Below are 42849 nucleotides of genomic sequence, written 5' to 3' on the forward strand. Positions count from 1 at the left end.
CCCGGTACTGCCGGGCAACGACCAACGACCGTACGACACCGGCCCGTACCGCTCGCTCGGTCTGGACCCGCTGCCCGCGGCGGGCAACGCCAACGCGGCGGTCCCCGTCGAAGCCTCGCCCCCCGTCGATGCCTCGCCCCCCGCCGACGCGAGCTCCCCGGCCGCCCCGCCGTCGGCCGCCACCTCGGCGGCCTCCGCTCCGACGGCCTCCGCTCCGACGGCCGCCGCCGCGTCGGTCACCGCGGCGGCGGACATCCTCGGGCGGTTCCAGCGCCTGCCCGCCACCGGCATCGACGTGTACTCCCACAGCAACGCCTGGGCCGCCAACGGCCCCGCGGTGGCGGGCGCCAGATCGATCCTGGCCGGTGACCCGCACCTGCAACTGACCTTGCCGTCCTTCTGGTACCAGATGGCGCTGTCCTCGCCCGGGACCACCGTGACCGGCGCGAGCCTGGTCGCCCTGCCCGGCATCCTGATCGGCCGCAACGCCCACCTCTCCTGGACGATGACGGACGTGCAGAACCAGTCGACGCTGTTCTACGTCGAACGGACCGACCCGCAGCGCCCCGGCGAGTACTACTGGCAGGGAGCGTGGCGCCGGATGGAACAGGTGCACTACACCATCCCGGTCCGCGGCGGCAGTCCGGTGCCGCTCACCGTCGACCTGACGGTCCACGGGCCGGTGATGAACCAGGCCGGGCAGACCACCTCGGTGTCCTGGATGGGCAACTACCCCTCCGCCTCGCTCGCGGCGGTCCTCGCCATCAACAAGGCGGCGGGCCAGGACGGCTTCCGCTCGGCCCTGGCCGGCTGGCGGGCACCCACGCTCAACTTCACCTACGCCGACGACCAGGGCAACATCGGGGTCCAGGCCGCAGGGTACTTCCCGCAGGTCAAGGCCGGGCAGCCGTGGTTCCCGCTGCCCGGCACGGGGGAGTACGACATCGCCGGCACCATCCCGGTGGCCGCGCTGCCCCAGGTGCACAACCCCGCCGGGCACGTGGTGGCCACGGCGAACCAGCGCCCCGTCACCGGTGACTACCCGTACTACGTCGGCACCACGATGGCCGCCTACGACGCCGGATACCGCGCCCAGCGGATCTACCATGTGCTGGAGGGGCGCAGCGCGCCGCTGACCGCCGACGACTTCGCCGCGCTGCAGGGCGACGTCACCGACCCGCTCGCCGCCCGATCGGTGCCCGCCCTGCGCACCGCCCTGCAGGGTGTCGCGCTCGACCGGGTGCAGCAGAAGGCGCTGGACCAACTGACCGGCTGGGACCACCGGATGACCACCTCCGCGGCCGGCGCCACCATCTGGTGGACTTTCTGGAGCGACTACCTGTCGGTGGTCTTCCAGCCCTGGTGGGACGCGGCCAAGGTGCCGGTCGACAAGGACAGTCCGAAGCTGGACATCACCCCGACGCGGGCGAGCCTGGACCAGGACCTCCAGGCCTGGACCCTGCACGATCCCGGCAACCCGGCCTTCACCCCGCCCGGCGGACCGCCGGGCGACGCCCCCACCGCCATGCGCACCGCCTTCACCCGGGCGGTCACCGAACTGACCGCGAAACTCGGCGACGACCCCGCCACGTGGGGGTGGGGGCGCGTACACACCCGGGAGATCCCCTCGATGCTCGACGTCTCCGCCCTGGGGGAGGGACCGACCCCGGCCGACGGGGACCGGTTCACCGTGAACGCCGCCGAGGGCGGCCTGAACTCCTCGTTCGGGCCCAGCTGGCGGATGGTCGTCGCCTGGACCGGGGACGGACAGGCGGACGCCCGCGCGATCTACCCCGGCGGGCAGAGCGAGAACCCGGAGTCACCCTGGTACCGCACGTTCGGCGCGGACTGGTGGAACGGGCGGCTGCGCCCCCTGCGGACGGCCGAGGACGGCGCCCCGTCCGTCGCGGTGTGGACCCTGGAGGAGGAACGGTGAGGGACGTGCGCCGAGCCGATCGGACGGACCCGACGGACCCGACGGACCCGACGGTCAGTGCTGCGCGACCGGCCGCGGAGCCCGCGCGGGACCGTCCCGGTGGGCGGTGGCGCCGGTACGCGGCGCTCACCGTCGGCGGCTTCGCGCCGGTGGCCCTCGCGACCGACGCCCAGTGGTGGTTCGCACCGTTCGTCGTCGGCCTCGGGCTGGGGCTGGTCACCGCCTGGCGGGGGAGCCCGATGCGGACCCGGTTGCGGACCGCGCTGCTGATCACCCTCCTCGCCACCACGGCGGGCTGGGCCCTGCCGCTGCTCCTGCGGGCGGCGGCGGGCGAGCCGGTGGTCGGCACCGCGCGCACCACGGCGGCGCTGGCCGGACTGCCGGCGCTGGGCTGGCTGCTGATCGCCGTGACGCTGCTGCTCGCTGCGCTGCAGGGTCTGACGGGCCTGTGGCTGGGGCGGGCCGCCGCCGGGTTGCGCCGGGTCTGGTAGAACGGGTCGGTGACTCAAACACCCTCCTTCGAAGACCTATTGGCCCTGATCGAGGAGCGCTCGGCAGCGCTGGGCGAGGCGGTCGCCGGAACGCCGGATCCCGACGTCCCAGTGCCCGGCTGCCCGGACTGGTCACTGCGGCAGCTGGTCGAACACCTCACCGAGGTCCAGCACTTCTGGTCCGTCGCGGTGACCGCCGGACCGGGCGCGGAGCCGCCCGCGGACTCCGCGCCGCCGGCGCGGCTGACCGAGGCCACCGGCGCCCTGGTCGCCGCCCTGCGCAAGTCCGGCCCGGATACCGGGTGCTGGGCCTGGTGGGAGCCCAGCGCGGCGCCCCGCACGGCGGCCGCGGTGGCCCGCCACCAGGTCCACGAGGCCGCCGTGCACGCCTTCGATGCCCAGCTGGCCGTCGGCGGTCCGCAGCCGGTCCCCGCCGCGGTGGCCATTGACGGCATCGCCGAGTTCATCGCGGTGACCCACGGGTCCAGCGGCGCCTGGCCGCACCCCGCCGCCCGGGTCGGGCTGCACACTGCCGAGGGGCCGTCCTGGGTGCTGGAACTCGGCCACAGGGGCGCCCGCCCGGTCGACAACGGGGCGACCACCGACGCCGCCCTGCATGCTCCGGCGAGCGACCTGCTACTCGCCCTGTACGCCCGCCTCCCGGGGGAGAGCCTGCGGGTGGAGGGCGACCGGGCGCTGCTGCGCCGCTTCCTCGACTGGCCCTCCCTGGACTGAACCAGGGGACCGGGAGCTCACCGCCCGATTGTGAGGCCGCAAAGAGCGCTCCACAGCGAAAGGGCCTCGGGCAGGCATCGGTTCCGAGACGCGAATTCGCCTGAACGGGCTCGGCCGAACAGGGGCGGAAGAGCCGCCCGTCAGGCGACCGGCCCAGCACCGCGCGCGCTCCGCGAACCGGCCTGGTGAGCTGTGCCCGGAGCCTGCCACCCGCCCGGCCTCCCCGCCGCCCGAAGGAGACCCCCGTGCACGGGTGAGGGAGAAGTGGTAGTCCGCCAGGAGGTGCCGGTGGGGGACGTGGTGCTGCGGCTGAGCGCCGAACAGGCGACCGGCCTCGGCCTCGCACAGGGCCATCCGTACGAGATCACCTGCACCATCCACGACGCTGACGGCCATGCTGTGACCTTCCCCGGCGCCGTCTCCCACACCATCTCCGCCCACTGGCTGAACACCCCCGGCGAACGTCCGCAGCCTCACCCGGACACGGTCCTGTTCCACCGTGCGACGGTGTGCCGCGACGCGGACCGGATGACCGGACCCCAGATCGACCGGGCCGCACACCGGGCACTGGAACAGCTGCGCCGCCTTCGGGACCTGGCCCTGATGGACCGGAGCTTCGACTGGCCGGCGCGCACGGCCGAGGTCGACCACCGCGAGTGGGAACGGATCGCCGGCCTGGTCCGCGAGGAGGGACTGGACGCCTACGACCCGCGCGCCGACCCGGATGCCGTCGAGCACCCGCCGCGGGCTCGCTTCGACGGGCAATGACAGCCACGGTGGGCGGCAGGGAAGGCGTCTCAGCTTCGGCAGGCTGGCGAGACAAGCCATGACAGGCCGGCTGGGAGGGTGCAGGCGGGGGATACGTCCCGGGGTCACCCTGGCCGCCCGGCCGGCGGATCGACGACCGAGCGGGCGAGCTCGCCGGACTCGGCCCTGGTGAGCCGCCTGACTCGAAACAGCAGGCGGACACACCGCTGCCCCGGGGATGGCTTTGTTCACGAGCTCCGGGTTCTGGCACAGACCGTGGGGAGCCGTCGCGGAGCGTTACCCCGATGTTCGATTGTGAGGAGACGGGTTCGCGTGAGACCGCGTACGCCTTTGTCATCCGCGAACTGAATTGACGATCCATCAGGTATCTGCTGGCCGCTGCTGAGGGCGGCTGTGGACGGTGATGGTGGTGGTCATGCAGACCGATGCACCGTTCTGGGACTCGCTGGTGTTCGCCGGGATCGACGAGGTGGATGTCGAGTCGGTCACGGCCGCGTTCGGCACGGTCGAGGTGGTGGCCAGAGGCCGCGCGGCCGGGGCTGGATGTCCGGACTGCGGTCGCTTCTCGGACCGGGTCCACGACCGATATCAGCGCAGGCTGAAGGACCTTCCGCTCGCTGAGCAGGACTTCTGATCCGGCTGACGGTCCGGCGCTTCATCTGCGGGTCGGCGGACTGCCCACGCCGGACGTTCGCCGAGCCGTTCTCCCAGCTGGCCGCCCCGCACGCACGATTCACCACCCGGCTCAACCACGCCCTGCAGCGAGTGGGGCTCGCGCTGGCCGGGCGGGCCGGAGCCCGGCTGGCTGCCCATCTGGGCTTCGGCCCGGGACGGATGACCTTGTTACGCAGGGTCATGACATTGCCCGATCCGAAGTTCAGCACACCGCGCGTGCTGGGCGTGGACGACTTTGCGATCCGTCGCGGCCAGACCTACTCACCAGCGTCGAAGACCATCGCGTGGTCGACGTGCTCCCAACCCGCGAGGCCGGGCCTCTGGCCGCGTGGCTGGACCACCACCCTGGCGTGGAGATCATCTGCCGGGACTGGGCGGGCGCCTACGCCGAGGGCGCCCGCCGCGGTGCCCCCAACGCTCTGTAGGTCGTCGACCGGTTCCATCTGTGGCAGGGCCTAGAGATCGTCTTCAAAGATCAGGTCCAGAGCAGGATTGAGGCGATGGTGACGGCGGCTTGGTAGGACTCGCGGGTCTTGTCGTAGCGGGTGGCCAGACCGCGCCATTGCTTCAAGCGGTTGAAGCAGCGTTCGACGACGTTGCGAAACCGGTAGATGCGCCGGTCGAAGCCGGGTGGCCGGCCTCCGCGCGAGCCGCGGTTCAGGCGTCCGAGTGCCTGGTCGACGCGTTCGGGGATGGTGTGCCGGATGCCGCGTCTGCGCAGGTAGTCGCGGATCTTGCGGGAGCTGTAGCCCTAATAGGCATCAAGGCCGGAGCTTCCCGACCTTGGCAGGGGCCGGGCGAGACGTCTGATCTGTAAGCCGTGCTTCGAGCGCTTCGACAAGAGCGACGCGTGCGCGGCCCCTGCCACTCGGGGCTGGGCCGCCGTAGCGTGCCGTGGTTCGAGCCGTTCCCAGGGCCACCTCTTGATCAGCCGGAGCCGTGGAGCTCTTCACGAGAGCGAGGACCCTGAGATCAGCGGGGGCCACGGACGGCTGATGGGGTGGTGCGCCGGCGAGCGCTTCTATTAGGTCGCCGAGTGGTCCTGCCGCGGCTCGACGCCGACGGACACCGGAGCATCGAAAAGAGGCGCGCATGCACGTGACCTGCGGGATCGACTGGGCCGAAGACCATCATGATGTGGCGGTGGTCGACTCTGAGGCCTGCCTGCTCGGCAAGCTGCGGATCAGTGACGACGCGGCGGGCTTCCAGGACCTGCTGCGGTTGCTCGCCGAGCACGGCGACACGCCCGACGATCCGATCCCGGTCGCGATCGAGACCTCTCGCGGGCTCCTGGTGGCCTGCCTGCGGGCCTCCGGACGCCGTGTCTTCGCGATCAACCCGATGGCCGTGGCCCGTTACCGCGACCGCCACGCCGTCTCCCGCAAGAAGTCCGACCACCAGGACGCCGTCGTCCTGGCGAACATCCTGCGGACCGACGCCGAGCTCCACCGCTCCCTGCCCAGCGACTCCGACCTGGTCAAGGCGATCGCCGTCCTCGCCAGAGCCCAGCAGGACGCGGTCTGGGACCGCACCCGGGCCCACAACCGCCTGCGCTCGCACCTGCGCGAGTACTACCCGGCGATCCTCGAAGCGTTCGCTGGCAAGCGCGAGCGGCTGCTGGCACGGGAGGCCCGCGCGATCCTGGCGATCGCGCCCACGCAGGCCGAGGTCGCCAAGATCCCCCGCACCAAGCTCAAGGCCGCCGTCGTGCGAGCCGGCCGCCAGCGCCGGATAGACGCCGAGACCGACCGCCTGCTCAAGGTGTTCCACCGGACCTGGCTCCGCCAGCCGGGGCTGGTGGAAACGGCGATGGGCCGCCAGACACTGGCCCTGCTCGCCCAACTCGAAGCGGCCTGCCAGGCCTGCGACGACCTGGCTGCCGCAACCGAGGAACTCTTCCTCCGGCATCCCGACGCGGAGATCATCACGAGCTTCCCGGGCCTGGCCGTGCTCACCGGCGCCCGGATGCTCGCCGAAATAGGCGACGACCGCACCCGGTTCGACACCGCCCGCGATCTGAAGGCCTACGCCGGAAGCGCCCCCGTGACGCGAGAGTCCGGCAAGAGCCGGCGCGTCAGCCACCGACGGATCAAGAACAGCCGCCTGGCCGCGACCGGTAGGCACTGGGCCTTCGCCGCACTCACCGCCTCACCCGGCGCCCACAACCACTACAGCCGCCGACGAGAGACCGGCGACCGCTACCATGCGGCCCTCCGCCACCTGTTCAACCGCATGCTCGGGCAGCTCTACCACTGCCTGAGCAGCCGCCAAAAGTTCGACGAAGCAATCGCGTTCGCACCGCCGAAAACGCCGCCACTCGCCGTGGCCGCTTGACCCGATAGCTGCATGGGGTGTCTTGTCGGCGGCCAGGCTGTCGGGCGACTTGCGGGGCCTGCCCGGACCGGTCCGGGGAACACGGATCTTCTCCAGCACCGGCACGAGCTGTGTGCAGTCCGCCCGCTGCCCCGGTGTGACGACCAGGGACAGCGGGCGGCAGCGGCCGTCCGCGCTCAGGTGGACCTTGGTGGTGAACCCGCCCCGCGAGCGCCCGAGGCCCTCGCCTCCTTCACCACCTCCGCCAGGCAGGCGACGAGGCTCCGCCACGGCGTCTCGCCCTGGTGTTCCCCGGACCCAGCCCCCTTTGGCCCGAGCACCGGCGGCGGATCGGTCCGAGCACCGGCCGCGTGCTGGTGGGCCCGCACGATCGTGGAGTCCACCGAGATGTCCCAGTCGATGTCCCCGGCCGTGTCCGCCGCGGCCTGGACCTGCTGGAGCAGACGCTCCCAGGTCCCATCGGCCGACCACAGCCGATGGCGCTCGTAGACCGTCTTCCACGGACCGAACCGCTCCGGCAGATCCCGCCACTGAACACCGGTCCGCACCCGGTGCAGGATCCCGTCGATCACCTGTCGGTGATCTCGCCACCTGCCACAACGCCTATTGCTGACCGGCAGGAACGGCCGCAGCCGCTCCCACTCCGCATCCGACAGATCACCGCGCTCTACCCGCCCCATGCCCGGGCCAACGACCAAAGCAGGCGATAGTCACATGATCGGCCGGACAATTCCTAGGCGACGGCCTGGCTGCCCACGGTTGGGACTCCGCTCCCGGCCTGGTCTCCGTCGGCCACCTGCACCGCCTGTTCACCCGGGACTCCCACGGCCCCGGAGCAGTGGAACCCGGTGTCGACCCGGCACATCAGCCGGGCCATCGGCTCGCCCGCAACCTCTGCGACGAGCCGGAACGGCCCGCCGGATGAACCGACGGACCGTCACGAACGATCGAGGCTAGCTCAGGTAGAACTGCTGGAAACCGGCGTACTGGCCGCTCTGGTCCTGGCACCCGAAGTGCCGCAGGCCGTAGTTGCTGTCATCGATGCACAGGCCCGTAGCCACGTTCCGAAGGACCACGGAGCCGTTGGGCTGCGCATACAGGTAGAACTGCTGGAAGTTGGCGTATTGGCCATTCGGGTCCTGGCATCCGAAGTGCCGCAGGCCGTAGTTGCTGTCGTCGATGCACAGGCCCGTAGCCGCGCTGTGCAGGGACCAGGTCTGACCATTGTTGGACACTACGGTGAACCGCTGGAAAGCAGCGTACTGGCCGTTCTGGTCCTGGCATCCGAAGTGGCGCAGGCCGTAGTTGCTGTCGTCGATGCACAGGCCCGTAGCCGCGCTGCGCAGGACCAGGGTGCCGTTGGGCGCATTGAGCCGTGGGTGCTGGCCGCTGATCTGCGTTGAGGTCGTACTGGCCGTTGCGGTGCCGGCTCCGGCGAACGCGAGGGCCGGCAGGGTGACGGCCGCAGCCACTGTACGGGCGATGCGACCCAGTGTCCTTGTGGCGATGTTCAACGTACCCCCTGTAGTGGTCAGACATGGTGTCACCGCCTGTCCCCGCGACAGTGAAGTGGTTCGGACAGCCCGTCCTTCACACTGTTCACGATGAGCAGGACATCCATGCCGGGTGGAAGTTCCTTGCATTGCAAAGGCGTTGAAGCATCTCAGCAAAGCACGCGCCTACCGCTGGAGAGAAGAGCAGTGGGTGGGCCGGGTCTCAATGGCTGATTCCTGAGCCGGTCGTCCGGCGGGGCACTGTTGATGTGGTCGGACGTGTCGCCCGGTCGGGGGGTTATCCCCCGGGAAAGTGTCGGGTCGGCCCCAGAGCGTCCGGGCTGCCGCACGCGTGATCATCTTCTCAACGGGGTTCGGCATTACCCAGGTTGAGGAGTCATCACATGATCGCAAACAGGAACCGGCTGGTGGCCGCGGCGCTCGTCCTGGCCGCCATGGCGGCCCCCGCGACGGCCGCGTACGCGGCACCGGCGGCGTCCGCGTCCGCCGCCGTGCCGGACCCCGTCCGTGCGCTGGACCGGATAGCCCACCCCCTGCTGTCGGCGGAGCCAGGCACCGGCACGGCCGACCTGCGTGCCCTCGGGGCGATGGTCGGCGACGCCAAGGTGGTGGGCCTGGGCGAGGCCACGCACGGCTCGCACGAGTTCTTCGCGCTGAAGGACCGGCTCTTCCGCTACCTCGTCGAGAAGAAGGGATTCACCACCTTCACCCTGGAGATGAGCTGGTCGGCGGGGCTGCGGATCGACGACTACCTCCAGCACGGCAACGGCGACGCACGGCAGGTCGTGCACGAGACGATGGCCGACTCCCCCTGGGACCGCGAGGAGTTCGTGACCCTCGTCCAGTGGATGCGCGATCACAACATCCAGCACCCCGACCGCCCGGTCCACTTCACGGGCGACGACATCAGCGCGCCCAGGCTCGACGCCCGCGTCTTCGACGCGGTCACCGGCTACGTCCGGCGGACTCACCCGGAGTCACTGCCGCGACTGACCGAGCTCTTCACCGTCCTGCGCCCGCTCGACGATGCCATCGGCGAGTACCTGAAGCGGCCGCTCGCGGAACGCCGGCAGAACGCGGCCGAGGCGCAGCAGTTGATCGAGCTGATGGAGAGTCAGGGCAAGCTGGGCGACGGCGAGTTCGAGTTCGCCCTGCAGAACGCCCGCAACATCGCCCAGACCTACACCTTCCTCGCCATCGACCTCTCCGACCCGGCCTCGGTGACCGCCATGGAGCGCTACCGCGACCAGGTGATGGCCGACACCACGGCGTGGTGGCAGCGGCACACCGGCGGCAAGGTCCTGCTGTCCGCCCAGGACGACCACGTCGGCTATGCCGCCTCCGACCCCGCGATGTATCCGAAGACCCAGGGTTCGTTCCTGCGCGACACCCTGGGCGCGGACTACCTCGCCATCGGCACCACCTTCGACCAGGGATCCTTCCTCTCCAAGGATCAGCCGCTCCTCGGCGAATGGAAGAAGTTCACCGTTCCCGCCGCCGGCGTCGGCACGAACGAGTACACGCTCGACCAGGTCCGGTACCGCGACTACTACGCCGACCTGCGCAAGGCCCCGGTCGCGGCCCGCAACTGGCTGGACGTCCCGCGCCCGACGTACAGCTTCGGCACGCAGTTCCCGGTCACCCCGACGCCCGTGGTCGCCATCGGCCAGGCCTACGACGGCCTGATCCACCTGCACAGCGTCCGGGAGGCGAAGAAGCTGTAGCCCCGGGGGCCGGGTGGTGCGGCTGCCCGTGCGGCGGTACGGGCAGCCGCCCTCGACGATCAGGACGCCGGTTTGAGGACGACCCGGCCCACGAGGTCGGTGCTGTTCTCCAGGAGCGCGTGTGCCCGGTCGGCCTGGGACAGCGGAAACCGTGCGGCGATCCGGATGCCGATCAGCCCCTGGGCCAGCAGGTCCAGGACCGCGAGGGCATCGCGATGGCGGGCACCGCGCACACCGACGACGGTCAGCTCCAAGCGGGTGAAGTCGTTCATCGTGAGCGGCAGGTGTCCGCCCGTGCGCTGGTTGCCGGCCGCCGGACAGATCGTGCCGCCCAACCTCAGGGCGTCGACCGCCAGTCGGAAGAGGTCCGCGTCACCGGTGAAGTCGACGGCGTGATCGAACCCGGTTCCGGCGGTCCACTCCCGTAGCTCGGCCGCGGCCGCGGCCCGATCGGCGGTGACCACCACGTGGTCCGCGCCCGTCTCCTTCAGGAGAGCGGCCTTGTCGGCGTGCCGGGTCGTCACGACGACCCGGGCGCCGGCCATCCGGGCCAGGCGAACGGTGGCCTCCCCCATCCCTCCGGAGGCGCCGCACACCAGCACGGTTTCGCCGAGCCGCACGCGCAACCGGTCCAGGACGAGGCGGTGCGAGGTCGCATAGGGCCAGAGCAGCACCGCCGCCTGCTCCAGGTCGACGTGTTCCGGCAGCGGCAGCCAGAGCCGCTGATCACGCACCAGGTACTGCGCGTACGAGCCGAGACCGGCGTGGCCGGGCACGTCGACTCCGGTCGACAGGTTGCCCAGGCCCCGGTAGGTCTCCGACGCGTACGGATTCTCCGGGTGCACCACGGCGACGACGGGGTCCCCCTGCCGGAACCCGGTCACCTCGTCCCCCACCGCCACCACGGTACCCGCGGCCTCACGGCCGAGCTGCTGCGGCATCGGCAGCGCGCGCCGGCCGGGCAGCCGCTCCCCGGACAGCTGCCCCGAGCGGTACTTCAGGTCCCATCCCGAGACCGAGGCGGTGTCGACGGCGACCATGACGTCGCGGGGGCCCAGGGGCGGGAGCGGATGGTCGGCATGGACCAACTGCTCGGGTCCGCCGTGTTCGAGGACCCGAACCGCCTTCGTGGTGGTGGGAATCTGACTGTCCGTGATCATCAGTGAGCCTTTCCGAGACGGGGAGCGGCCGGCACCGGCCTGGAGGGGGTTCTGTGCAACGCGCTCGGCCACGCGCTCGGCCACGCGCTCGGCCACGCGCTCGGCAACGCGCTCGGCCACGCGGCCGGCGCCGCGGCCGGGCAGCCGGGCGACCGGCTCAGCAGTCCTTCGGCGGGATCACGGGCACGAGCAGGTACGAGGGGTACCGGCCGCCGGTGTGCACCGTGTTGGTTCCCGTGGCGTGGGCCCGGTCGGCGGGGTCGTCGTGCAGGAACCGGGTGGGGTCGCTGCGGTCGGCGGCCTGGATCACCAGCCCCAGCCGGTGGCCCGCCGCGAAGACCCTGCTGGTGGGCAGGATTTCGACCGCCGCCTCGACCGGGACCCCGGCCTGGAGCGGGCTGCGGGTGTCGTGGCGGTGCACCGGGCGGTAGGGCTCGGACCGGGTCTCGTCGAGCTCGCGGTGCGAGACCCGCAGCCAGCCCTTCACCACGGGGCCGCGGTTCCCGATGCCCGAGGCGTCCTCGAAGGTCACCTCCTTGCCCTCGGCGTCGAGGTCGATCAGCGTGACGAACAGGTCCATGTCCTCGGTGTCCGCGCTGACCCACACGTGCAGCGCGGACGGGCCGGTGAGTTCGACGTCCTCGGTGAACGGGGCGGTGAGCAGCGTGACGCCCCCGTCGGGCGCCGGATAGTCCACCCTCGCCTCGGCGGCGGGAGCCTCGGCGCCCAGGGAGCCGCGCTCGGCGTCCAGGTGGAGGCGGGTCCATTCGGTGCGCGCGATCGGCCATTCGGACTCGGCGCGCACGAAGGAGCCGCGCGGGTCGCGGATGGTCAGGCGCACCGGCGGTTCGTCCTGCCAGGCCGACTCGTCGCCGGCGACGAAGCGGTCCAGGAAGCGCTTCTGGTAGAGCCGGCTCTCCTCGGTGTAGAACGGCGTGAAGTGGTTGCCGTCGTGGATCTCCAGCCACTTGTGCTCGGAGCCGGCGCCGAGGTAGCCCTCGATGTTGCCGCGCAGGTGCAGTGGGTAGCTGGTCCAGTTGCCCGAGGACAGCACCGGCACGGTGATCTTCGAGAGGTCGACCTCGCGGGCCCGGTAGTAGTCGCGCAGCAGGGCGTGCTCGCGGAACTCGGCCGGCAGTTCGGCGTTGCCGTCCACGGCACGGTTCGGGTTGGGCGCGCCGGCGGGCAGGGCGCTCTGGTTGCCGGTGATCTGGCGGGTCCACCACTCGTCGGTGAACCGGTTGCTCAGGATGCCGCCGTGGTGCGACCAGTCGCGGTAGACGTCGATCGCGCCCTCCCAGGGCACGATCGCGGCCAGGTGCGGCGGCTGCAGTGCCGCGACGTGCCACTGTCCGATGGCGTAGTAGGAGATGCCCAGCAGGCCGACCTTCCCGGTGCTCCAGTCCTGCACCCCGGCCCACTCGATCGCGTCGTGGTAGTCCTCCCACTCGGTGGGCGAGAACAGCGCCATCCTCCCGTCGGAGCGTCCGGTGCCGCGCTGGTCGACCCGGACCACGGCGTAGCCGCGCGGCACCCACCACTCGGGGTTCGGTGTCTCCCAGGTCATGTGGGGGCCCTGCTCGTCGATCAGGCCGTAGGCGTGGGCGTTGAAGTCGGCGAAGTGGATGTCCTTGCCGTACGGGCCGTGCACCATCAGGACCGGGTGCGGGCCCGGCTGTGCGGGGCGGAACACGTCGGCGCGGAGCACGGTGCCGTCCCGGGTGGGGACCGGCACGTTCTTCTCGATCGTCATCTCGGTTGCTGCGGACACCGGGGCCTCCTCGATCCTTGCCAGAATCTCAACTGCTTTATAAAGTACTTTACATCCACTGGGAGCGCAACGAGGAGAACCGCCATGACCGGCATCACCCATCTGCGCAGCATCGACATCGCGGCCACCGACCCCGCGGAGCTGCTGCCCTTCTACGAGCGGACCTGGGGTCTCGAACAGGTCCCCGACCCGACCGCCCCGGCCGGGGGGATCGCCCTGCGGGCCCGCGGCACCGAACACCACGTGCTGCGACTGGTGCCGGGCGCCGGACGCGCACTGCGGCGGATCGCACTCGGCGCGGCGACGCCCGCCGACGTCGACCGGATCGCGGCGAAGGTCCGCGCGGCCGGCGCGGTCGTACTCACCGAACCCGGCGTGCGGGCCGACGGCGGCTACACGGTCGAGTTCACCGATCCGGAGGGCCGCGTACTCGAAGTCGGCGCCGGCCTGCCGGAGCACCGCGAACCCGCCGGCCGGGCCTTCGGCCCGGACCGGCTCAGCCACGTCGTGCTGAACTCACCCGACCTGGACGCCGCCAAGGCCTTCTACACCGACGTGCTGGGCTTCGCGGTCTCCGACACCTACGAGAACGACCTGATGGTCTTCCTGCGCTGCAACTCCCAGCACCACTGCGTGGTCCTGGCCCCGGGCGAGTGGGCCACGCTGAACCACGTCGCCTTCGAGGTCCGCGACACCGACGAGGTGATGCGCTCGCTCGGCCGGATGCGCAAGGCCGGATACGACACCATCTGGGGCCCCGGCCGCCACGGACCGGGCGGAAACGTCTTCTGCTACTTCCAGGATCCGGTCGGCAACGTCATCGAGTACACCTCGGACCTGATCGAGGTCGGCCCCGACTGGCAGGCGCAGGCCTGGCCGCGCACCCAGGAGAACGCCGACGTCTGGGGCACCAGCGGCGGCATCACCCCCGCCGTCGCCCGCGCGATGGCCAACCCCCCGACAGGAGCGCAGCGATGAAGGCGATCGTGATCGACCGGTTCGGCGCGCCCGAGGTACTGCGCACCACGCGGCTGCCCGACCCCGAGCCCGGCCCCGGCGAGGTGCGCGTGCGGGTCGGCGCCGCGACGGTCTCCCGCACGAAGGACGTCGCCGTGCGGGCCGGCCGGCCTCCCTTCGCCGAGCAGGTCCGCACCTTCCCGCACGTGCTCGGCACCGAGCACGCCGGCCTCGTCGACGCGGTCGGCGAGGGAGTCGACACCGCCCTGCTCGGCGCCCGGGTCGCGGTCTCGTCGGCGCTGCCCTGCGGGCACTGCCGGTACTGCGCGCAGGGCCGCGAGGAGGCCTGCCCCGAATTCCGCCTGCTCGGCATCCACCGCCCCGGCAGCTACGCCGAGTTCACCGTCGTACCGGCGGCGAACGTCCAGCTGATCCCGGACGGGATCACCCTGGCCCAGGCGGCCTCACTGGCCGTCAACGGCGTCGTCGCCGCGGCGCAGCTGGCCGCGGCCGGCGCCGGGCCGGGCACGACGGTGCTGGTGGTCGGGGCCGGCGGCGCGCTCGGCTCGACCGTCGCCGCGCTGGCGGCCTTCCGCGGCAGCCGGGTGATCGCGCTCGGACGGGACCCGGGCCGGCTGGCCGGTCTGCCGCTGACCGCGGCGATCGACTCCGGCCCGCACGACCTGACCGGGCGGCTCCGCTCCGCCGCCGGTGACGACGGAATCGACTGCGTCATCGACAACCTCGGAATCCCGGCGCTCTGGGACGCCTACCTGCCCGCGCTGGCGCGGGCGGCGGTGGTCGTCGTCTCCGGCGCGATCACCGATGACCCGGTGCCGCTGCGGTTCCGGCAGCTGTACCTCCACAGCCATGCGATCGTCGGCGTGCGCACCGGCAACCGGACGCACCGCGATAACCTCTGGACCGAGGTGTCCGCCGGGTTCCGGCCGCCGGACGGCTTCGTCCACCCGACCCCCTGGGACCAGGCCGCCGACGCCCACACCCGGATCGAGGCCGGAGGCGTCGGAGGCCAGCTCGTGCTCGAATTCCCGGGGGTCACCGAAAGGCCGCGCCGATGACCCGGAGAGAGACAGTGTCCCGCCGAGAACCGCACCCCGTCGCACCCCGCACCCGCACCGCCTTCCTGGTCCGGCTGCTGTCGAACACGCTCAGCCAGCAGGTGGAACGCGCCCTGAAACCGCTGTCGCTGACCCAGGCCCAGCTCGCGGCCCTGGCCCAGCTCACCTTCACCGACGAGGGATGGCTCTCGGGCGCCGAACTGGGCCGGCGGGCCGGGGTCACCGCGCAGGCCATGTCCGCCGCGATCACCGACCTGGAGCGACGCGGCCTGGTGCGCCGCAGCCCCCACCCCACCCAGGGGCGCATCCAGCGGGTCCACATCACCGAGGACGGAGCGCACCTACTGGAGCGGGCGCAGCAGCTGACCGAGCCCGTCGACGCCCGCGCACTGGCACTGCTCACCGAACCCGAGCGCGACCAGTTCCGCAGCCTGCTGCTGCGCGTCATGACCGCCTCCGGCTGCGCCCCCACGGCAGAACCGGCACCGGGCGAATGAGCCCCACCGCCCGGAGCCCCCTCGACGCCGGCCGGTCCGACGCGCCGCCCGCACCCCGGGGCCTTGCCGAGCCGGCCTCGCGGAGCGGTGCCCATCGGGCGTCCACTCCGACGTCCTCGGGGCCCAAATCGCCTCTCTGACAAGGGTGTTGACCGTATCGACTGTTCGTCTTCCGACGTCCACGACCGTTGTCGGAGTCCGGTCACGGACAGCGGCGCCCACCGCGCCGGTCGGCGGTGCCGGCCGGCGCCATCCCGCAGCGCGCCGCGTACACCACCGCCGTCCTGACGGAGGTCCAGGCGCGGCCGGATGCCGCGGGCGCCGGGGGACTGGTACCTCCGGCCCGCCGGATCGGGCAGGATGTGGTCGAACATGTCGGGGGCGAACGGGTGACGGGGGTTGCGCGATGGGGCGTACGGCGCGGCGCGGGGGCGCGGCATCGGCTGCGGTGGTGCTGCTGGCCTGGGCGGCGGCGGCCTGCACGGGGCAGGGCGGCGCAGGGGCGGCGGCATCCACGGCGACGGCGACGGCCGCTCCGACGACAGCCCCGACCGCGACCCCGACTGCGACCCCGACCCCGACGGCGCACCCCGTGGCGCTGCCCGAGCCCGCCCCGGCGTCGGCGCAGTGGATCGTCGACGAGCTGGTCAAGAACCCGCCGAAGCCCTGCCCCACCCCCAGTCTGGCGAATCTGATGGTGCTCGACCGCAGCGAGGACGCCCACGACCGGGCCGACGTGCTGTGGCTGAGGGACGACTCCTACCTGTGCCTCGCCTCGATCAGCCGCGTCAAGGGCGGCCTGACCACGGGATTCTCCTACGGCTCGATCGACTCCTACACCGCCGGGCAGAGCCCGTCGACGATCGGCGGCCTGCGGCAGCCCTCGTACTTCACGGTCTTCCCCGCCGACACCGGCCGGGTCGTGCTGCAGGACGGGGGAGCCCGGTTCGGGCCGCTCCACCAGCGCACGGTCGACCTCGGCGCCGGTCGGGCGATCACCGTCGTGCAGTACCGCTACGCGGTCGAGGTGAAGGTCGACCCCGACTCGTCGGTGGTCGAGCTTCCGCCGAGGGAGGACCCGGACCACCCCGCCCATCTGTGCCCGTCCGTCCAGGAGCCTTGCCGCCTCGCGGACGTCTACTGAACCCGCCGTGTGCGGACCGGGTGGTGGACGCTCGCTTTTCGCCGGTGCACGGGCCTTGACCCCAGGTGAGTTAAGGAACTTTACTTTCCCAGCCGGTCGACCTCTTCTCCCCCCGGAGGTGCCCAGTTGGCTGCCACCGCCCCTTCCCCCGAACTGTCCAGACGGGTGGGCCTGTTCCAGGCCACCGCCATCAACATGAGCCAGATGTGCGGCATCGGGCCGTTCGTCACCATCCCCCTCATGGTCGCCGCCTTCGGCGGGCCGCAGGCCGTCATCGGCTGGGTCGCCGGGGCCGTCCTCGCGCTCGCGGACGGGCTCGTGTGGGCCGAGCTCGGGGCCTCGCTGCCGGGCTCCGGCGGCACGTACGTGTACCTGCGGGAGGCGTTCCAGTACCGCACCGGGCGGCTGATGCCGTTCCTGTTCGTGTGGACGGCGATGCTGTTCATCCCGTTGATCATGTCGACCGGCGTCCAGGGGCTGGTCCAGTACCTGGGTTACCTGTGGCCCGGGATCACGGCCGGGCAGGGTGACCTGGTCGGGGTCGCGGTCGTCGCGCTCGTGGTGCTGCTGCTGTGGCGGCGGGTGGAGAACATCGGCCGGGTCACGGTCGTCATGTGGGCGGTGATGATCCTCGCCGTCACCGCCGTCATCCTCGCCGCCTTCACCCACTTCCACCCCTCGCTGGCGTTCACCTGGCCCGCGCACGCCGTCGACCTCACCGGCGGCGGCTTCTGGCTCGGCTTCGCCTCGGGGCTGACCATCGGGATCTACGACTACCTCGGGTACAACACCGCCGCCTACATGGGGGCGGAGATCAGGGAACCGGGCCGGGTGATGCCACGGGCGATCATCTACTCCGTCGTGGCCATCATGGGGATCTACCTGCTCCTGCAGATCGGCGTCCTCGGCGTCGTGCCGTGGCGGGAGATGCTCGACCAGGGCAACACGGCCTCCCAGTCGGTGGCCTCGGCCGTCATGGAGCGCACCCTCGGAAAGGACGCGGCGGACGTGGTCACCGTCCTCATCCTCGTCACCGCCTTCGCCTCCGTCTTCACCGGCCTGCTCGGTGGCTCCCGCGTCCCCTACGACGCCGCCCGCGACGGCCTGTTCTTCCGCTCCTTCGCGCGCCTCCACCCCCGGTACCGCTTCCCGGTGGCCGGCCTGCTCACGATGGGCGTCATCACGGCCGCGGCCTTCCTCGCCGCGCGCCACCTCGGCAACTCCGCGAAGCACCCGCCGCTGACCGTGCTGATCACCCTGCTCACCACCGTCATGGTGATCATCCAGGCGCTCGCCCAGATCGCCGCCGTCACCGTGCTGCGCAGACGCCAGCCCGGCCTCGCCCGCCCCTACCGGATGCTGCTCTACCCGGCGCCCAGCGTGGTGGCCGCCGTCGGCTGGCTCGTCATCTACGGCTACGCGGACCGGGCCAACCCGGGCCTGCACCCGATCGAGTGGTCCCTCGGCTGGGTCCTCCTCGGGCTGGCCGCCTACCTCCTGTGGTCACGCCTGGAGGGAGCCTGGCCGTTCGGGCCCAAGGAGATCGACGAGCGCTACCTGGACGACCGGCAGGCCGGGACCGGTACGGCGTAGCACCGCACCCGGCCCGGCCACAACGGCGGCTCCCACGCCCGGGGAGCGGGCGGACCGGCACCCCGTACCGCCCACCGGCGGGTACGTGATGCCGCCGCACCAGCGCACGTCGGGTGCTGAGGGGTGGGGGCCTTCTTAGAGTCGGACGGCCTGCGGGACGAGCCGCGGCCCGGCCGGCCACTGTCGATCCTGCTCCACCAGGTCGAGGCGTGACCCTAGGGGAGGTCCGCGGCAACTCAGCTGGTCGTGGCAGCTGTCCGGGCGCTGCCCTCGGCTGACAGCTCTCGTATGTGCCGTACGGCGATGAGCGGCACGCTCACGCCGATCAGATTGCAGTACGCCACCGCTTCGTAGAAGCCTCCCGCGCTGCCGGCGGCGTGTGCCGCCGCGGTGCTGACCGCGACGATCAGGCCGAAGTAGATGGCGTTGAGCACGATGGCCCGGAAGCCGCCGCCGGTCTCCTCCATGACGGTCAGCGAGGTGAGTACGGGGCCCTGGACGGCGTAGGTGAGCGCCACGGCGCCTAGGTAGCTGCCGGCGGACGCGGCCACCCCGGCGTCGCCACCGATCAGCCGCGCCAGTGGGTCGTGCACCAGCCACACCAGCACCGCGATCGCCACGTAGGTCATGACGGCGACCTCGATGCCGCTGCGCATCGACGCACGCATACGCCGCCAATCGCCTTTCCCACGCTGCTGGTTGATGGTGATCGCGGTCGCCGTCCCCAGGACCATTCCCGGCAGCAGTACGACGTTCTGCAGGGTGGACACGACCGTGAACCCGGCCACGGCGTCCTGCCCGTAGTTCCCGAGGACGCCGATGACCGCGAGGTTGTACGCGGAGATCAGGAGGAGCGACAGGGCGATGGGCAATCCGATGCGGCGCAAGTCGGTGAAGACTTCGCGCCGCCATGTCAGAACGTCCGGCGGATGCCACAGCTCGGTGCGCCGCAGCAGCACCAGCCCCATGGTCAGGCCGCTCAGACCCGCTGCCGCCTCGGCGACGGGCACCGCCGCGATCCCGACGTCGGTGCCGAGCCCGAGGCCGGCCACGAGGCCGATCCGTACGCTCGCCGTACAGACGATCAGAAGGGTGGCGTGCCGCACATACCCGTAGCCGCGCAGGCTGGACGCGCAGAGCTCCGACCCGACGGCCAGCAGACCGGCGGCGCTGGTCCAACGCAGGAAGGAGACGAACGCGTCCCGTTGCTCGGCGTCCACATGGAAGGGACCGGTCAGCAGGGGAGCCGCGATCGCGAGGACCAGGTACAGGGCCGCGCCGAGCCCGAGCCAGACCCTGGCCAGGCTGGCGGCATTCGCCATGACGTCCCGGGGACGCCCGGCCCCCTTGCTGATCGCGGCGGCGACCTGGTTGGAGACCGAGAAGCCCACGGTCACGGCGAGGACGACGAGGCTGACAGGCTGATACAGGGAGCGAATGTAAATGGCGTCACCCCCCATACGCCCCAGAATGGCGACAACACCGAGCTGGACAGCGAAATTGAGGGACTCGGCCACAAGAAGCGGAACAGCGAGGCCCGATATGGTGCGCCACACACCCCTTCCTTCATGCGTGGCCAGGGATAACATACGGACCTCCGGGAGTGTGACGGCTGGGCGTGAAGGAGGAAGAGTCGCAGGACGCTATCGACATTCACCAACGAATGTCCACAGGGGCTGGCCGGTTCAGTCCGTTGCCGTGTCGAACCGGCACGCGCTCAGGTATCCCAGGCGAGGGTCGTAGTCGAGGCCGGCTCGGATTGAGGACGTCTTCGCCGCGCTCGCCGAGTCTGTCGACCGATTGCGCCTGCGCGCGCAGGTCGTGCCGCACGCCGCGCGCGGACGATCCAACGCGCGCATCGCCCGCGAGACGGGACTGCACCTGTACACCGTGCGCACCTGGCGGGGCCGATTCGCCGAGCACGGCCTGCCGGGTCTGACCGACCGAAAGCGCACCGGCCCGCGCGTGTTCAACGCCTTGCAGACCGCCCGGGTCGCGGCACTCACGTGGTGTCCGACGATACAGAACGCCTACCGTTTCGGATCAATGACAAACCACCGGTAAGGCACTCGCACGCCGGCGACCCGAAAGGTCAACCGGATGCCGAGGAAACTGTAGCGGTTGCCGAGTACATGTCGTTCGAAGAGAGCAAAGCGCCCCATGGTGTTGCGGCAGCCGCAGTATCGATGCTGTTGTAGGCGTCGCGGACGGCGCAAAAGAGCTGACACGCTGGGACTGAAATATTGGCATTCACCGACATGCCGCGGGCCATGTCGTAGGCGTGGAATTCATACAAGGTTGCCCGGATGGCGCTGGCGCTGAATGCGGCTTTTGCCAGGAGGGCCGTTCCCACGTGATCGTAGTGGTCGCACTCGTTTGCGCTCAGGAATCCATTCTGCTGTACGACACACTCATTGATGCCGTACAGGAGCCCCTGAGTGTTAAGGGTGTACACCCTGTCAGGCATTTTCGCTTCGAGGAAGGACTTCAGTGACGAGACGATCGTCTGGTCGTCCTTGCGGGAATAGACTGAGCCCTCCGTGAATCCGGGGTAGGTCGACGCGGGCAGTCGAAGGAATGACAGCGTCAGATCCGTACTATTGTGGATCCGATATGTGTGGTACACATAATTCCCGTACTGCTGCCTGATAGTGGTATCGAAGTGTTGTACCGTATCGTCAGGAGCGTTCGCATCCAGGATTTTCTGGTATGCCGCTCTCGCGGCCTCTTCTCGTACAGACGTGACGTCATCATAATAGGATGTCATGCTCACGAGATGGACGCAGTTTCCGATGGCCCGCTGATAGCGGACGTTGTCATGCATGAACACGAGCGCATCGTCCGGATGTGCAACAATAACAACGGCATTGCTGCTGCAAGCATCTTGCGCAGATGCAGCGTGAATCCCCGTGCTGGATAGTCCAGCGATCAGGGCGGTGATCGCGGCGAACTCAAGGAGCTTTCGCAAATTACACCTCGCTTGAGGCGGCAAGAAATTTCCTGCCGACAGGCAGGTCGCATTGCAAAGGTCGGACATCCAGGCCGATGTGCGTGTGCAGCATAACGTTGAGCGCAGAGAAGCCAGGGCATGGCGGATGCGGCAACGGAGTGAACTTTGAGCCTTTTCAGCGGCCGCTCAAGAAGGTGAGACCCCAGGCAGGGCGGCGTTGTTCAGGGGATTCTGCCGCTTGCGGCCGATTCAGGCAGCTACCACGTTCGGAAAGACAACGGCTACTGAAGACCGGATTGGCCAACAACGTACCAGTGCCATGGGAGCGGCCCGCCGCTGTTCATCATCATCCACCAGGGAGGAGGGATCTACGGACACCCTCGGGAGCGGCGGGAACAGCTGCGGAGGCGTCGACTGCGGCGGCGGTCACGACCTGCCGGGGCGGCGGGCTGAGCTTCCGGTCGCGGCCCAACCGCAGGAGCACCCGGCGCCCTGGTCTTCATCCTCGCCGGCCTGTCGTGGTCCTTCGGGGGTCGGTCAGACGCCGTAGTGGATGTATGCGGCCCATCGGGTCGGCACCGCCGGTGCCCGGTCCCGCTGGCGGCGGGTTGCCCGGTGGAGCGCCTCCGCGACGGCGTCGAGGACGGGCCGTGACGTGCCGTTGCCGGTGAGGACGGCGTAGACGTCGTGTGCGACGGCGGCGGCGGTCTGATCGGTGATCGGCCAGAGCGTCCCGATCACGTTGCGGTAGCCGGCCAGCTGGAAGGCGGCGGTGAGCTGGGTGGACTCGTCCACCTGGAGCGGGTTGACGTCGGTGGTGCTGCAGGCGGACAGGTAGGCCAACTCGGCCGATTCCAGGTGCAGTTCGGTAATGTCGTGCAGGGTCAACGGGCGGGTGAGGTGGTCGTGCAGGATCAGTCGGCTGTGGGCGGGATCGCTCCGGTTGGCGATGCCGTGGCAGGCGAGGTGGACGATGCCGTGGCGCCGGAGGGCTTCGATCACGGAGTCGTGGTCGGTTTCGGTGCCCGGGGAGGGAAGAACGGCGACGTCCGGAATGAGCGCGCCCACGGCTTGGGCTTCGAGCAGCGCGGAGTCGATCGGCGGACTCTCGGGCGCGTCCGGTACCGCGACCACGACGGCTGACGGGGACTCCTCAGGTGGCCTCCGGCGGGCATGGGCAAGCGCCCGGATGCTCGGTGTGTAGGAGCTGACCACGCGGTCCATCACCGAGTCGACCCGGGGCGAGGCCGCGTGACGGCCGGCGGCGTGGAGCGGCAGGAAGGCGAGCGCTCCGACAGGGCACCACCAGATCCGCGGCCACGGTCCGTCCGCGGCGGGCGCGGCGGTGTGGCCGAGGTGCGACAGCACCGGCTCGGTGATGTTGTCCCACATCCAGCCGAGGAGGTCGAGCACGTGACGTTGCGCGATCCGGCGCTCCTGGGCCGGGCGGCTCCGGTCGACGGCCGTGCTCCGGGCCGTACGGAAGGCGTCCGCCTTCGCGACGACCCTGTCCGCCGTGACCTCCGGGGGGAGCGCGAGTGCGTGGACGCCGTTGCCGGGTTCGTCGCGCACGATCAGCGCGTGGCCCTGCTGCTCGTGGACCGTGAGGTACACGACGGGGCCGTACCCGGCTTGCTCGCACAGCTCGTCGATGGGCGGTGGTTGGAGGAAGCGCTCCAGGCCGTCGCGTCGCCGGATGCGGTCCAGTAGCCGGGTCCATTGCTGGTCGAGGTGGTCGCGGGTAGTGGCGAGCCTGCTCAGCCGGGCTCCGAGTTCATCCGTCGAGAGGGTGCCTCCGAGCGTCGTCGCCTCGTGGTCGAGGGCGTTGACGGCCCGGCGCAGCTCGTCGAACGGCTTGGCCAGGTCGGGCGCGAGGGTGCGCAGTTCGGTGAGGTCGCTGCGGGTTTCGAGCGTGCTGGCCAGGATCAGACCCCTGGCCTGCTCCAGCAGTTCGACCGCGCGCTCGGGGCGGCCGACCGAGATCGCGGCCGCGGCGGCCGTCGAGGCGAGGCCGTACACGCCGCGTAGCCGGTGTTCACGGTCGGCGCGCTCGACGTCGCGCACGATCAGCTCCGGCAGCAGCGCGACAGCGGTCTCCGCGAGTGCCATCGCCTGATGGCGGTGGCCGGCCAGCAGGGCTGATCGCGCGGCACGCTGTGCCGCCCTGACGCGGACCACCGGCGGGGCGCCGGGGACGCGGGCGGCCGCGGAGTAGACGCTGACGTACTCGCGTGCCGTGGCCGGGTCACCGGTCCGTTCGGCCAGCAGCACGAGCACGTCGCCGAGGTTCGACAGCAGGGTGGCGCGCTCGGGAAGGCCCGGCGGTGCGGCCTCGACGGCGTTCCGGGCGAAACGCTCGGCCTGCGTCAGATCCAGGCCGGTGACACCCGCTCGGGTCGCGGCCTCCAGCACTCCGGCCAGGTTCGTCAGGACTTTGACACGGTCGGGGTGGTCCGGCGGGGCGGACGCGGCCGCGTCCGAGGCGGCGCGCACTGCGCGATCGAGGAACTGTCGGGCCCCCGTCCGGTGGTACAGCCCCATCAGAGCGTTGACGAGGCTGGTCAGGCGCTCCACGTACGCGGGATGGTCGTACGGTGTGGCGTCGCGGGCGTTGTCGGCCGCGCGCACCGCCTCCTGCATCGTCTCCGGGTCGCCGTCGAGCCGGCCGAGGAGGCTGAGGGCCCGGCTCAGGATGGACTGGCCCTGGGCGCGCTCGGGGTCGTTCGGCGCGAACGCCTCGACGGCTTCGCGGCCGAGTCGCACCGCCTCGCTCGCCGTGGCCCGGTCGTGGGTACGGTCGGCGAGTATCGCCAGGAGGTTCGCCAGGTTCATCCGGTACGTCGCGAGGTGCAGGAACGGCGGCTGGAGAGCGTCGATCGCGTCCCGCCCTGCCTCCACCGCCTTTCGCAGGAGCGGGAGTTCGCCGGTGCGCAGGTGATCGAGCAGGTACGTGGTGGCGAGGACGTTCAGCGCTGTCGCGCGATTCGGGTGTCCGGCGGGCAACGTGGCGACCGCGTCCCCGGCGATCTCCAGGGCCTCGGCCAGTGCCTGTGCCTCGCCGCTCAGCTCGTACAGCGCCCGTAGTGCGTTGCCGAGACTCCCGCGGAGCGCGGTGCGGTCCGGGTGGTCGATCGGGGTGACCTGTACCGCCCGTCGACCCACCTCGACCGCCTCCCGGAGGGCGTCCGGGTTGCCGGTCCGCTCGTGGACCAGCCGCAGGGCGACACAGAGCCGGATCCGGTAGCCGGTCTGGCTGCCGCTGCCCGCCGGAAGCGCGTCCAGTGCCGTCCGGAAGGCCGTGGTGGCCGCTTGCAGGTCGGAGACGTCCCCCAGCCACTCGTACGCCGTCCGGAGGGTGTCACCGAGGGAGACCAGCAGGGTCGCGCGGTCGGGCTCACCGGGGCCCAGGGCGCGCAGCGCGGCCCGGGCGGCCCGGCCCGCGTCGCGCAAGTGCGCCGGGGCCGCGGTCAGTTCGAAGAGCTGTGTCAGCAGTTGACTGGCGTTGAACTGCCGGGCCAGGAGTTCGGGGTCGCCGGGCGGAGTGCCGGCGGCCGCCTCGCGGTAGGCGGTGGCAGCCTGCTGAAGCACCGTCACCTCACTGTCCAACTCGAACAGCCACTGCAGCGCGACGCCGAGGTTGGACAGGCAGCTCGCGCGGTCGGAGTCCTGTCGGGGGATGGCCCCGCTCAGCTGCCGGTAGGCCGTGACGGCGCGCAGGAGGGTCTGCGGATCCCGGGTGCGCTCGTAAGCGAGGAGCAGGTCCAGGGCGCGCTGCTTCATCTCCTTCGGAGTCACGAAACGGCCTCACCGGTGGCTGCGACGGTCTGCTGTGGCATGATCGTAGCGTGCATGACATCCCCCTGGTGATACGTCAAATCGGTATTCTCTGTTCTGAGTTGGCATCGGACGACACCCTCAAGGGGTTGCTCGACGAATCAGGCCTCCCCGAGGACACGTGGGCACGGATCATCATGGCCGTGCGCCGAGGTGAGACGGAGGAACTGACCCCGCTGCTCGAAACGCTCGAAGACGTGGCGGCGGCCGCGGGCCTCGACGGTGTCACCGTGCAGACGCGCGCGTACCAGCCGCTGCCGGCCACCGCGCCCCTCCTGCGTACGGTCAGCGGCTGGCGCTGTCCACATGTCCGGCCCTGTGAGCGCCTTGAGATCGGGGCCGACCCTCGGACCGAGCGCCGGTGCGAGCTGACCGGCGATCCGCTGACGTGGGCGAGCGTGACCAGCGGGTGAACGGATTGCTGGACGAGCTGGGCAAGAAGGTCGTCGACCGGTGGCTGACCACGCTGCTCCTGCAAGGTCTGCTCTGGGTGTGCACCGCCGTGCTGGCCTGGCAGCTCGGCTGGGCGCACGCGCTGGACCCGGGTGCGGCCGCTCCGCTGCTCCGCCGGCTGGGTGGCGACCATCCCGCTGCACAGAGCGCCGCCGTGGTGGCCGGGATGCTGATCGCCGCCGCGGGCGCGGGCATGACGGCGGCGGGGCTGGCGGCCGTGCTCCGCGGACTCCGGCCGGCGGCGGCGCGGAGCGGGCTTGCCCGGTGGCTTCGCGCCCGCCGGGTCCGACGCTGGGAGCGGGCCGGGGAACGTGCTGAGCGGCTTGAGGCTGAGGCGCTGCGTGCCGCCGTCGGCTCGGTGGCCGTCGGTCCCGAGATCGCCGAGGCGCGGGCCCGCCAGTCCGCCGTCAGCCTGGAGCGGCCCGAGAACGCCACCTGGGTCGGCGACCGGCTGCGGGCCAACGTGATGCGCATCCACCGGGCTTACGGTCTGGACGTGACGCTGATGTGGCCGCGGCTGTGGGTCGTCCTGCCCGACACGGTGCGTACCGACATCGCGGCGGCGCAGTCCTCCTACGCGGCAGCGGACGGGCTTGCCGGTTGGGCCGTCCTCTACGCTCTGCTCGGCCTGGTGTGGGGCCCGGCACTGGTCATCGCCGCCGTCGTCGTGGCCGTGGGCGCTATGCGTGCCCGCTCCGCCGCCGACATGCTCTGCCAGCTGGTCGAGGCCGCCGTCGACCTCTACGGCCCGGCGCTCGCGGAACAGTTGCGCATTCCCTGTGAGGGTGCGCTCACGCCCGCGATCGGTGGCGAGATCGACGCGATCCTGCGCAAGGAGCCTGCGCGGCCCTGACCTGCCGTGCCGGTCACTGCTCACTTCTGCCAGGTACCGATGCCGTCCCAGACGGACTCCACGTATCGCAGGATCCCACGGTCCATGGCGGCGACCCGCTCGGCCACCGCCAACATCAGGTCCGTGCCGCCGTCCCGGTGGAGGTGGTGGCCGAGCGAGCGGAGCTTGACGTGGTCGAGGATCCAGTCGGCGATCTGCCCCTCGTTGTACAGCAGCGTGTCGAGGTGGCGGCCGTTCAGCAGCCGGCTCTGCTGTGCTTCGGACAGGGTGCGGGATCGGCGCTCGCCGGCGGTCGCCAGCCCGATCACCCGGCGGGCCGCCCGGTCCAGCGGCGGTTCCTTGACATTGTCCCCCAGCTGCTCGTCCGGTTCGTTCGCCTTCTTGACCAGGGCCGAGATCTTCTGGAGGTTGCGCAGGTTGAGATGACAGCCGGGGCACCACACCTCGGCGGGGATCGTGATCGCGAAGTGGCAGGCGCAGCGCAGGACCGCCCCGGTGGTCGTGCCGACCTTCTGCTGCGGGACCATGTGACCCGCACCGCACCCGGGACAGGCGATCGGGAAGGTCAGCGCGGGGCCCGCCCCGGTCTGACGGCAGCCCGGGCATTCCCCCGACCCGGGGGCGAACTCGCCTCCGTTGGCCGCGTAGCGTTCGGCCAGCCTTTCGTTGACGTCCGGCACGAGCCAGTCGCAGACGGAGCAGAACAGCTCGGCGTCGTAGCGGAAGGAGAGCCGCTCGCAGGCGCTGCAGTTCGAGATGCGGACGCCGTCACGTGCCACGGCGCCGGCGATGGAGCGGACGACCACGTCGGGATGGGCGGTGAAGCACGCCGGGCAGATCGGATGCACGGCCGCGCACGCCCCTTGATGGGCGAAGGCGCACAGATCGCGGTGGACGGGGCCGCACGAGAAGTCGTGCGGGGCATGGGGACAGTCCGTGCGCTGTCCGGCGACCGCATCCGTCCCGGGCTCCTCGGGTCGTGCCACCGCAACTCCTCTGGCTGTCCTCGATCGGATGGACACGACTAGTCGTTCGGCCCGGTGGTGAGGGCGTCGCCCGCGAGCCGGCGCAGGATCGCGTCGACGACCTCCACCTCGTCGGGCTCCATCGACTCCTGGTACAACGGCGGGCCGGCCGTGCCGTAGGCCAGGCGCTCCAAGGAGGCGGCGAACGGATAGGAGGGGTGGCCGTACTCCCGGCGCAGTTCGTCGAGGATGTACCGCACCGTCCGGTCCTCGCGGCGGCCGGCTCTCCGGCAGCCGACCACGTGGTCGATCACCTCGGCCGCCGTGCGGTCGGCGTACGTCCGCGCGTTCGCCGCCTGCGGGCCGAAGCTCGTTGCCTGACCGGCCGTCGCCTGGAGCGGGACCACCGTCTCCCCGCAGCGGTCGCAGGACGGACGGCGCGGTTCGAAGGGCAGGTCGACGGCGGGAACCAGGCAGTCCACGCAGAGGAGTCGGCCGCAGCCCCCGCAGATCAACGCCGTACCGCGGATGTTCTCCGGCGTCGAGAGGAGGACAGCGCCCGGCTGCACCAGGCGTACGGTGATGTCGGTGCGACAGGAGCCGCACTCGACCGTCTGACGGTCCGCGAGACCGTGGTCGGTCTCCGGCTCGCTACTGGGCGGCCGTGGCTGCGGCCCGAACTGCGGATGATCCCCCGAGGCGAAGCCGGGGTGGGCGGGCCCGGGGGCCAACACCCCGTCCCCCTGGCCGACCACGCCGAACACCTCGTCGTCGCGCAGGACCGCGTCCTGGCTGCGAGGCCCGGCGACGAAGACGACGCGGCTCCGGTGCCAACTTCCGCCGGAGCGCGCCATGACCTGCTCGGCGATCGTGACGAGCTCGCCCTCCGCCGCTTCGACCATCCCGTGGCACCCGTCCACCGTGGCGCCCGTCCTCCGGTCGACGGGGTTCACCCAGCCGCCGTACCGACGTTCGACCTGGAGGCGGTAGTGGTAGACGGCGGTGGGCGCAGGCAGCGGGCGGGGCGCCTCGGAAGGCCCTGACGGTCCCCGCCTCCTGATCCACTTCAAGGTCTGTTGCCATCCTTTTCGGACGAGCCGACTCTCCAACGGGACTGCTCCGCGCCGATGTTGACGATGATGCCAGTCAACGACCTCTACTGGAGGAGTTTTGACGAACCGTCAGCAACTGTCGTTTCATCTGCCTGAAGCTTGAATCCGATCAACTGCAGTTGTCCATGGGTCAGTTATCGCCGAAGTCGAGCACCACGACGGCGGGAGCCTGGCCGCTCCACCGCTCAGCGTGGGTCTCGACGCGCCCCATCCGGCCGTCACCACCGCCCGGGCCCGGATCCCACCTCTGAGGCCTCGCTGACCCGCCCGGCAGCCGCCGCTGTCGTCGGCGTCGGGTCGGTCGGCTGCGCGCGCTGCCGGGTGGCGGGAGGGTTGTTCCTCGCACTCGGCCGGGGTCAACAGGTCCTCATCGCCCGCACCCGAACCCGCAGATCCGCTGCTCAGAAGTGTCCACATCTCAGGGTGAAGCCCAATATCGAGCTAGCCCCTGTGGCCGGATGGCGCAGTCTGCGACTGGGCTGTCTCGGTGCCACCAAGAGAGAGGGGTCGTCCGACCCAGCTTGAAGCTCTACCGTGAGTCACGGCTGGGGCCGACGTTCCACCTCGGCCGAACTCGGCTCCGTCGGGGTGCGATTGGGTGGAGGTCGGGTTCCACGCGCTGCCGACCGGGGGAGCAAGGGGAGGACTCGTGCACGAGATAGGCCTGTACTACCCGTACTTCCACGTACGCGACGACCAGTGGCTGAAGCTGGCGGCTCTCTACCTGCCGCAGGTCGCCCGGATCCGCCCGCAGGACTACCCGGTTCGCGATTCTCCGACAGCCGCTGCCCTGCGCGATGGTCTCGGCTTCCTCCTCGACGTCGATCCTGCTCGGCAGGCCGTGGCGGTAGCAGTGGAGTTCAAGGAACTGCTGGACCGAGAAGAGCGGGCCCTGCGGCGGCGATACCGCTTGGCCATCCCTGAGGACGCCGATCCCGGGCGCTGGGAAGGGCCTTGGTTCCAAGATGAGAGGAACATCGCCTGGATCCACCGGTCACAGCTGGGGGACACTCCATGGATCGAGGACGGGGATCTTGTCGACCGGATGCGGGACCTCGGTCTGGCCGTCAACGTGCGTGTCGACCCCCTTACCGGGGTTCGGGACGACGTGAAGTGGGTGGGTATGCATCCTCACCTTGTCGCCATCTATTCCTGTGTACTGGCCGACCGGGTCGCCCGAGCCAACGCGCTCACTCCCGTGACCGATGACCCGCAGCTGTTCACCCTTCCCCGCCAGGGGACCGTGGAGGAGCTTGCCTCGGCCCTCTTGGGCAACCGTCGCCGAACCGTCGGTCCGATAGTTGACCTGTACGCGTGTGCAGCGTTGCAGGCCGTCATTCCGCAGGACATCCTGCAGGTACCCGTCGAGGCGATCGTGCGAGCCCGTCGAGAGCTGGCCGACGAGTTCGATGCCTTCCGCGCTCACCTCCAGGGCATGGGCGAGGACTTCGCCGAGCTCGGAAGTGTCGAAGACCCGGCGATCCTGCAAGCGCGCGTAGAGGCAATGGTCAATCGCGACCTCACCAAGCCGACCCGGGAACTGGAGCGAGGCCTGCGCACCCTGGGTATGACACCCGTCCGTGCCGTACTGGGCCTGAAGTCCCTTGAGCTGCCAGCGATAGCAGCACTGTCCGCGCACGCACTTGATGTCTCGCCCGTCGCCGGAGCTGGTGGAATGATCGCCGTACAGCTGTTCTCCTCCACCCGGGCCGCACTGCGAACCTCGGCCGAACAGCGGACGAGCGCTGCAGGGTACCTGCTGAGTCTGCAGCGGGAGTTCGAATCGGCAGGTCTACTCACCGTTCTCCGTCGAGGGCCACGGATGAGTCGGATCAGGCGGATGCTCGGTCGTTGACGCCCACGACTCGAAGGAGCCCGACCCGGTCTGCCCATCGCGCTCCTCCCACCGGCGCTGGAGCAGCATGCCTACGACCTGGTGGCTGCTTGTAGAGGGTCGAAACCTGGGGGCGGTGGGACAGTCATGCCTGGCATCATGGCTCCCGTGACTATGTGTCGAAAGGCCGATGCCGCGTAGACGGCCATGCGCGCTGCGCGCTGAACTACGGGTCTCCCGCGTCTGGGGGCCAGCCCCGCCCTTCCGGATTCACGGACTCTCGACCGGGGCGAGCCTGGCCGTGCACCGGGTCGAGTACCTGCACCCCAGCTTCTACATCCACCCGGGCGGAACCGACCGGGCACTGCGGCGCTATCGCGAGTTCCTGCACCCACCAGGCAAGAGCCCGCTGTACCCGCAGGAGGCGGTGTGCTCCTGCTCCGGGTGCTCCTTCGACGACGTCAGGCATGCACGCGACGTGTTGGAGGAAGTCCTGGAGCGGCTGCCGGAGCGGGCCCGTGCCGAGCTCGGCCGCCTTGTGAAGCCTCTGGATGCGGTGTTCCTGCGCCGCACTCTCCCGGATCCCTTCGCGCACCGGCGCCAGTGGCGCACTCGGTTCTGGTGGTATCGCCGCCTGGCCGACAGGTTGCCGTGGGGGTGACAGATCCCGCGGTGGACCCGCACCAGGGTGGGATGATCTCGGCCGTGGCTGGTGTGATCACGGCGTCGGAGCCGTCTTGGGCAGCCCCGTTCACCGGGCTGAGTGTGCGCGACTTCCGCAAGCTGATGACGATGTTGCGCCGCGAGGGTGCCGACACGGTGAGTCCGGGCCGGCCGTGGAGCCTTCCGCCGGAAGACCGGGTCCTACCGGTCGCGGCCTACTGGCGCACGAACCTGACGCCGCGGCAGCTCACGCCGCTGTTCGGGGTGTCCAAGTCGGCGGCCGACCGCAGGCCGCAGTCGGCTGGGCTGCGACGATCGCAGACGGCGGCTGTCCGGGCACCGGCCCGGCCATTCCGTACCGCCGGCCACGCGGCGGCGAGCTCACCGAATGGCAGGCCGAGCACGACCGCGAACACAAGCAGGCCCGTGCACGCGTCGAGCACCTCTTCGCCCGGATGAAGACCCGGAAGATCCTCCGGGACTACCGCCTCAAGGGCGACGGCGTCCGCCACGCCGTCCTCGGCGTCGCCCGACTTCACAACCACCTTCTCACCAGCCGGCACGGACACCTCACCCAGTAGGGTGCGCCCGTGGAAAAAGCTCCCTTCTTCGAACACGAGACGGACGACCTGAGCCCCGCGCAGCGGGAGTTCGCAGCCGTCCTTGCCGCCCGCGCGAGTACCTGGCCAGTAGACCCGCTCAGCACTGTCCTCCTGCCGGCCCGGCACACCCCGTACCGCGAGCTGCTGGCCTACCTCGACATCGACGATCCGGAACGCAACCAAGGCCTGCTGACCATCGGAGCGCACTTCGACGGCACCGCTGTCCGCGCGGATCGGCTCCACAACCAGGACTTCACCCTCCCCGACGCGCCGACCGAGTTCACCTTCACCGCTGCCGGCGATCCCGCGGACACGGCGAGCCGGACGGCCACCTGGTTCGAAGCCGTCCTGGCCCAGCCCCTGGTCCGCTGCGAGTGGTTGCACGACGGGAAGGTCTACGCCCTCCGCTACGAGTACGCCGACAACGGGCAAGGCCTCAGCGAAGGCTTCGAGACACCGCTCGCCCCTCCTGAACTGCAGAGGCGGTTCGCGGCCGAGGGCGTCGACCGCGGACGTGGCCGGATCAACCGCCCCTTCCTGGGCGAGCCCAGCCGAGTCGTCCATGTCCGAGGCGTGACAGCCACCCAGTAGTTACGGGATGGCTCTTGGCGTGCTCGGCTGCACAGAAGATGGCAGGGAAGTCATGTCTGAGTTGACGGAGCTCTTGTCGAGTTTCGGGCCCACCCGTGGAGACAACGTCGACTGGGGTGTGGTGGAGACGGTGTACGGGCGGAGTCTCCCATCCGACTACCAGCGATTCGTGGCCGCGTTCGGGAGCGGTTCGATTGAACAGGTGTTGTATGTCTACGCGCCTGCCACCACGACTGCCGAACTCGCCGGAAACGTGGTATCGACGCTTCCCGCTGGCATGCTCGCCAGCGGGAGCGCGGACAGCTGGGTAGATCCATCCCAAGGTGGCCTGTACCGCCTTGAGGACATGCTTCTCTGGGGATGGACGGAGCAGGACTTCCTCTGCTGGATCATCTCCGGCGAAGATCCGGACTGCTGGCCAGTGGCCATCTATTCGCGCTTTCACGCGGCCTGGTCGGTTCACCCCTTCGGGATGGCGGAATTCCTGTCGAGGCTGCTGCGTGACGAGTTCGACGAATGGCCGATCAGCGATGCAGGCCTGAGGACCGTCTCTCAGCCACGGTTCCTCCACGACAAGGATGAGGAAACGGGATGGGAGCTGCAGGAGAAGCCCTGGGAGTGACAACTGGCGCCAGTTTGAGTGCATTTGGGGTGGATCGCTGAGCGGGAGGCGGCCGGTCAGGCAGGCCGTGCAAGTGATCCGAGGGCAGGCTCGCTTCGAACTGTTCGGAGGAGGCGAGGGACTCTACTGTTGAGCGAAGGCCCTCGCCTCATGCATCAGCTGATTACTTGACCGTCTTCGAACGGTGGCCTGTCGTGTCGTGGGCCGTTGATTTCTCCGGTTGTCCAGATGATGGATTCAGGACGTTCCCCTGTGGCGGACCCACAGAACTCCTTGATTGCTTCCCTGACCTGTGGCAGTGGCACAGCGCTGGCGGGATCGTGGAATCTCGGGTAGCACGGATCGCACACGAGTCGAGACTCGATCTGGGGCGGGGTGGGATTGTCGGAGATCCAGGCATCATCGTAGATCCCGCCTTCTCGGCCGAAGGTGAACCACACGAGGGCCCCGAACCCAGTTAGCTCGTTGGCCGCAACGCGAAGGGAAGCGCTGGGAAAGGCGGCCTGCGGCTCGGAGAAGCTGAACCACGCCTCATTCCGTGACACAGCATCGTCGCCGCCTTCCCCGGGACTGATGAACCGAATTGCTTCGGATATCAGCTCATCAACCTCCTCCGGGCTTGAGGGAGAAATATATTTCCCTGCGAAGAGAACCTTCAGGATCATTACTTGAGAATCCTTATCCCTTGAAGAAGACCAAGTTCTAGCAACCGGCCCGGACCCGCAACCAGCCCCTGTCCGCCGGGGTGGTGCCGCCGCGCCGCCACTCGTCGTCGTCCGGCCCGGGTACCCGCGGTCGTCCTGGCCGACGTCCGGTCGGCCGTTTTGCTGCTCGCCGTCGCCGCGCCGGCCCCGTGACGTCCGAGCCGTCGGCCGTCGACGTGTGGCCGGTCAGGGGTGTGGGTGGGGTGTGGGGTTGAGGAGGGGGCGCAGGTGCTCGGGGAGATCGGGGTGGTTGTGCCAGGGGGTGGTGAGGGCTTGGAGGGCGGCCCAGTCGGCGTGGGCGGCGTGGCCCGGCCGGGTTCTGGCCGAGGTGGTGTCACGGCGCCTGGTAGAGGTGTCGGGAGGCCGCGAAGAGCGCGTTGACGGCGTTGCTGACGACGGCGCGCTCCTCGCCCCTGAGCGGGTGCGCGGTGCCCGGGACGCGGGTGACGGGGCCGAGAGCGGCGTAGGCCTGGCCGTCGATGAAGTCGTGCAGGTCTCTCAGCTGGTGCCGCGTCGGCAGAATCGGTTCGGGTACGGCGGGAGAGATCACGACAGCAAGCTACAGGTCGCGCTTCGGCCCGCCGCCGTCAGGACCATGTGGTCGATGTCGACCTGCGCCAGGTCAAGAGCTGGCTGGAGGGCACCCGCACCGCGGCCCTCGCCCTGCGCGGCGCCGAGCAGGACCGGCCCGCCCGGCCCGTCGTACGGCGCACCCGGTTCCGACGGACGTGGTCGCGCCGTGTTCGAACGGGGGACGGTGCGCGCAGGCGTGTCCAGCGGTTCTAGGATCATCCGAGTGTCCGACACTGATGATCTACCGATGACCTGATCGCCCTGCGGCGCGAGCGGTGCGATGCCCGCCTTGTCCTGCTCCTCTACGTCGCTCGGGTGGAGGAACGACGCCGTCGGCAGTACCCGAGTGACGAGCAGATCGTGGAGCGGCGTACCTGGACGGACGAGGAGAACGCACGCTGGGAGGAACTGCGCGCCGCCGAGCGGACGACCATCAAGAGGATGGCCGCGCATCCGGCGATGGACGCGATCAGTCGGGACATGAAGCTGCGCGGCAAACTCGGTGACGCGGCCCCGATGCCCGAGGTCACCGTCCGGGATGTCCCCGCCGACCCACAGGCGGCTGACTCGGCCACACGGCGCGCGCTGATCGTTCGGCGCGGCGGTGTCGAGACCGAGGAGGAGCTGACCGAGATGGCGTAGCTGCGCGCACGTCCCGCTGCCGACCTTCACCGACCGGCCGAGGACGCGCGGGGGCAGGTCGGTGTACGGGTTCGCCTCCCTGGCCGCTCGTCGGCGAACTTCCGGCGCAGGGCGTTCCAGGCGGTGCGCACGGCGAGGGTGGCTATGGCCCGGCCGTAGTTCAACTCAACCACGATGAAGTCCGACGCGAGCTCCGCCAGCTCGCACGCCCGGCGTGACCACTCGGCCGGACCGCACCGCTTGGTGCGGTCGTGGGTCCAGTAGAGGCGGCCGTCGTCGCCGAGGTGGCCGCCGACGATCCCGGCCGTGTCCCTGCCGCCGCCGTTGGGGTCGACCGCGACACCGACGCGCACCGGCACGGCGGTGCTGCTGAACGCCCGGCGGGCTGCGATCTGCTCGCGGGTGAGCAGCGTGCCCTCGACGGGCCGGGGGTTGCCCTGGTAGAGCGCTTTTCAGTCCTGGCCCAGGCACGTGGGCTGGCACTCCGCCCAGTGCGCGTCGAGCGCCGCGTGGTCGTCGTCGATGTCCGGGTGGCCGAGCGGTGCGCCGTCGTCGCGGCCGAGGAGGTCGCCGCCGGGGGAGAGGGAGCTGTGGGCGATGGCGGGCAGATGGACGATCTGCCACCGTCCCGGCTCGCGCCCATGCCGGACGGCGAGCTGTTCGGTCTCTGGCACGGCGGTCGGGCGTCGGGGAAGGTGGCGGTGACGGCGTAGCCGGCTGCGGTGAGGTGCCAGGCCTTCGCCCGGCTGGCCTGTGGCTCAGTGGCCGCCCTTGGGCATGGCGCAGCCGCCGTCCTGGTAGTAGCCGTGCGCCTCGACCTCCAGCCGCCCGCCCTGGTAGGCGGTGCCCTCGATGCAGGGTCCCGCGCCCGGTACCTCCAGTACGAAGCCGGCTGGGCCGTTGTCGTAGGCGGTGACCTTGATGGTGTCCACGGGGTAGCCGAGGTTTTCTAGCGCTTGCTGGGTCTGGGCCCCGTTCCTTCCCCCGGCCAGCGCGGCGGTGATCCGGGCCACATGCGCCTCGCCCCGGCACTTGGCGGTGTCGCTGAGCGGCAGGGTCTGCTTGAAGAAGTTGTTCTCCGCGTGCTTGGCGGCCTCCGGGTCCAGCGCGGGCGACCCGGCGGCGGACGGGGTGGCGTCGGTCGCTGTCGCGCAGGACTGGGCGACCAGCGGGTAGCGCCGGTCGTGCTCGGCCAGCGCCTGCCGGTACCGCTCGGCGGCGTCCTTGCGGGCCTGCTCGGCCTGCGCGGACCGGCTCGTGTCGGGGGCCGGGGCGGCCCTGGTCCCGGTCTGCACGGTGCCGCAGCCGGTCAGCACCAGCAGCGCGGTGGCAGCGGCGAGCAGCAGTGGGCGGTTCATTCGGTTCTCTCTCCCCCGTAGGTCAAGGAAAGACCGTGCACACACGGATGCCCGGCCGCCGACCATCATGCCTGAGCGGCGGTCGGCCCTGCCCGGCCGAGGCCAGTGGCTAGGCATGGCTGGGAGATCACTCCCCCGCACACCCGGCGGTGTACGGGCCGGGCACAGGCCCGGCTCCGGCCGGGGCCCGCCGCCTGCCCGCCGAACAGTTGCAGCACGCCGCCGGGAACCACCAGGAGCCCGGCGGGCCCGTCGCGTCCCTGCGTCCGGCCCGGGGAACGCACGTAACCGGCGTCGGCTGCCGTCGGGGTTCGCGCTGTGGGTGAGTTCGGCGGCTGGGTCGGGTACGCCTCGGCGTCCGGGCCGGTGCGGTGCTCGGGGGCCTGCGTGTTCAGCGAGCCAGTTCAGGTGGGCAGGCCCAGGGACCCGGTGGCCCGGAGGCGTTGGGGTGGTTCAGCACTGCCAGAGGAGGACGGCGTGGGCGTAGGGCAGGCAGGTGAAGGCGTAGGCGCAGCCGCCTCCGCCGAAGCTGAGGGTGTGGGGGTGGGGTCCTTCTTCGAGCTGGACGGCGCTCGAAGAACACGTCCGCCCGGCGCGACAAGCACGCGTACACGCCCGCCCGGAAGCGTGAGAGTTCCGCGAACACCTCGCGCCCGCCTACCGGTTGCATCACACTGACCACCGCGGCCTTCTTGGTGAAATCCTGCTTCTCGTAGCTGAGTTCAGGATCACGAAGAAGGCCGTACCCATGCCGGGCGATCACCTGAACGAGCGAACATCAACCGCCCGATGATCAAGCCGGACCAAAAGGAACAAGCTGAACGAGGGCCGGCACGACGAGGGCTTCCCCCTGGTGCTCTACCGGCGCGAGGGCGGCGAACTCCTGATGCCCGTCACCCACGTGAGCGCTCTGCTGTGGCACACCGCCGAGACCTTCCGGCTCCAACGGCGGGCACCCGGGTCTCGGCTACCGACGGGTGACGGGGAAGTGGAAGGGAGTTCACCGCTCCGGTGTTCGTCGATTGTCTACCGGGACGCTGGGCGAGGTGCTGTCCAAGGCCCCGGCAATCGTGTTGACCAGGGTGTTGATCCGTGTGTCGAGCGGGCGTTGACCGTTCGTCTGCGATTCTCCGGGACCGTTTTCCTGGTCCGGTCACGGACTCGGTGGCCGCCGGACGGGGGCTGCCGGAAGGCGAGCCAGGAGGATTCGCATGTCCCGCATTCCCCATCGCACCCGTGCCGCGGCCGTCGCGGCTCTGGTGACGGCCGTCGTGCTGCCTCTTGCGGGCACGGCCACCGCGTCAGTGGCGGTGCCCGCCGGCGTTCAGAGCGCGCAGAGCTCGATCCTGGGCGCTGACTCGCCCACGACCTGGGCCGAGAAGAACGGCGGTTACATCCAGATCAACTGGACCCCGCCGAACAACGTCGGCAAGTACGACTGGATCGGCCTCTACAAGCGGGACCCGAACTCCATCGGCGTCAACAACTACGAGACCTGGCAGTGGGCCTACAACCACGGCACCTCGTACTTGACCAGCGTCCCGGCGGTCAGCGGCGACTACTGGACGGCCTACGTCTCCTACGACTACGCCTCCGGCCAGTACCGCATCATCGAGTCCCACCGCTCTCACATCGACTGAGCCGGTGGCCCTGTCGACGAAGACGGCGGCGCTGGCCCTTGCCCTGCTGGGCGCGTTGCCCGTCCATGGAGCCGCGGCGGCCGGTTCGCCGATGTCGGCCGCCGCGGCGGTGGCCCAGTCCGCGCCGGGCACCTGGGCCGCCGCGATCCACGTGAAGGAGACCCAGGTCGTCACGATCGGCTGGAACTACAACGGCAACTCGGTGGGGAAGTACGACTGGGTCGGGCTGTACGCCTGCGACCCGGACAAGTGCGGTGTGAAGTCCTACGTCTCGGGCGCCTGGCAGTGGGCCTCGTACGGCACCTCGTACACCTTCACCCGGGAGCTCACCGACTCGCTGGTCGGCGCGTACTGGACCGGCTACGTCTCCTACGACTACGCCTCCGGCCAGTACCGGCTGATGTCCTCGCAGATGAACATCCTCGCCTGAGCGCGGCTGTGCGCCCCGCGCCCCTGCCAACACGTTCGATCCGCAAGAAGGAGATGACCATGAAGGTCTCCAGAAGGGCCCTCGCCAGGGCAGGGGCCGCAGCCCTGCTCGCCGGGGTGACCCTGGTGCCGGCCGCGGCCCAGAGCCCGGCGGTGGCCTCGGCCACGGGAAGAGCCGCGTTATCGCCCACGCCCGCCCCGGAGGGCGCCGTCCACGCGCTGGCGGCGCAACTCGGCCTCCCGGAGCGGCAGGTGGCGCAGCGCCTCGCCGCGCAGGACGGGCTGTCGAAGACTGCCCTGGCGTTCCGCGACAGCCAGGGCGCACGGGCCGCAGGCGTGTGGCTCGACGTGATGAACGGCGAGATCCACGCCAACGTGCTGGACGATGAGGGGGAACGTGCGGCCCGGGCCGCCGGAATCATCCCGAAGCGCGCCGCCTACACCACCGCCGAACTCAGGCAGGTGCACGAGCGGCTCAACGCGGCTGCGGAGAAGAAGTTGACGCCGGGCGACAGTTCCTGGTCCCTGGACACCGAAGCCGACCGCATCGCGCTGGACGTGCCGGCCGGCACGGATGTCGAGGGGCTGCTGCGGGTGGCCGGCGTCACCGGTGCCGACCGGGCGAAGGTCAGCATCACCACCCACCAGGGGACCGCCTACGTCCGGACCGGCCTGGTCGGGGGCGACGGCCTGTATGACGAGGACAGCCGACGATACTGCTCGGCCGGAATCATGATCGAGCAGGCCGGTGTGACCTACCTGGTGACCGCTGGCCACTGCTCAACCCGCATCGGCGCGGTGTTCCGGCGCGATGACAGTTGGCGGGACAACGCGGGCAACACCCGGATCGGCGAGGTCGTCGACCGGCAGTTCCCCCGTTCGGACTACGAGTTGATTCGGATGGACAACCCGCGGGGCTGGACCCCCGGTGGGAGTGCGGTCAAGAACGGTTCCGGCGACTTCAACGTCTACAACGGCTACGTCCACAACGCGGACAACGAGATAGCCGACAACGGCCTCATCTGTGCCTCGGGCGTGAGGAGCGGCTGGAGGTGCGGCACATTCATCGACGGCGTCTCCACCTACACCACGGTCAACGAGAACCAGGAGGAGCAGACCTCGTACAACCAGGTCAAGGTCCTCGGAATGCAGTCGGTAGGCGGTGACAGTGGAGGGGCCGCCCTCTTCGGCCGTAGCGCGGTCGGCACAGTGACCGGCGGCTCGACCGGCAACTCGATGAAGCCCTACACGTACATCCAGCCGCTCTCCACGATCGCGCAGCAATTTAGACCCTTCTCCACGGTCGGCTGGCACCAGTAGCTCGCCCACGGCACAGGTGAGAGACACGGGCGCTGTCGGTGTGGAAGCCGGCCCGGCTTCCACACCGACAGCGAACGGGCGTACGGGCGTGCGCGACCACACCGCCACCACCCGCGCCGAGCGCTACGACCACGACTGCGCCTCCGGATGGCCGGGGGCAGTCGGCCAGCAGGGCGGTGCCGTCCGCGTACCGGGCGAACAGCTGCGGCACCCACGACCGCATCGAGCCCCCACGGTCGCGCCACACCAGCCGCACCGGGCGCCCCGCCAACCCTGTCACCCGCGGGTCGCGGTCCAGGACCATCAACTGGGCGCGCATCGCGTTCGACCCGGCGACCACGTGCCGCCCGGTGGTCGCCGACCACCACAGCCCCGGCACGACCGGGAGCGCGGACACCGGCGCCAAGTCCTCGAACGCCACCGCCACGCAGGCGTCCTCCCACCGTCGAACCGCCGCCGGCCGGGCCGGGCCGGGCCGCGTACCGGCGCGGCGCAGCCAACCCGAACGGCTCGACCACGAGCTTGCGCGCCGACGTCCTCGGCGCGCTCGGCGTTTTCAAGGTCGCCACCGCCGACCAGCTCCACCGCCTGCTGCGCCCCCGGGCGGCGTCGAACACCGTGATCCGGCAGGCGCTGCGCGATCTCGCGCTGCACGGCCTGGTTGCCTCTGACGGCAACACCCGGGACCGGCACAAGACCTGGCGCCTCCAAGGCGCGGCTGGGCTGGACGCCGCCGCCGTGGTGCTCGGGACGGTCCGCTCGGAGATGGGCGGTACCGCCCGGGGCGCCGGCCGCTCCGGCGCCCAGCACGCGATGGCCGTCAACGAGACGATCGCCGCGTTCCTCCTCGGCGGCACCGCGCCCGGCGCCGCGGGCGGGGCCGGCACCGTGACCGACTGGGCGACCGAGGTCGAGTTCCTGCTGCCGGGTGGCAAGCGCAAGGTCCGCCCGGACGGCGTGTGGCAGGCCCCGGAAATCGGGGTGCCGGTCCTGATGGTCGAGGTCGACCGCTCCACCATGACGCCGGCCGACGTCGCCGCGAAGTTCCCCCGCTACCGCGAGCTGTTCCGCACCAAGGTCCGCGACAACGACCCGGCCCTCGCCGACCGGGAGCCGGCTGACCGTACGGTGCACTGGTGGCGCCGGGCCTACCCCGGTCACACCCGGCCCGGCCACCCGCCCGTCGCCCTGGTCGTCACCGGCGCCGGACCCGTCGCACTCGCCAACCGCCAGCAGGCCGTGGCGGACCTGTCAGCCGAGGTCTGGCGCGGGCAGTGGTGGACCGTGCCCCAGGACGACAACGACGGCGACGGCTGGCGCGAGTACGACGACGCCGTGCCCATCCTCGCGACCACCCTGGAGCTGCTGGCCGAGCACGGCCCCCTCGGCCCCGCCGCCCCGGCCGGCACTGTCTGCTCGACGCCCTGGAGAACCCGAACAACCGCGCCGCCTACAACCAGCGCCAGAAAGCCCGGGAGAAGAAGGCCCGCCAGGACCACCGCGAATGGATGCGCGCCCTCGCCTGCACCGACTGCGGCAACGTCCCGAAGAAGGAGAGCACCTGGCACTACGGCAACCACGGCAACGAGCACTGGACCCGCCACCCCGACGGCCGCTGCTGGACCTGCCACCGGGAACACACCGAGCGCCTGGAACGGGAAGCCGAAGAACAGCTGGAGGCCGCCCGGGCCGCGAACGCCGCGCTGCGCCCGTGCTGGACGTGCCGGGGCTCGATCGGCGGGAAGGAGGGCTCGAAACTGGAGCTGCGGGAGAAGGCCGGCCCGGACCGGCTGGAGTGCCAGACGTGCGAACAGGACCGCGCCGTTAAGAACTTGGGACCGCTGGTGCTGCCCGCCCCGACCAAACGCGAGCTGGTGGCCGCGCTGGTCTCCACCCCGGACGATCCCTGGTGGGAGGTGCGGGTGCTGCACGCCAAGCTCTACCGGTGAAGGATCGTGCCGCCTGAGTGTCGACCACCGTGGGGCTGTCACGGGTGCTGCCGCGCCCGTCGAGTCTCACCCGGCCAGGGCGGCCACCGCCGCGCCGAACGCCCCCTCGAAGTCCTGCACCTATGGCGGTGGGGCGTTGAATCCGCTGGCGCCGCCGAACCCGCTGTCGTAGTTGGGCGGGGTCGGGCTGTAGCCACCGCCGTTGTTGTCACCGCACGTAGCGCACGGCGCAGGCGTGTTCTGGTCAGACGGCTGGTTCGCCGCCCCAATCGCAACGGCGATGATCAAGCCGGCGAACACCAGGAAGGCAGCGATCCATGCCTGCAAGGGCATCCGATACCTGCGCCTCCAGGTAAGCATCCCGGGCGGGCCGTACGGGCTGAGGCGAACGTACGGGTGGCGCTCTCCGTAGTGGGCGTACAGCGCCGCGACCGCCTCGGACTCGGTCGCCCACCGGGTCATGTATCCGCACTCCCCGCAGTACCTCTTGAACTCAAAGACGTACATGGCTCCCCCGAACCTCCCGCCAGCCCCTCCTCGTAGAGCGGAACATGACGGGCGGCCGCGCACAAGAGGTCGGGGCGCGACAGCTGCGTCCGACAGGCGCCGTCGGGATTGGGGAGCCGATCGTTCAGCTGCCGGAGTCGCCACCTTCCCCGGCCCGGCGCCGCTCGGCCTGCGGTGGCCCCCTCAGCACCCCGGCCGCCGCCCGCATCACCCTCCAGGTCCTCGCCACCGTCTGGCGCGCCGACCTCGACCCCGCCACCGGCCAGCACCGCACCCCCACCCCACCCGGCAGTGCCGACCGCCTCCTGCTCCTGCTGCGCCGTATGACGGAGAGCCACGGGTTCGTGATTTCTGAAGGGTGATGGGGCGGAACCCAGAGGCCTACCGCCGGATCGGGGGCTGAGTCTGGTGAGCTCGCATGTTCAGGTGTCGCGTGTTCACTGCCGGGGCGTGGTGGATGTCGCACTCGGTAGTCGTGGCTAGCGTGAGGGAACCCAGACCGGCGCGGTCGAAGTCGCGATACCGAGGTCGTCCAGGGTGGAGTCCTCGCCCGACAGCGCCAGCAGGAGGAACCTGGCCATGCCCATGTCGTAGCGGTGCCAGCCGTCGGGGACGGTGAAGGTCGTGCTCGCATCGATCTCGCGTACGCCCGTCGTGGCGTGCGCGAAGCCCGTCTGAGCGGCGACGGTGCCAGAAGCCAGGACCAGGACGGTCGCGCAGGCGGCGAGACGCCCACAGCGGCGACTCGCTGGTGTCGGGTTCGGTGTCCAGGGCGTAGCCTCCAGCCGCGCGAAGTGGCTCACCGGAGCACAGTTCCGCGTCGACGGCGGCATCCTCCCCACCGTCTGAACACCGGCCAGCACCAAGAAC

Annotated in this window: 40 protein-coding genes and 6 pseudogenes (1 of these 46 cut by a window edge); 29 read left to right on the forward strand and 17 right to left on the reverse strand. The window is 70.5% G+C overall.

Annotated features, from left to right (window positions below; genetic code table 11):
- The 6 genes from ACIP4P_RS35415 to ACIP4P_RS35440 all read left to right on the forward strand — a co-directional run.
- Positions 1–1936 carry the 3' portion of a penicillin acylase family protein gene (locus ACIP4P_RS35415; protein WP_400925607.1) on the forward strand. It extends 692 nt beyond the left edge of the window, so the window shows 1936 of its 2628 coding nt (coding positions 693–2628); the start codon falls outside the window, past its left edge; it ends in the stop codon at positions 1934–1936.
- 5 nt (positions 1937–1941) lie between these two features.
- Positions 1942–2427: a hypothetical protein gene (locus tag ACIP4P_RS35420; RefSeq protein WP_400925609.1), complete on the forward strand. Its 486-nt coding sequence runs from the start codon at positions 1942–1944 to the stop codon at positions 2425–2427.
- 9 nt (positions 2428–2436) lie between these two features.
- Complete coding sequence (locus ACIP4P_RS35425; protein ID WP_400925611.1) at positions 2437–3162, forward strand: maleylpyruvate isomerase family mycothiol-dependent enzyme; 726 nt, start codon at positions 2437–2439, stop codon at positions 3160–3162.
- A gap of 264 nt (positions 3163–3426) precedes the next feature.
- Positions 3427–3930: a hypothetical protein gene (locus ACIP4P_RS35430; protein ID WP_400925613.1), complete on the forward strand. Its 504-nt coding sequence runs from the start codon at positions 3427–3429 to the stop codon at positions 3928–3930.
- Between the two features lie 415 nt (positions 3931–4345).
- Positions 4346–4564, forward strand: coding sequence for a transposase family protein (locus ACIP4P_RS35435; protein WP_400925615.1), 219 nt, complete (start codon positions 4346–4348; stop codon positions 4562–4564).
- Between the two features lie 325 nt (positions 4565–4889).
- Positions 4890–5030: a hypothetical protein gene (locus ACIP4P_RS35440; RefSeq protein WP_400925617.1), complete on the forward strand. Its 141-nt coding sequence runs from the start codon at positions 4890–4892 to the stop codon at positions 5028–5030.
- Positions 5031–5080: 50 nt separating this feature from the next.
- Here the strand turns inward: ACIP4P_RS35440 and ACIP4P_RS35445 are convergent.
- Positions 5081–5353 (reverse strand): annotated as a pseudogene (locus ACIP4P_RS35445) (transposase); the annotation flags it as partial.
- 344 nt (positions 5354–5697) lie between these two features.
- Between ACIP4P_RS35445 and ACIP4P_RS35450 the strand changes: the two are divergent.
- Entirely contained in the window at positions 5698–6939 is a 1242-nt protein-coding gene (locus ACIP4P_RS35450) for an IS110 family transposase (RefSeq protein WP_400925619.1), read from the forward strand.
- Positions 6940–6960: 21 nt separating this feature from the next.
- Here the strand turns inward: ACIP4P_RS35450 and ACIP4P_RS35455 are convergent.
- Both ACIP4P_RS35455 and ACIP4P_RS35460 read right to left on the reverse strand, forming a co-directional pair.
- Positions 6961–7619 (reverse strand): annotated as a pseudogene (locus ACIP4P_RS35455) (IS5 family transposase); the annotation flags it as partial.
- Between the two features lie 273 nt (positions 7620–7892).
- The gene (locus ACIP4P_RS35460; RefSeq protein ID WP_400925621.1) at positions 7893–8453 is read right to left on the reverse strand and encodes an RICIN domain-containing protein; all 561 of its coding nucleotides are present in this window, start codon (positions 8451–8453) and stop codon (positions 7893–7895) included.
- Positions 8454–8836: 383 nt separating this feature from the next.
- On the opposite strand from ACIP4P_RS35460, the gene ACIP4P_RS35465 reads away from it, so the two are divergent.
- Positions 8837–10177, forward strand: a complete 1341-nt coding sequence (locus tag ACIP4P_RS35465) for an erythromycin esterase family protein (RefSeq protein WP_400925623.1) — start codon at positions 8837–8839, stop codon at positions 10175–10177.
- A gap of 59 nt (positions 10178–10236) precedes the next feature.
- On the opposite strand, the gene ACIP4P_RS35470 is transcribed toward ACIP4P_RS35465, so the two are convergent.
- Together ACIP4P_RS35470 and ACIP4P_RS35475 are read right to left on the reverse strand one after the other, a co-directional pair.
- A complete protein-coding gene (locus tag ACIP4P_RS35470; protein ID WP_400925625.1) occupies positions 10237–11337 on the reverse strand; it encodes a zinc-binding alcohol dehydrogenase family protein in 1101 nt (366 codons plus the stop codon).
- Between the two features lie 157 nt (positions 11338–11494).
- On the reverse strand, positions 11495–13108 hold the full coding sequence (locus tag ACIP4P_RS35475) for a CocE/NonD family hydrolase (protein WP_400925627.1): 1614 nt from the start codon (positions 13106–13108) through the stop codon (positions 11495–11497).
- Between the two features lie 84 nt (positions 13109–13192).
- Here ACIP4P_RS35475 and ACIP4P_RS35480 point away from each other — a divergent pair, with 84 nt between their 5' ends.
- From ACIP4P_RS35480 to ACIP4P_RS35500, 5 genes are all read left to right on the forward strand, one after another.
- Positions 13193–14086, forward strand: a complete 894-nt coding sequence (locus tag ACIP4P_RS35480; RefSeq protein ID WP_400925629.1) for a VOC family protein — start codon at positions 13193–13195, stop codon at positions 14084–14086.
- Positions 14083–15144, forward strand: a complete 1062-nt coding sequence (locus tag ACIP4P_RS35485; RefSeq protein ID WP_400925631.1) for an alcohol dehydrogenase catalytic domain-containing protein — start codon at positions 14083–14085, stop codon at positions 15142–15144. Before ACIP4P_RS35480 ends, ACIP4P_RS35485 begins: the two co-directional genes overlap by 4 nt.
- Positions 15145–15158: 14 nt before the next feature.
- The gene (locus ACIP4P_RS35490) at positions 15159–15641 is read left to right on the forward strand and encodes a MarR family winged helix-turn-helix transcriptional regulator (protein WP_400925633.1); all 483 of its coding nucleotides are present in this window, start codon (positions 15159–15161) and stop codon (positions 15639–15641) included.
- 592 nt (positions 15642–16233) lie between these two features.
- On the forward strand, positions 16234–16785 hold the full coding sequence (locus ACIP4P_RS35495; protein WP_400925635.1) for a hypothetical protein: 552 nt from the start codon (positions 16234–16236) through the stop codon (positions 16783–16785).
- A gap of 126 nt (positions 16786–16911) precedes the next feature.
- Positions 16912–18378: an APC family permease gene (locus ACIP4P_RS35500; protein ID WP_400925637.1), complete on the forward strand. Its 1467-nt coding sequence runs from the start codon at positions 16912–16914 to the stop codon at positions 18376–18378.
- A gap of 236 nt (positions 18379–18614) precedes the next feature.
- Here ACIP4P_RS35500 and ACIP4P_RS35505 read toward each other — a convergent pair whose 3' ends face one another.
- Positions 18615–19934, reverse strand: coding sequence for an MATE family efflux transporter (locus tag ACIP4P_RS35505; RefSeq protein WP_400925639.1), 1320 nt, complete (start codon positions 19932–19934; stop codon positions 18615–18617).
- A gap of 244 nt (positions 19935–20178) precedes the next feature.
- Between ACIP4P_RS35505 and ACIP4P_RS35510 the strand changes: the two genes are divergently transcribed.
- Positions 20179–20442 (forward strand): helix-turn-helix domain-containing protein, encoded by a 264-nt coding sequence (locus tag ACIP4P_RS35510; RefSeq protein WP_400925641.1) that lies wholly within the window; start codon positions 20179–20181, stop codon positions 20440–20442.
- 28 nt (positions 20443–20470) lie between these two features.
- On the opposite strand, the gene ACIP4P_RS35515 is transcribed toward ACIP4P_RS35510, so the two are convergent.
- Positions 20471–21346 (reverse strand): hypothetical protein, encoded by an 876-nt coding sequence (locus tag ACIP4P_RS35515; RefSeq protein ID WP_400925642.1) that lies wholly within the window; start codon positions 21344–21346, stop codon positions 20471–20473.
- Between the two features lie 519 nt (positions 21347–21865).
- Positions 21866–25108, reverse strand: coding sequence for a CHAT domain-containing protein (locus ACIP4P_RS35520; protein WP_400925644.1), 3243 nt, complete (start codon positions 25106–25108; stop codon positions 21866–21868).
- 65 nt (positions 25109–25173) lie between these two features.
- Between ACIP4P_RS35520 and ACIP4P_RS35525 the strand changes: the two genes are divergently transcribed.
- Positions 25174–25575, forward strand: a complete 402-nt coding sequence (locus ACIP4P_RS35525) for a hypothetical protein (RefSeq protein WP_400925646.1) — start codon at positions 25174–25176, stop codon at positions 25573–25575.
- Positions 25572–26468 (forward strand): hypothetical protein, encoded by an 897-nt coding sequence (locus ACIP4P_RS35530; protein ID WP_400925648.1) that lies wholly within the window; start codon positions 25572–25574, stop codon positions 26466–26468. The genes ACIP4P_RS35525 and ACIP4P_RS35530 overlap by 4 nt, the downstream gene beginning before the upstream one ends.
- 20 nt (positions 26469–26488) lie before the next feature.
- Here the strand turns inward: ACIP4P_RS35530 and ACIP4P_RS35535 are convergent, their stop codons facing one another.
- Both ACIP4P_RS35535 and ACIP4P_RS35540 read right to left on the reverse strand, forming a co-directional pair.
- Complete coding sequence (locus ACIP4P_RS35535) at positions 26489–27454, reverse strand: hypothetical protein (protein ID WP_400925650.1); 966 nt, start codon at positions 27452–27454, stop codon at positions 26489–26491.
- A gap of 38 nt (positions 27455–27492) precedes the next feature.
- Positions 27493–28386 carry a hypothetical protein gene (locus ACIP4P_RS35540; protein ID WP_400925652.1) on the reverse strand — a complete coding sequence of 298 codons (894 nt, stop codon included), beginning with the start codon at positions 28384–28386 and terminating at the stop codon, positions 27493–27495.
- 808 nt (positions 28387–29194) lie between these two features.
- Here ACIP4P_RS35540 and ACIP4P_RS35545 point away from each other — a divergent pair.
- The 5 genes and pseudogenes from ACIP4P_RS35545 (at position 29195) to ACIP4P_RS35565 (ending at position 32857) form a co-directional block, all read left to right on the forward strand.
- The gene (locus ACIP4P_RS35545; protein ID WP_400925654.1) at positions 29195–30400 is read left to right on the forward strand and encodes a DUF6236 family protein; all 1206 of its coding nucleotides are present in this window, start codon (positions 29195–29197) and stop codon (positions 30398–30400) included.
- A 280-nt stretch (positions 30401–30680) separates the two neighbouring features.
- Positions 30681–31040: a hypothetical protein gene (locus ACIP4P_RS35550; protein WP_400925656.1), complete on the forward strand. Its 360-nt coding sequence runs from the start codon at positions 30681–30683 to the stop codon at positions 31038–31040.
- Between the two features lie 44 nt (positions 31041–31084).
- Positions 31085–31623 (forward strand): annotated as a pseudogene (locus ACIP4P_RS35555) (transposase family protein).
- Between the two features lie 9 nt (positions 31624–31632).
- Entirely contained in the window at positions 31633–32235 is a 603-nt protein-coding gene (locus tag ACIP4P_RS35560) for a hypothetical protein (RefSeq protein ID WP_400925658.1), read from the forward strand.
- A 52-nt stretch (positions 32236–32287) separates the two neighbouring features.
- Positions 32288–32857 (forward strand): hypothetical protein, encoded by a 570-nt coding sequence (locus tag ACIP4P_RS35565; protein ID WP_400925660.1) that lies wholly within the window; start codon positions 32288–32290, stop codon positions 32855–32857.
- A 155-nt stretch (positions 32858–33012) separates the two neighbouring features.
- Here ACIP4P_RS35565 and ACIP4P_RS35570 read toward each other — a convergent pair whose 3' ends face one another.
- Together ACIP4P_RS35570 and ACIP4P_RS35575 are read right to left on the reverse strand one after the other, a co-directional pair.
- Positions 33013–33522, reverse strand: a complete 510-nt coding sequence (locus tag ACIP4P_RS35570) for an Imm1 family immunity protein (RefSeq protein ID WP_400925662.1) — start codon at positions 33520–33522, stop codon at positions 33013–33015.
- Positions 33523–33895: 373 nt separating this feature from the next.
- Positions 33896–34111: a hypothetical protein gene (locus ACIP4P_RS35575; RefSeq protein WP_400925664.1), complete on the reverse strand. Its 216-nt coding sequence runs from the start codon at positions 34109–34111 to the stop codon at positions 33896–33898.
- 47 nt (positions 34112–34158) lie between these two features.
- On the opposite strand from ACIP4P_RS35575, the gene ACIP4P_RS35580 reads away from it, so the two are divergent.
- Together ACIP4P_RS35580 and ACIP4P_RS35585 are read left to right on the forward strand one after the other, a co-directional pair.
- The gene (locus tag ACIP4P_RS35580) at positions 34159–34347 is read left to right on the forward strand and encodes a hypothetical protein (protein WP_400925666.1); all 189 of its coding nucleotides are present in this window, start codon (positions 34159–34161) and stop codon (positions 34345–34347) included.
- Positions 34348–34449: 102 nt separating this feature from the next.
- Positions 34450–34776: a hypothetical protein gene (locus ACIP4P_RS35585; RefSeq protein WP_400925668.1), complete on the forward strand. Its 327-nt coding sequence runs from the start codon at positions 34450–34452 to the stop codon at positions 34774–34776.
- Positions 34777–34802: 26 nt separating this feature from the next.
- Here the strand turns inward: ACIP4P_RS35585 and ACIP4P_RS35590 are convergent, their stop codons facing one another.
- The 3 genes from ACIP4P_RS35590 to ACIP4P_RS35600 all read right to left on the reverse strand — a co-directional run bounded on the left by ACIP4P_RS35590 (position 34803) and on the right by ACIP4P_RS35600 (position 36134).
- Positions 34803–35135 carry a hypothetical protein gene (locus tag ACIP4P_RS35590; protein WP_400925670.1) on the reverse strand — a complete coding sequence of 111 codons (333 nt, stop codon included), beginning with the start codon at positions 35133–35135 and terminating at the stop codon, positions 34803–34805.
- Between the two features lie 93 nt (positions 35136–35228).
- The gene (locus ACIP4P_RS35595) at positions 35229–35450 is read right to left on the reverse strand and encodes a hypothetical protein (protein WP_400925672.1); all 222 of its coding nucleotides are present in this window, start codon (positions 35448–35450) and stop codon (positions 35229–35231) included.
- Positions 35451–35534: 84 nt separating this feature from the next.
- Positions 35535–36134 (reverse strand): hypothetical protein, encoded by a 600-nt coding sequence (locus ACIP4P_RS35600; protein ID WP_400925674.1) that lies wholly within the window; start codon positions 36132–36134, stop codon positions 35535–35537.
- Between the two features lie 1211 nt (positions 36135–37345).
- Here ACIP4P_RS35600 and ACIP4P_RS35605 point away from each other — a divergent pair.
- Genes ACIP4P_RS35605 through ACIP4P_RS35615 form a run of 3 tightly spaced genes read left to right on the forward strand, consistent with a single transcriptional unit; the run spans position 37346 to position 39523 of the window.
- Positions 37346–37774: a hypothetical protein gene (locus ACIP4P_RS35605; protein WP_400925676.1), complete on the forward strand. Its 429-nt coding sequence runs from the start codon at positions 37346–37348 to the stop codon at positions 37772–37774.
- Between the two features lie 4 nt (positions 37775–37778).
- Complete coding sequence (locus tag ACIP4P_RS35610) at positions 37779–38204, forward strand: hypothetical protein (protein WP_400925678.1); 426 nt, start codon at positions 37779–37781, stop codon at positions 38202–38204.
- Positions 38205–38263: 59 nt separating this feature from the next.
- The gene (locus ACIP4P_RS35615) at positions 38264–39523 is read left to right on the forward strand and encodes a S1 family peptidase (protein ID WP_400925680.1); all 1260 of its coding nucleotides are present in this window, start codon (positions 38264–38266) and stop codon (positions 39521–39523) included.
- 139 nt (positions 39524–39662) lie between these two features.
- Here the strand turns inward: ACIP4P_RS35615 and ACIP4P_RS35620 are convergent.
- Positions 39663–40019: pseudogene (locus tag ACIP4P_RS35620) on the reverse strand (TnsA-like heteromeric transposase endonuclease subunit); the annotation flags it as partial.
- Positions 40020–40045: 26 nt separating this feature from the next.
- Here ACIP4P_RS35620 and ACIP4P_RS35625 point away from each other — a divergent pair.
- Together ACIP4P_RS35625 and ACIP4P_RS35630 are read left to right on the forward strand one after the other, a co-directional pair.
- Positions 40046–40597 (forward strand): annotated as a pseudogene (locus ACIP4P_RS35625) (replication-relaxation family protein); the annotation flags it as partial.
- A gap of 434 nt (positions 40598–41031) precedes the next feature.
- A complete protein-coding gene (locus ACIP4P_RS35630; RefSeq protein WP_400925686.1) occupies positions 41032–41472 on the forward strand; it encodes a hypothetical protein in 441 nt (146 codons plus the stop codon).
- A 120-nt stretch (positions 41473–41592) separates the two neighbouring features.
- Here ACIP4P_RS35630 and ACIP4P_RS35635 read toward each other — a convergent pair whose 3' ends face one another.
- The gene (locus ACIP4P_RS35635; RefSeq protein ID WP_400925688.1) at positions 41593–41979 is read right to left on the reverse strand and encodes a hypothetical protein; all 387 of its coding nucleotides are present in this window, start codon (positions 41977–41979) and stop codon (positions 41593–41595) included.
- Positions 41980–42753: 774 nt separating this feature from the next.
- Here ACIP4P_RS35635 and ACIP4P_RS35640 point away from each other — a divergent pair.
- Positions 42754–42828: pseudogene (locus ACIP4P_RS35640) on the forward strand (short-chain dehydrogenase); the annotation flags it as partial.
- Between the last annotated feature and the right edge of the window lie 21 nt (positions 42829–42849).

The organism is Kitasatospora sp. NPDC089509 (assembly GCF_044749365.1).
Taxonomy (GTDB): Bacteria; Actinomycetota; Actinomycetes; order Streptomycetales; family Streptomycetaceae; genus Kitasatospora.

Excerpts from the sequence above, each read along its gene's own strand:
- ACIP4P_RS35565 (WP_400925660.1), top strand. The coding sequence starts at position 32,288 with ATGTCTGAGTTGACGGAGCTCTTGTCGAGTTTCGGGCCCACCCGTGGA.
- ACIP4P_RS35450 (WP_400925619.1), top strand. The coding sequence starts at position 5,698 with ATGCACGTGACCTGCGGGATCGACTGGGCCGAAGACCATCATGATGTG.
- ACIP4P_RS35635 (WP_400925688.1), bottom strand. The coding sequence starts at position 41,979 with ATGTACGTCTTTGAGTTCAAGAGGTACTGCGGGGAGTGCGGATACATG.
- ACIP4P_RS35605 (WP_400925676.1), top strand. The coding sequence starts at position 37,346 with ATGTCCCGCATTCCCCATCGCACCCGTGCCGCGGCCGTCGCGGCTCTG.
- ACIP4P_RS35435 (WP_400925615.1), top strand. The coding sequence starts at position 4,346 with ATGCAGACCGATGCACCGTTCTGGGACTCGCTGGTGTTCGCCGGGATC.
- ACIP4P_RS35470 (WP_400925625.1), bottom strand. The coding sequence starts at position 11,337 with ATGATCACGGACAGTCAGATTCCCACCACCACGAAGGCGGTTCGGGTC.
- ACIP4P_RS35615 (WP_400925680.1), top strand. The coding sequence starts at position 38,264 with ATGAAGGTCTCCAGAAGGGCCCTCGCCAGGGCAGGGGCCGCAGCCCTG.
- ACIP4P_RS35630 (WP_400925686.1), top strand. The coding sequence starts at position 41,032 with ATGCGCGCCCTCGCCTGCACCGACTGCGGCAACGTCCCGAAGAAGGAG.
- ACIP4P_RS35600 (WP_400925674.1), bottom strand. The coding sequence starts at position 36,134 with ATGAACCGCCCACTGCTGCTCGCCGCTGCCACCGCGCTGCTGGTGCTG.
- ACIP4P_RS35485 (WP_400925631.1), top strand. The coding sequence starts at position 14,083 with ATGAAGGCGATCGTGATCGACCGGTTCGGCGCGCCCGAGGTACTGCGC.
- ACIP4P_RS35570 (WP_400925662.1), bottom strand. The coding sequence starts at position 33,522 with ATGATCCTGAAGGTTCTCTTCGCAGGGAAATATATTTCTCCCTCAAGC.
- ACIP4P_RS35465 (WP_400925623.1), top strand. The coding sequence starts at position 8,837 with ATGATCGCAAACAGGAACCGGCTGGTGGCCGCGGCGCTCGTCCTGGCC.
- ACIP4P_RS35520 (WP_400925644.1), bottom strand. The coding sequence starts at position 25,108 with ATGAAGCAGCGCGCCCTGGACCTGCTCCTCGCTTACGAGCGCACCCGG.
- ACIP4P_RS35480 (WP_400925629.1), top strand. The coding sequence starts at position 13,193 with ATGACCGGCATCACCCATCTGCGCAGCATCGACATCGCGGCCACCGAC.